This is a genomic window from Xanthomonas sp. JAI131, from assembly GCF_013410075.1.
GTDB lineage: Bacteria > Pseudomonadota > Gammaproteobacteria > Xanthomonadales > Xanthomonadaceae > Xanthomonas_A > Xanthomonas_A bonasiae.
In genome coordinates this window covers 56417-114087 of the sequence record NZ_JACCCN010000001.1, presented here as the reverse complement: position 1 = coordinate 114087, position 57671 = coordinate 56417, and the positions used below count along the sequence as shown (strand labels likewise).

48 protein-coding genes (2 of these 48 running past the window's edge) are annotated in these 57671 nt (G+C 69.5%); 28 read left to right on the top strand and 20 right to left on the bottom strand.

What is annotated here, in order from left to right; translation table 11 throughout:
• From HDC36_RS00515 to HDC36_RS00500, 4 genes are all read left to right on the top strand, one after another.
• A protein-coding gene (locus tag HDC36_RS00515; protein WP_179563732.1) for a hypothetical protein crosses the window boundary here: on the top strand, positions 1–25 show its end. It extends 173 nt beyond the left edge of the window; the window shows 25 of its 198 coding nt (coding positions 174–198); its start codon lies beyond the left edge, outside the window; the stop codon is at positions 23–25.
• Positions 26–122: 97 nt separating this feature from the next.
• On the top strand, positions 123–917 hold the full coding sequence (locus HDC36_RS00510; RefSeq protein ID WP_179563731.1) for an EAL domain-containing protein: 795 nt from the start codon (positions 123–125) through the stop codon (positions 915–917).
• A gap of 132 nt (positions 918–1049) precedes the next feature.
• Positions 1050–1628, top strand: coding sequence for a mechanosensitive ion channel family protein (locus HDC36_RS00505; RefSeq protein WP_179563730.1), 579 nt, complete (start codon positions 1050–1052; stop codon positions 1626–1628).
• Between the two features lie 104 nt (positions 1629–1732).
• The gene (locus HDC36_RS00500) at positions 1733–2005 is read left to right on the top strand and encodes a DUF2789 domain-containing protein (protein WP_179563729.1); all 273 of its coding nucleotides are present in this window, start codon (positions 1733–1735) and stop codon (positions 2003–2005) included.
• A gap of 6 nt (positions 2006–2011) precedes the next feature.
• Here HDC36_RS00500 and HDC36_RS00495 read toward each other — a convergent pair whose 3' ends face one another.
• Together HDC36_RS00495 and HDC36_RS00490 are read right to left on the bottom strand one after the other, a co-directional pair.
• Entirely contained in the window at positions 2012–2278 is a 267-nt protein-coding gene (locus tag HDC36_RS00495) for a DksA/TraR family C4-type zinc finger protein (RefSeq protein WP_179563728.1), read from the bottom strand.
• A gap of 174 nt (positions 2279–2452) precedes the next feature.
• Entirely contained in the window at positions 2453–3385 is a 933-nt protein-coding gene (locus HDC36_RS00490) for a LysR family transcriptional regulator (RefSeq protein WP_179563727.1), read from the bottom strand.
• Positions 3386–3656: 271 nt separating this feature from the next.
• Here HDC36_RS00490 and HDC36_RS00485 point away from each other — a divergent pair, with 271 nt between their 5' ends.
• Positions 3657–4436, top strand: a complete 780-nt coding sequence (locus tag HDC36_RS00485; RefSeq protein WP_179563726.1) for an SDR family oxidoreductase — start codon at positions 3657–3659, stop codon at positions 4434–4436.
• Positions 4437–4608: 172 nt separating this feature from the next.
• On the opposite strand, the gene HDC36_RS00480 is transcribed toward HDC36_RS00485, so the two are convergent.
• Positions 4609–5145: a DUF2058 domain-containing protein gene (locus HDC36_RS00480; RefSeq protein WP_179563725.1), complete on the bottom strand. Its 537-nt coding sequence runs from the start codon at positions 5143–5145 to the stop codon at positions 4609–4611.
• 124 nt (positions 5146–5269) lie between these two features.
• Here HDC36_RS00480 and HDC36_RS00475 point away from each other — a divergent pair, with 124 nt between their 5' ends.
• The 3 genes from HDC36_RS00475 (at position 5270) to HDC36_RS00465 (ending at position 7820) form a co-directional block, all read left to right on the top strand.
• Positions 5270–5776, top strand: coding sequence for a YgjP-like metallopeptidase domain-containing protein (locus HDC36_RS00475; RefSeq protein WP_179563724.1), 507 nt, complete (start codon positions 5270–5272; stop codon positions 5774–5776).
• Between the two features lie 70 nt (positions 5777–5846).
• The gene (locus tag HDC36_RS00470; protein ID WP_179563723.1) at positions 5847–6557 is read left to right on the top strand and encodes an rRNA pseudouridine synthase; all 711 of its coding nucleotides are present in this window, start codon (positions 5847–5849) and stop codon (positions 6555–6557) included.
• A gap of 159 nt (positions 6558–6716) precedes the next feature.
• The gene (locus tag HDC36_RS00465; protein ID WP_179563722.1) at positions 6717–7820 is read left to right on the top strand and encodes a S41 family peptidase; all 1104 of its coding nucleotides are present in this window, start codon (positions 6717–6719) and stop codon (positions 7818–7820) included.
• A 109-nt stretch (positions 7821–7929) separates the two neighbouring features.
• Here the strand turns inward: HDC36_RS00465 and HDC36_RS00460 are convergent, their stop codons facing one another.
• Both HDC36_RS00460 and HDC36_RS00455 read right to left on the bottom strand, forming a co-directional pair.
• Positions 7930–8724 carry an SGNH/GDSL hydrolase family protein gene (locus HDC36_RS00460; RefSeq protein ID WP_179565506.1) on the bottom strand — a complete coding sequence of 265 codons (795 nt, stop codon included), beginning with the start codon at positions 8722–8724 and terminating at the stop codon, positions 7930–7932.
• Between the two features lie 285 nt (positions 8725–9009).
• On the bottom strand, positions 9010–10146 hold the full coding sequence (locus tag HDC36_RS00455; RefSeq protein WP_179563721.1) for a HAMP domain-containing sensor histidine kinase: 1137 nt from the start codon (positions 10144–10146) through the stop codon (positions 9010–9012).
• An 804-nt stretch (positions 10147–10950) separates the two neighbouring features.
• On the opposite strand from HDC36_RS00455, the gene HDC36_RS00450 reads away from it, so the two are divergent.
• Complete coding sequence (locus HDC36_RS00450) at positions 10951–12684, top strand: PQQ-binding-like beta-propeller repeat protein (RefSeq protein ID WP_179563720.1); 1734 nt, start codon at positions 10951–10953, stop codon at positions 12682–12684.
• Between the two features lie 170 nt (positions 12685–12854).
• Here HDC36_RS00450 and HDC36_RS00445 read toward each other — a convergent pair whose 3' ends face one another.
• From HDC36_RS00445 to HDC36_RS00425, 5 genes are all read right to left on the bottom strand, one after another.
• The gene (locus tag HDC36_RS00445) at positions 12855–13604 is read right to left on the bottom strand and encodes a FadR/GntR family transcriptional regulator (RefSeq protein ID WP_179563719.1); all 750 of its coding nucleotides are present in this window, start codon (positions 13602–13604) and stop codon (positions 12855–12857) included.
• A 243-nt stretch (positions 13605–13847) separates the two neighbouring features.
• Entirely contained in the window at positions 13848–17066 is a 3219-nt protein-coding gene (locus HDC36_RS00440) for a glycoside hydrolase family 2 TIM barrel-domain containing protein (RefSeq protein WP_343204304.1), read from the bottom strand.
• A 139-nt stretch (positions 17067–17205) separates the two neighbouring features.
• Positions 17206–18741, bottom strand: coding sequence for a glycoside hydrolase (locus tag HDC36_RS00435; RefSeq protein WP_179563718.1), 1536 nt, complete (start codon positions 18739–18741; stop codon positions 17206–17208).
• 22 nt (positions 18742–18763) lie between these two features.
• The gene (locus HDC36_RS00430; RefSeq protein ID WP_179563717.1) at positions 18764–18925 is read right to left on the bottom strand and encodes a hypothetical protein; all 162 of its coding nucleotides are present in this window, start codon (positions 18923–18925) and stop codon (positions 18764–18766) included.
• Positions 18926–19063: 138 nt separating this feature from the next.
• The gene (locus tag HDC36_RS00425) at positions 19064–21880 is read right to left on the bottom strand and encodes a TonB-dependent receptor (RefSeq protein ID WP_179563716.1); all 2817 of its coding nucleotides are present in this window, start codon (positions 21878–21880) and stop codon (positions 19064–19066) included.
• A gap of 467 nt (positions 21881–22347) precedes the next feature.
• Between HDC36_RS00425 and HDC36_RS00420 the strand changes: the two genes are divergently transcribed.
• Together HDC36_RS00420 and HDC36_RS00415 are read left to right on the top strand one after the other, a co-directional pair.
• Entirely contained in the window at positions 22348–23748 is a 1401-nt protein-coding gene (locus tag HDC36_RS00420; protein WP_179563715.1) for a serine protease, read from the top strand.
• Positions 23749–23884: 136 nt separating this feature from the next.
• Positions 23885–24037, top strand: a complete 153-nt coding sequence (locus HDC36_RS00415; protein ID WP_179563714.1) for a hypothetical protein — start codon at positions 23885–23887, stop codon at positions 24035–24037.
• Positions 24038–24150: 113 nt separating this feature from the next.
• On the opposite strand, the gene HDC36_RS00410 is transcribed toward HDC36_RS00415, so the two are convergent.
• Positions 24151–24732 (bottom strand): N-acetylmuramidase, encoded by a 582-nt coding sequence (locus tag HDC36_RS00410; RefSeq protein WP_179563713.1) that lies wholly within the window; start codon positions 24730–24732, stop codon positions 24151–24153.
• 213 nt (positions 24733–24945) lie between these two features.
• On the opposite strand from HDC36_RS00410, the gene HDC36_RS00405 reads away from it, so the two are divergent.
• Positions 24946–25434 (top strand): pyridoxamine 5'-phosphate oxidase family protein, encoded by a 489-nt coding sequence (locus HDC36_RS00405; protein ID WP_179563712.1) that lies wholly within the window; start codon positions 24946–24948, stop codon positions 25432–25434.
• Positions 25435–25690: 256 nt separating this feature from the next.
• Positions 25691–26662: a hypothetical protein gene (locus HDC36_RS00400; RefSeq protein WP_179563711.1), complete on the top strand. Its 972-nt coding sequence runs from the start codon at positions 25691–25693 to the stop codon at positions 26660–26662.
• A 33-nt stretch (positions 26663–26695) separates the two neighbouring features.
• On the opposite strand, the gene HDC36_RS00395 is transcribed toward HDC36_RS00400, so the two are convergent.
• The 3 genes from HDC36_RS00395 to HDC36_RS00385 all read right to left on the bottom strand — a co-directional run bounded on the left by HDC36_RS00395 (position 26696) and on the right by HDC36_RS00385 (position 32227).
• A complete protein-coding gene (locus HDC36_RS00395) occupies positions 26696–27586 on the bottom strand; it encodes an HDOD domain-containing protein (protein ID WP_255432550.1) in 891 nt (296 codons plus the stop codon).
• Between the two features lie 325 nt (positions 27587–27911).
• Positions 27912–28391: a nuclear transport factor 2 family protein gene (locus tag HDC36_RS00390; protein WP_179563710.1), complete on the bottom strand. Its 480-nt coding sequence runs from the start codon at positions 28389–28391 to the stop codon at positions 27912–27914.
• 167 nt (positions 28392–28558) lie between these two features.
• Positions 28559–32227, bottom strand: a complete 3669-nt coding sequence (locus HDC36_RS00385) for a methylmalonyl-CoA mutase family protein (RefSeq protein WP_179563709.1) — start codon at positions 32225–32227, stop codon at positions 28559–28561.
• A gap of 229 nt (positions 32228–32456) precedes the next feature.
• Here HDC36_RS00385 and HDC36_RS00380 point away from each other — a divergent pair, with 229 nt between their 5' ends.
• The 3 genes from HDC36_RS00380 to HDC36_RS00370 all read left to right on the top strand — a co-directional run bounded on the left by HDC36_RS00380 (position 32457) and on the right by HDC36_RS00370 (position 34976).
• The gene (locus HDC36_RS00380) at positions 32457–32774 is read left to right on the top strand and encodes a YXWGXW repeat-containing protein (RefSeq protein WP_179563708.1); all 318 of its coding nucleotides are present in this window, start codon (positions 32457–32459) and stop codon (positions 32772–32774) included.
• A 271-nt stretch (positions 32775–33045) separates the two neighbouring features.
• Positions 33046–33600 carry a hypothetical protein gene (locus tag HDC36_RS00375; RefSeq protein ID WP_179563707.1) on the top strand — a complete coding sequence of 185 codons (555 nt, stop codon included), beginning with the start codon at positions 33046–33048 and terminating at the stop codon, positions 33598–33600.
• 275 nt (positions 33601–33875) lie between these two features.
• Positions 33876–34976 carry a Glu/Leu/Phe/Val dehydrogenase gene (locus HDC36_RS00370; protein ID WP_179563706.1) on the top strand — a complete coding sequence of 367 codons (1101 nt, stop codon included), beginning with the start codon at positions 33876–33878 and terminating at the stop codon, positions 34974–34976.
• Between the two features lie 494 nt (positions 34977–35470).
• Here the strand turns inward: HDC36_RS00370 and HDC36_RS00365 are convergent, their stop codons facing one another.
• The gene (locus HDC36_RS00365) at positions 35471–38311 is read right to left on the bottom strand and encodes an autotransporter serine protease (RefSeq protein WP_179563705.1); all 2841 of its coding nucleotides are present in this window, start codon (positions 38309–38311) and stop codon (positions 35471–35473) included.
• Between the two features lie 195 nt (positions 38312–38506).
• Between HDC36_RS00365 and HDC36_RS00360 the strand changes: the two genes are divergently transcribed.
• The 8 genes from HDC36_RS00360 (at position 38507) to HDC36_RS00325 (ending at position 46989) form a co-directional block, all read left to right on the top strand.
• A complete protein-coding gene (locus HDC36_RS00360) occupies positions 38507–39682 on the top strand; it encodes a thiolase family protein (protein WP_179563704.1) in 1176 nt (391 codons plus the stop codon).
• Positions 39683–39805: 123 nt separating this feature from the next.
• Complete coding sequence (locus HDC36_RS00355; RefSeq protein ID WP_179563703.1) at positions 39806–40147, top strand: hypothetical protein; 342 nt, start codon at positions 39806–39808, stop codon at positions 40145–40147.
• A 210-nt stretch (positions 40148–40357) separates the two neighbouring features.
• A complete protein-coding gene (locus tag HDC36_RS00350; protein ID WP_179563702.1) occupies positions 40358–42046 on the top strand; it encodes a molecular chaperone HscC in 1689 nt (562 codons plus the stop codon).
• A complete protein-coding gene (locus tag HDC36_RS00345; RefSeq protein ID WP_179563701.1) occupies positions 42043–43629 on the top strand; it encodes a J domain-containing protein in 1587 nt (528 codons plus the stop codon). The genes HDC36_RS00350 and HDC36_RS00345 overlap by 4 nt, the downstream gene beginning before the upstream one ends.
• A gap of 90 nt (positions 43630–43719) precedes the next feature.
• Positions 43720–44079 carry a hypothetical protein gene (locus HDC36_RS00340; protein ID WP_179563700.1) on the top strand — a complete coding sequence of 120 codons (360 nt, stop codon included), beginning with the start codon at positions 43720–43722 and terminating at the stop codon, positions 44077–44079.
• Positions 44080–44266: 187 nt separating this feature from the next.
• Positions 44267–45976, top strand: a complete 1710-nt coding sequence (locus tag HDC36_RS00335; RefSeq protein WP_179563699.1) for a diguanylate cyclase — start codon at positions 44267–44269, stop codon at positions 45974–45976.
• Between the two features lie 105 nt (positions 45977–46081).
• Positions 46082–46624, top strand: coding sequence for a polymer-forming cytoskeletal protein (locus tag HDC36_RS00330; RefSeq protein ID WP_179563698.1), 543 nt, complete (start codon positions 46082–46084; stop codon positions 46622–46624).
• Positions 46621–46989, top strand: coding sequence for a hypothetical protein (locus tag HDC36_RS00325; protein ID WP_003479271.1), 369 nt, complete (start codon positions 46621–46623; stop codon positions 46987–46989). The genes HDC36_RS00330 and HDC36_RS00325 overlap by 4 nt, the downstream gene beginning before the upstream one ends.
• Before the next feature lie 278 nt (positions 46990–47267).
• Here the strand turns inward: HDC36_RS00325 and HDC36_RS00320 are convergent, their stop codons facing one another.
• Entirely contained in the window at positions 47268–48908 is a 1641-nt protein-coding gene (locus HDC36_RS00320) for an acyl-CoA dehydrogenase family protein (protein ID WP_179563697.1), read from the bottom strand.
• A 112-nt stretch (positions 48909–49020) separates the two neighbouring features.
• On the opposite strand from HDC36_RS00320, the gene HDC36_RS00315 reads away from it, so the two are divergent.
• The 4 genes from HDC36_RS00315 to pdeM are packed head-to-tail and all read left to right on the top strand — an operon-like array spanning position 49021 to position 54791.
• Positions 49021–50025 carry a ligase-associated DNA damage response exonuclease gene (locus HDC36_RS00315; RefSeq protein WP_179563696.1) on the top strand — a complete coding sequence of 335 codons (1005 nt, stop codon included), beginning with the start codon at positions 49021–49023 and terminating at the stop codon, positions 50023–50025.
• Entirely contained in the window at positions 50022–51614 is a 1593-nt protein-coding gene (locus tag HDC36_RS00310) for an ATP-dependent DNA ligase (protein WP_179563695.1), read from the top strand. The genes HDC36_RS00315 and HDC36_RS00310 overlap by 4 nt, the downstream gene beginning before the upstream one ends.
• Positions 51611–54151, top strand: a complete 2541-nt coding sequence (locus HDC36_RS00305) for a ligase-associated DNA damage response DEXH box helicase (protein WP_179563694.1) — start codon at positions 51611–51613, stop codon at positions 54149–54151. The genes HDC36_RS00310 and HDC36_RS00305 overlap by 4 nt, the downstream gene beginning before the upstream one ends.
• Positions 54141–54791, top strand: coding sequence for a ligase-associated DNA damage response endonuclease PdeM (pdeM, locus tag HDC36_RS00300; RefSeq protein WP_179563693.1), 651 nt, complete (start codon positions 54141–54143; stop codon positions 54789–54791). Before HDC36_RS00305 ends, pdeM begins: the two co-directional genes overlap by 11 nt.
• A gap of 177 nt (positions 54792–54968) precedes the next feature.
• On the opposite strand, the gene HDC36_RS00295 is transcribed toward pdeM, so the two are convergent.
• From HDC36_RS00295 to HDC36_RS00280, 4 genes are all read right to left on the bottom strand, one after another.
• The gene (locus tag HDC36_RS00295) at positions 54969–56246 is read right to left on the bottom strand and encodes an NAD(P)/FAD-dependent oxidoreductase (protein WP_179563692.1); all 1278 of its coding nucleotides are present in this window, start codon (positions 56244–56246) and stop codon (positions 54969–54971) included.
• A 97-nt stretch (positions 56247–56343) separates the two neighbouring features.
• Positions 56344–56550 (bottom strand): cold-shock protein, encoded by a 207-nt coding sequence (locus HDC36_RS00290; RefSeq protein WP_003488188.1) that lies wholly within the window; start codon positions 56548–56550, stop codon positions 56344–56346.
• An 89-nt stretch (positions 56551–56639) separates the two neighbouring features.
• Complete coding sequence (locus tag HDC36_RS00285) at positions 56640–57392, bottom strand: S-methyl-5'-thioinosine phosphorylase (protein WP_179565500.1); 753 nt, start codon at positions 57390–57392, stop codon at positions 56640–56642.
• Positions 57393–57460: 68 nt separating this feature from the next.
• Positions 57461–57671 carry the 3' portion of a hypoxanthine-guanine phosphoribosyltransferase gene (locus HDC36_RS00280; RefSeq protein WP_179563691.1) on the bottom strand. 344 nt of this gene lie beyond the right edge of the window, so 211 of the gene's 555 nt are visible here — the last part of the coding sequence; the start codon falls outside the window, past its right edge; its stop codon occupies positions 57461–57463.

Here is a 57671-nt window from a genome sequence, read left to right as displayed (position 1 = left end):
AGTCGACGAAGCCGAAGCCGGCTGAGCCCGCGCGCTGCGGCACCGCCGCAGCCGATGTCGGCGCCGTCTTCACGGCGCCGGCCGATAATCCAGGCCTCTTCGCTGCGGTAGACGCACGTAGCATGCTCCTGCGATCCCTCTCCGCTGAACTGGGCCAGCCGGCCTGCGGCAATTGCCGCGATGGCGAACCGCTCGACTTCGGCATCCGCATGGCGTTCCAGCCGATCGTCGATGCGCGCGCGCGCACGATCTACGCCTACGAGGCGCTGGTCCGCGGCGAGGACGGCAGCGGCGCGGCCGCGGTGTTGGCGCGGGTCGGCCCGCAGCAGCTGTACCGCTTCGACCAGACCTGCCGGGTGCAGGCGATCGCCACCGCGGCGCGGCTGGGCCTGCGCACCCGGCTGTCGATCAATTTCATTCCCAATGCGGTCTACGAACCGGCGACCTGCATCCGCCTGACCCTGGCCGCGGCCGAGCGCTACGGCGTGCCGACCGGCGATCTGATCTTCGAGATGAGCGAGTCCGAGCACATCCGCGATCTCAGCAAGGTGGTGCGGATCCTGCGCGACTACGCGCAGCGCGGATTCCTGACCGCGATCGACGATTTCGGTGCCGGTCACTCCGGGCTCAACCTGCTCGCCAATTTCCAGCCGCATCTGCTCAAGCTGGACATGGCCCTGATCCGCGACATCGATACCAGCGCGCCGCGCCGGCATATCGTCGCCGGCATCGTCGGCATGGCGGCCGCACTGGGTTGCCAGGTGCTTGCCGAGGGCGTGGAAACGCCCGCCGAGTACCGCACGCTGCGCGCGTTGGGCATCGACCTGTACCAGGGTTTCCTGTTCGCGATGCCTGCGCTGGAGGCGCTGCCGGAGATCCCTGCGGAACGCTGGGCCAGCCTGGAACAGACCGCCTGAGCGACGCCCGGCAGCGCGCCTGCGCTGCAGCGTCGGCGTGGCGGCGATGGCGCCGACCGGGCGCCATCCGCACTTGCCCGATGCGGCGACGATTGCGACCATCGCGCCTCCCCCGCCATGCCGAACCCGCCGATGTCCTCGCTGCACACCATGCTGCCACCCTGGGCCCACCGCTGGCTGGACCTGATCGTGCCGAGCGCGCAGATCGCGCTGATCGTGCTCGGCGCATGGCTGTTGCGCACGTTGCTGCGGCGGTTGGTGCGGCGACTGAGCGAGCACCACGCGCTGCCGCCCGAACTGACGATGCTGGCGCGCCGCGGCAGCGGCTTCGTGATCTACAGCACGGCGCTGCTGCTGATCCTGGACCGGCTCGGCGTGTCCGGCACGGTGCTGTGGACCGCGTTCACCGGCTTCGCCGCAGTGGCGGCGGTGGCGTTCTTCGCGGCCTGGAGCGTGCTGTCGAACATCTTCTGCACGCTGCTGATCTTCGCCACGCGGCCGTTCCGCCTGCACGACCACATCGAACTGCTCGAGAACGGCGAAAAGCCCGGACTCAAGGGCCAGGTGGTGGACATCAACCTGATCTACACCACGCTGCGCGAGAACCGCGGCGACGATGGCGACAGCGTGCTGCAGATTCCCAACAGCCTGTTCTTCCAGCGCAGCACGCGGCGCTGGCGCGGCCACCCGGTGCCGCCGGGACTAGGCTAGCGCGCAAGCGCACGTCCTAACAAGACACTGATCGCACGAGCGGTATCGTGCCTGGCTCGTGCGCCGCCGCATCGCGGCACGCGCCCCCAACGACAAGGTGCCCCATGGAACAACCCGTCCACCCGTTCGCCGAGCTGTTCGCCCAGTTGGGCCTGCCCAATAGCGAAACCGAGATCCGCCAGTTCATCGGCCGCCATTCGCCGCTGCCGGACACGATGCGACTGGAAGAAGCGCCGTTCTGGACGCCGGCCCAGGCGCAGTTGCTGCGCGAGGAACGCATCGACGACGCCGACTGGGCGATGGTGGTCGATCAACTCAACATCGCGCTGCATTCGCGGCCGGTACCGCCGGTCAGCACCGCCGCCAACGACGACTGAGTCGCCTCAGCGCAGCTGGCTGTCCTTGCTGCCGCGGCGGTTGTAGCCGCTGTGCTCGTGCCGTTCGTGGTCGTGCGCTTCCTGGCAGGCCACGCACAGGCGCACGCCGGGCACCGCCTTGCGCCGCGCCTCGGGAATCGGCGCATCGCAGGCTTCGCAGTGCTCCAGGCTCGGGCCCTGCGGCAGCTGGCTGCGCGCACGCTTGATCGCATCTTCGACGGTGGCGTCGATCTGGTCCTGCACCGCGCCGTCGTTTGCCCACCCTGTGGCCATCGCCGTCTCCTGCTGTGTCGCCTGTTTCCGATGATGCGGCCGGCGCCCGCCAATGCAATGGCAGGCGCCTTCACATTGCTTGGGGATTCAGTCGCGACCCCGACGCGGCAAAGCCGGCCACTGCACCGATGCCGGTAACCCGCGCGTATCGCGCACTAGATCCGTAGCGCAAGATCAGGCGTCCCGGCTCCCCAGTTCCGGCTCGCGCCCAGCCAGAAACCGCTGCAACCGCGGCACCACGAAATCCAGGAACACGCGCACGCGCTGCGGCAAGCGCGGGCCGCCGCGATAGAGCGCATGGATCTCCTCGGTATCGCCTTCCACCGCTTCCTGCAGCACTTCCACCAGGCGGCCCGCAGCCAGATCGTCGCGCACGTGATAATCGCCCAGCCGCGCCAGGCCGATGCCGGCGACGGCCATGCGCCGCACCGTTTCGCCGTTGTTGGCGAGCAGCGCGCCCTGCACCGTGCGATCGACGATGCGGCCGCTGTGCGCGAGCGGCCACACCGGTGCGGCGCGACGGAAATTGAAGCCCAGGCAGCTGTGCCGCGACAGCGCGTCGATGCTGCGCGGCGTGCCGTGGCGCGCCAGATAGGCCGGCGCGGCGACGATCTTGCGCCGCGCCACGCCGACATGCCGCGCCATCATGCTCGAATCCTGCAAGGCGCCGACGCGGAACGCGACGTCGGTGCGATCCAGGTACAGATCGACCATCTCGTCGGACAGCGAAAGATCGACCACGATCTGCGGATGCGCCTGCCAGAACGCCGGCAGCAGCGGCTCCAGGCCGAGAATGCCGAACGCCACCGACGCATTCACCCGCACGCTGCCGCCGGCACTGGCCGCGCCGCGGCCGAGGTCGCGCTCCACGTCGTCGAGTTCGGCGAGCAGCGACAGGCTGCGCTCGTAGTAGACCTGGCCTTCGGCGGTCAGCGACAGGCGCCGGGTCGAACGCTCCAGCAGGCGCACGCCAAGACGGGTCTCGACGCGGCCGATCAGCTTGCTGACCGTGGACGGCGTCATGCGCAGCAGGCGTGCCGCCGCAGAGAAACTGCCGGCATCCACGACCCGCAGAAACACCTGCATTTCGCCGGCCCGATTGTCCATTGCGTCCAACCTGTGAATTCGCTTCACAGATCATAGGCGTGCGCGGCGGATTATCAAATCCGCCGCCGCGGCCTATCGTGGCGCTTCCGACCGAACCGCAAGCCCGCGCTCTCCATCAGCGCAGCATCGAAACCCGGACGAACAGCGCGGCCACACCTGGCGGCAGCGCGGATGCCGGACCCGCGCGCGCAGCGCCCGCCGCACCCCACCTTTTCCGCCGGATGCGGCCAGCGCCGCACCGCTTCCCTCTCTCTCACCGAAGGATGACCTCATGGATCTGCAACTCGACGGCAAGACCGTTCTCGTCACCGGCGCCACCGCCGGCATCGGCCTGGCCATCGCCCGCACGCTCGCCGCCGAAGGCGCCGAGCTGATCATCTGCGGCCGCAACCAGGCCAATCTGGACACTGCCGCCGCCAGCATCGGCGGCAACGTGCGCAGCGTGCTGGCCGACCCGGCGACCGCGCAAGGCGCCGCGGCGCTCACCGCCGCGCTGCCGCAGGTCGACGTGCTGGTCAACAACCTGGGCATCTACGAATCCAAGGAATTCGGCGAGATCAGCGACGCGGACTGGCTGCGCTTCTTCGAAGTCAACGTCCTGAGCGGCGCGCGCCTGGCCCGGCATTACCTGCCCGGCATGCTGGCGCGCGACTGGGGCCGGATCATCTTCATCTCCAGCGAAAGCGCGGTCCTGGTCCCACCCAACATGATCCATTACGGCATGACCAAGACCGCGCAGCTGGCCATTTCGCGCGGCCTGGCGGCGACCACCAAGGGCACCCGCGTCACCGTCAATGCGGTGCTGCCCGGCACCACGCGCTCGGCCGGCATCGAGGAGTTCATGCGCAGCGTCGCCAGCGATCCGGACATGCCGCCCGAGGCGATGGAGCGCGAGTATTTCGCCAAGGAACGCGCCAGCTCGCTGATCCAGCGCATGATCGAGCCCGAAGAGGTCGCCAGCCTGGTCGCCTACGTGGCGAGTCCGCTGTCGGCGGCAACCAATGGCGCGGCGCTGCGCGTGGATGGCGGCATCACCCCGACCATCGTGTGAGCCGCGGCGCGACGTGCGCGCAGCGGCAATGGATCGATCCGCAGCAGTGCCACGTTCACAGGCGAGGTCCGCTGCGCTCTGTGCAATTCGCCGCGCGGCGCATCGTGTCCGCGCACGCCGCACGCCGTTTTTCGCGCATGCCGAGGGGTGTCGAGCGTGGCGGTGCCGGCGGCTACCAGATCAGGTCGTCCGGCACCTGGAAGCGGCTGTAGTACGCATCGTCCTCGTCGCTGGCCGCCGGCGCGGCCTGGGTGGTGTCGAGCACGATCGCGGCGGGATCGCGGCTGGCCACTTTTTCCACCACCGCGCGCGGAATCGGCGCATAGCCGGCATCCAGCCGCGCGATCACCGCCGCGCCGCTGATCAGCTGCGCGCGCAAGGCCGCATCCACCCGCAAGCGCTGGATCTTGCCGGCGTCGGTGAAGTGGTAGTCGATCTCGCCATCGGCCTTGAGCTTGTGGCTGTCGACGAGTTGCCGCGCCTGCGCGCGCTGTTCCTGCGCGCGCACCTGCGCATTGCGCTCGGCGGCCAGCGCACGGTCGCGCTCCACCCGTTCCAGCCGCAGCCGCTCGCTCTCCAGCTGCTCGGCGCTGGGCGGTGGCGGCGCCTTGCCATGGCGCGCCTTGGCCTGCTCGCGCGCGACCTGCGCCACCTGGTTCTTCTTCACCAGGCCGGCCTTGAGCAGTTGTTCCTGCAGGGGATTGCGCATCGGGAAAATCCAGTCGATCCAAGACGTTGGCCGCTATCTTACCCGCTGCGGCAGACCCCTGGCCGCGACTGCGCGGCGGCGGCCACCGCTCGTGCCGGCGGCCATGGCGCGCTATCGTGGCGCCATGCAAGCGCTGAAATACCTCGTCGGCTATCCGCCGCATGTGCAGGACCAGGTCCGCGAACTGATCGCGCGCGATCGCCTCGGCGAATGGCTGCGCAAGCGCTACGACACGCCCAATCCGGTCCGCAACGACCGCCAGCTGTACGACTACACGCTGGCCCTGAAGGACCGCCACATGCGCAGCTCCGAGCCGCTGCACAAGGTCATCTACGACAACCGGCTGCAGGCGGTGAAGCACGCGCTGGGCACCCACACCAGCGTCTCGCGGGTGCAGGGCAGCCGGCTCAAGGCCAGCCGCGAGATCCGCATCGCCGGCGTGTTCCGCGACGCGCCGGCGGCGTTTCTGCAGATGATCGTGGCGCACGAACTGGCGCACCTGAAGGAAAGCGCGCACAACAAGCCGTTCTACCAGCTGTGCACGCACATGGCGCCGGACTACCACCAGCTGGAATTCGACCTGCGCCTGTACCTGACCCAGCTCGACCTCGCCGGTACCGCGGACCGCTGAGCGGCACCACGCATGGCAGCGCGGCGACGGCTGCACGTACACTGCCCTGCCCTGATCGCCGAGCCATTCGATGTCCGCCCCTACCCGCCTCGACAAATACGTGGCCGCCATGCTGCCGTGCTCGCGCAGCGAAGCGCAGCAGTACATCGAGGGCGGCTGGGTCAGCGTGGACGGCGTGGTGGTCGAGGAACCGCAGGCGGCGGTGACCACGCAGCAGGTGACCCTGGCCGCCGACGCGCAACTGGGCGCGGTCGAGCCGGCCACCCTGCTGCTGCACAAGCCGGCCGGGCTGGGCCTGGACGCCGCCCTGGCCCTGGTCACGCCGGCTACGCGCAGCGGCCTGGACATGGCCGACGTGCGCGTGCTGAAACGCCACTTCCTGCGCCTGAACGCGCCGCTGCCGCTGGAAGACGCCGCCAGCGGTCTGCTGGTGCTGAGCCAGGATGGCCGCGTGCTGCGCCGCCTGACCGAGGACGCGACCTCGATCGAACAGGAGTTCGTGGTCGAGGTGCGCGGCGAACTGCGGCCCTACGGCATGTTGCGGCTGGCGCACGGCCTGGTCTACCGGCAGCGCAGCCTGCCGCCGTGCAAGGTCAGCTGGCAGAACGAGGACCGCCTGCGCTTCGCGATCAAGCACGTGCAGCCCGGGCAGCTGCAGCACATGTGCGCCGAGGTCGGGCTGGAAGCGATCAGCCTGCGGCGCCTGCGCGTGGGCCGCATTCCGTTGGGCAAGCTGGCACCGGGCCAATGGCGTTATCTGCCCGGCGGCGAGCGCTTCTGAGCGGCGGCGGCCGGAACCGGTGACGCGCCGACGCACGGCGCACGCAGCCGTGCCGTCGCGCACAATCGAGCCTGGCGGCGCGAAGTCCCCCTGCCTTGCGGCCTATTGCGCGCGTCGCGACTGGCGGCCGACACTCGCCGCGGGTAGAAGGGGACACGCATGATCGCAACGATTCTGGCCGCGGCACTGGCCGTGGCGCCGACCGATGCCGCGGTGGCGCAAGCCGACCTGCAGTTCGCCGCCGCGCGCATCGCCGCCGATCATCCGGGCCTGGCCCCCGGCGCGGATCCGGCGCTGGCCGCGCAGGCGCGGCAGGCGGCGAGCGCGGCGCAGGCCCAGGCGCGGCGCATCGTCGATCGTGCCGGCTATGCCCGGGTCATGCAGGCCTATGTCGCCTCGTTCGGCGATCCGCATGTCGCGATCGAACTGGCCTCGCCCGACACCACCGCCGCGAGCGCGACCGCACCCGCACCCGCACCCGACACCGCCGCGCAGGGCGCATTCGAACGCCTCACGCCGACGGCCTGGAAACTGACCCTGCCGACCTTCTATGCCGGCGATCCCGGCTTCGAAACGACGCAGGCCGCGATCGCCGCGGCGGCGGACGCGCTGCGCCAGCACACGCCCGCACTGCTGGTCCTGGACCTGCGCGGCAACGGCGGCGGCGCCGCGGCGCCCGGCGACGCGGTGCTGGCCGCGATCTGGGGCGAGCAGGCGCTGCCCGCGCTGGACCGCCGCCGCGCCAGCGCCTCGCTGTGGCGGGTCTCCGACGGTGTGATCGACAACCTGCAGACGCGCCGCGCGCGGATCGCCGCGCGCTATCCGCAGGAACTGCCAGGCTTCGACCGCTTGCTGGACGGCCTGCGCGCGGCGCAGCGCCAGGGAGAGGCGCTGTTTCGCGACCCGCTGCCGAGCGCGGCCGGCGGTACCCCGCCGCGCGGCGGCCCGGCACGCATCGTCGCGATCACCGATGGCGCCTGCATCAGCGCCTGCCTGGATTTCATGGACCGGCTGCTGGAAGGTCCCGGCGTGGAGCAGGTCGGCCAGCCGACCGGCGCCGACACGCTCTACACCGAAGTGGAAAGCGTGCCGTTGCCGAGCGGACGCGCGACGTTGCTGCTGCCGATGCAACGCCTGGAGGGGCGCCAGCGCGGCGCGATGCAGGCCTATGCGCCGCATGTGTACCTCGCCGACGAAGCGGCGGTGAGCGCCTGGCTGCGCCGCGAAGTGGCCGCGGTGTCGCCCGCGAACGGCGCGCCCTAGCGCCTTGGCGCGATCGCGATCGGCTGATCCGGCTGCGCCGAATGCTTGGCCGCGGCAGCGCTCAAGGCGCGTCATCACTCCACAAGCAGGTGCTGTGGAGTGACACGCCCTACGGCTGCGCCAACGCGCGCTCCACCGCCTGCTGCGCCAATGGCGCCATCAGCGCATAACCGGCCGCGGTGGGATGCACGCCGTCGTTGGCCAGGGCCTTGTCCAGGCCGCCCTGGCGATTGCTCATCTTGCCGTGGTAGTCCAGGTACACCGCGCCATGGCTTTGCGCGTACTGCTTGATCCACGCGTTTAGCGCGCGGATCTTTTCCGCCGGCTGCAGGCCCGGCCGCCACGGGTAGTCGCTGACCGGCAGCACCGACGCCAGCACCAGCTTGATGTGGTTGGCCTGCGCCAGCTCGGCCATCGAGCGCAGGTTGTCTTCGATCATGCGCTGCGTGGACAGGCCGGTGTTGCCGGCCAGGTCGTTGGTGCCGGCCAGGATCACCACGGCCGCCGGCTTCAGGTCGATGACGTCCTGGCGAAAGCGCACCAGCATCTGCGCGGTGGTCTGCCCGGAAATGCCGCGATTGACGTACGGCTTGCCGGGGAAGAACTTGGCGCCCTCGCTACGTCCCCACATGTCGGTGATCGAATCGCCGTAGAACACCACGCGCCGCTCGCCCGCGGCCGGCGGCGCCAGCGCGGCGTTGTCGGCGCGATAGCGATTGAGCTGCGCCCAGTCCAGCAGGCGCTGCTGCAGCTCGGCCACGTCCTTGGCCTGCAGCGTGTCCGGCGCCTGTGTGTACAGCGCGTCCACCTTGCCCTGCAACGCGTCGGCGGCAGGCGCGGCGGTCTGCGCGAACGCAGGATGGGCGACACTCAGGCACAGCGACAACAGTGCGGCATGCGACAAGGGCTTCACGATCCACCTCCAGCTCGGGGAAACGCGTCACCCTAATCCAAATCGTGCGCCTGCGCGCGGGGCGGTGGCTTGGGCGGTGTGCGCGGAGCGCACAAGCAGTGTGCGCGGCATTGCCGATGCAGCGTTACCCGCGGTTTCTGCGCACGGAGCTCGCTCGTATTCTCGCCTCGGCGATGCTGCGCCCGTACCCTCACCCCAACCCCTCTCCCGTGGGGAGAGGGGCTTCTGCTCCGCTGGGAACGCGCTGCCGCCGGCAGTGCGGCAGACCGGCTTCGCTCAGTCGCTGGCGGCGGCCTGCCGCGGCAGCGTCGCCAGGAAACGGGTGCCATCCTGCTGCGACGAGCTGACTTCGATGCGTCCGCCATGCGCCGCGACGATCCGGTCGACGATGTACAGGCCCAGACCCAGATTCGCGCCGGCGACCTGTGGCGTGCCGTCGGCGTGCGCGGTCGTGGTCAGCGGCTCGAACACCGAGGCCAGCATCGCCTCGGGAATCGGCGGCCCCAGGTTGTGCACGCTCAGGCCCACCTCGTCCGCCGCCAGGCCGTTCAATGCGATCGTGATCGGCTGATCGCGGCTGCCGTACTTCAACGCGTTGTTCAGCAGGTTCGCGATCACGCGGCGCAGCCGCATCGCGTCCCAGCTGCCGCGCAAATCGCCGACCGTGAGCACCTGCATCGCCCGTTTCGGATAGATCGTGGCCATCTCGTCGACGACGTCCTGGGCCAGCGCGTCCAGGCTGGCCGCTTGCGGACGCACCGGCGTGGACACGCCCAGGTTGTCGCCGGTGAAGTCCATCAGGTCGTCCAGGATCGCCTTCATCTGCATGGCGCTGCGCAGCAACACGCGCGCCTGCGGCGCTTGCGCCTCGCCCTGCCCCAGCATCAGGTCCGCGCAACTCATCACCGCCGACAGCGGCCCGCGCAGGTCGTGGCCGAGGATGCCCATGAACAGGTGCTGGGTCTGCTCCACGCTCTCCATGAAGGCGCGCACCGAATCGGCCAGGATCTGGTCCAGCGCCTCGTTGAAACGGCTCATGTCCGGCAGATCCTGCACGCCCGGCGTGTGTTCGGATCGGCTCCACAGGCGCATCACGCTGGCGCGCAGCGCACGGAATTCCGATACCAGCTGCATCATGCCGAAGCCGTGCTTGACCCGTTGCCGGGCATGCAGGCTCGCGGCGCCGTCGGTCTCGAATTGCTCCGAGCCGGCATCCAGCGACCTGAGCCGCAGTTCCGTCGCGCTCATCGGCGCGCGCATGTCGGCGACGATTTCGGCCAGCAGCTGCGCGGCGTGATCGCGCAACTGGAATGCGCTCATCGCCTCGCCTTCCGCACCGCGGGTGCGCGCGAACGCGATCCAGTCGTCGCACAACGGCTCGATGTTCGCCTCGATGAAATCGGCCAACTTCATGCCGCCCCCCTCGCACTCGGGCGGCCGCGCCGTAGCCGCCGAGCACGACCGTTCGCCGCGAGCACGCCCCCGGCGCCGCTTGCCGCCGCCCCGCGGCCTTCCAAGCAAAACGTCTTCATTGCGTCAGCCCCCAGCGTCGATGCGCCAGCTTAAACATTCCCGGTTGAATGCGTACACCTGGGCCCTGCCGGAACGGACGAGGCGATGCCATGCGCCGCCGCCCGGTGTTCGCGGTGGCGCGCGGTACCACACGCGGCCGCTGAACGGATCGATTCTCGTGTGCGGCACCGAAGCGACAAGGCGCACGGCCGTACCGATGCGACATCGGGAATGTGCGCAATGGCGATCCGCCAGGGATCCGCACGCGAACGCGGCACACGCCAGCGATGCGACGCGCAACCTGTCACCAAAACGCCACGCGGCAGCCTCCGCTCGGGCCGATCGCAGGCGTGCCGCCGCGCCACACGCCCGGCATTCAGTCGCCACTCATGCGCCGGCGCCTGCCCCGCATCGGCACGCCTACCGCGCAAGGACGAACGCCCGCATGCCGGATGCCGAAGGCACAAGCCGTTGCCCGACAAGGGAAGCGGCGAATGCCGAAGCGCAGACGCTGCGGCATGCCTGCCATCGGCAATGCACACGTTTGCTACGCGATGCCGCGCGCGCGATTGTTTTTCGCTATCCATGCAACCTTTTCGCCGGCCCTAACTTTTTTGTACGTACATGACACGCGCCGTTTTCCGTTCCTACCATTGCGCCGGTAGTGAAGGGGGGGTCCCCACTCCAAGCCCCGAAGGACACCGCATGAACAGGCATTACGCGCACCGGAAACTCTCTCTGCTGTGGCTGGCGTTGGCTCCCGGATTGATGCTCGCCACGGCGGCGTCGGCACAATCCGCAAGCCCTGCCCCGGCGCAAGCTCCGAACGACAGCGCAGCGTCCGCCAGCCCGCAGGGCGGCAGCTACGGCGACAACGCAAGCTCCGGTTCCACCGCTGGCTATGGCACGGCATTCGGCGGCGGCGCGCCCTATGCCACGCGCAGCAGCTGGGAAAACGCCGGTGGCGGCTATCTCAACACGCGCTTCGCCCCGGCCGAATGGCAGATCACTCCGTTCAACGCGGCGCGGCTGAAGACCGCATGGACCTTCACCACCGCAGGCGACGTGTCCGCCACGCCGACCGTGCAGGGCAGCGCGCTGTACGTGCCCGACTGGGGCGGCCAGCTGTATCGCATCGACACCACGCTGGGCAAGGCGGTGTGGCAGGTGAAACTGTCCGACTACACCGGCAATGCCGCCTCGCTGTCGCGCAACAGCCCGGCGATCGCGCGCAACAGCGTGCTGGTCGGCGACCAGGCCAGCGGCACGGTGGTGGCGATCGACAAGAACACCGGCAAGCTGCTGTGGAAGACCCTGGTCGAAGCCAATGCGCAAGCGCGCATCACCGCCTCGCCGGTGGTGTACGGCGATCGCGTCTACGTCGGCGTGTCTTCCGGCGACTGGGGCGGACTGAGCCCTGGCTACAAATTTTCCTTCCGCGGCAGCGTGGCCGCGCTCGACCTGAAGACCGGCAAGCTGCTGTGGAGCTTCCGCACCGCACCGGAAGGCTATACCGGCGCCTCGGTGTGGGGCACGCTGGCGATCGACCCGCAACGGCAGCGCGTCTACGCCACCACCGGCAACAACTATTCGGTACCGCTCGACGTGGCCAGCTGCGTCAAGAACGCCAACGGCGACAAGACCGCACAGCTGGCCTGCCTGGCGCCGGACAACTACGTGGATTCGGTGCTGGCGCTGGACATGCGCAGCGGCAAGCCGGTGTGGACGCGCCGCCTGCAGGGCGCCGACGCCTGGTCGCTGTCGTGCCTGGTCGCGCCGACCGCCGGTGTGTGCCAGGAACCGCAGGGGCCGGACTACGACTTCAGCGGCGGCGGCGCCAACCTGTTCACCGCGATCCGCAACGGCAAGCCGCAGGCCCTGGTCGGCGCCGGGCAGAAGAGCGGCGTGTACTGGGCCTTCGACGCCGACAGCGGACGCACCGTGTGGTCCACCCAGGTCGGTCCGGGCGGCACCGCCGGCGGCATCGAATGGGGCTCGTCGGTGGATCCGCTCAAATCGCGGGTCTACGTCGCCATCAACAACAACAACCACACCAGCTACACCCTGGCCCCCGGCAACACCGAGACCTGGAACGCCGGCTCGTGGGCGGCGCTGGACGCGGCCAGCGGCAAGATCCTGTGGCAGGTGAAGGTGCCGGGCATCGATCCGATCCAGACCACGTTCGGCGCCGGCGGCCGTGGCCCGCTCGCGTCCTCGCCCGGGCTGGTCTACGCAGGTTCGATGTCCGGCGCGATGACCGTGCTCGACGCCGAGACCGGCAAGACCCTGTGGAGCTTCGATGCCGGCGGTTCGGTGTCCAGCGCGCCGGCCGTGGTCGACGGCGCGGTGTACTGGGGCGCGGGCTACAGCCGCTTCAACTTCGGCACCGGCGTGCACAAGCTGTACAAGTTCGTCCCGGCCACCTCGCACGCTCACTGATCGCGCGGCGGCGCAGCCGAGACAGGCTAGAACCGACAGCCCTCCTGCGCATGCAGGAGGGATGTTTTCGTAGACGATGCATTTGCCGCGAGGCGGCAGTTCAGCCTCTGGCGGCGCGACAGCGCGCTTCCACCCACCCAGACGACAAGCGCTCAGCCCAGCGCCAATCCTTACGACCGCTTCTTCTTTTTCGCTTCCCGGCTTTCTTCGCCCGCAATCAACGACAGCACGTCGTGGATGATGGTGAACATCGCCGCCTGCGCCTTGTCCCCGTCGCCGCTCTTGATCGCGTTCAGGACCCGACGGTGCGCCGGGATGCTCGCCGTATGCCCGCCGATGCGGTTGGTGAACTGGATCGAAAAACTCAGCGCGGTGTTCACCAGCTCGTGGAATTGCATGTAGAACGGATTGCCGGTCGCGTCGAGGATCGCGATATGGAAGGCCACGTCCGAGGACAGGTGATCGTCTTCGCCGCGGCCGGCCGCGATCATGCGTTGCAGCGCGTGCTGGATCTTGCCGATCGCCTCGGCATTGCCCTGCTGCGCGGCCAGCTTGGCCGCCATCGGCTCGATGCCCTGGCGCATTTCGGTGAACGAACGCAGCAGGCTGTGCGAGAACTTGCGTTCCAGCATCCAGCGCAGCACGTCCGGATCCAGCAGGCTCCAGGTCTGCTCGGGCCGGACCACGATGCCGCTGCGCGGGCGCGCGGACAGCAGGCCCTTAGCGGTCAGCATCTTGATCGCTTCGCGGGTCACGCTGCGGCTGGTGGAATACGCCGAGGAAATCTCCGCCTCGGTGGGGAAACTCTGCAAACCGTAGATGCCGGCCACGACATCGCGCCCCAGCGCATCGAGCAATTGCGAGCTGAGCGTCGTGCTTCCGAACTGTCGCGCCCCCCTGCCCAGATGGTGCGATTTCATTGCAGGCAGCCGTTTTTACAAGGAAAGATCGAGAGTAGCACGGCGATTTCGGCGCGGAAGTCTTGATTTTTTCACGGCAAATCCGGTGGCCCGGGACACCCGCGGACACGTCCTGGACACCGGCCGCGCACGCGTGCCGCCGGCCGCCAAGCGCCTCACGACAGCCGTGCGGAAGCGGTCGCGACACGACCGGCGATGGGCCCGCACCACGCGCCTCGCCGTGCTGCGCTGCCCTGCCACCGCTCATTCGTCGCGCCCTGGCGCGGCCTGCTCCGCAACGCCGCCCGGCGTCGCGCTCGGCTGCAGGCGGAACCGGTAGCTCGCCGGCTGCAGCGCGATGCGATACGCCGCGTGCGCCTGGCCCCATTTGCTCCACTGGTCGTCGCCGCCCAGGCCGATCTGGCGATCGTCGATCAGCAGCGACACCCGGCCATGGGCACGGATGTCGGAACTGTGCGCACTGCCGACCGGCCTGCGCTCCAGGTCGGAATACGGGAACGCGAGCGCGTTGACCGACAGCGGTGCGCGCCCGCTCACGGTCAGCGCCGCCCCCTGCTCCGGCGCCAGCAGCAACCAGCGCACGCCGACCTTGTTGCCGGTCTCCTGCGGGCGGATGTAGTCGTGGTGCTGCTCGGCGATCTTGCCCGCATACAGCGCGATCTCGCCGCTGCTGTAGCGATCGGCATAGGTCTCGTGCGGACCGCGGCCATACCAGGCCAGGTCGACGAAGCGGTCGGGCATGGTGAACGCCATCCCGAAGCGCAACGGATCCGGCAAGCCGGGATAGCGCGGGTCGAAGCGCGCGGTCACCTCCACCGAGCCGTCGCGTGCCATTACGTAGGCGACGTCGTAGCGCACGTCGGCCGTCGCGCCGTCGCCGCCGAGATCGAAACCGATGTCGATCCTGGCGCTGCCGTCTTCGGCCTTGCTGGCGGCGATGGAGCGGACCCGGCGCGTTTCCGACAAGGTCTTCCACACCAGGTGCGTCGCGTACAGGCCGGTGCCGATGTCGTTGTCGGTCGGCGCGCGCCAGAAATTGGGCGCACCGCCCTGCAGCAATTCCTGGCCGCGGTAGGCATAGCGCGCGACCAGTCCAGTGCCGCGGTCGATGCGCAGTTCCGCACCCGCCGCGCGCAGGCTCAGCTCGTCCGGCGCGTCGCGCAGCGCGACCGCCGCGCCGTCCGCCCGCGCCACGGCCGCCGCCGGCGGCGAGGCCAGCGCAAACTGCTCCCAGGACACCACGTGCCCGGCCGGCACTAGCGGAATCGTGCCCTCGCGCGCGTGGGCGCGCACGCTGATCAGGTACTCGGCGCCGGCCTGCTTGTGCAATGCCGGCAGGTCCAGCTGCAGCTCGCCGGCGGCGCCGGCGGCGAGCGCCAGGTCCGGCGCGCGGCCCTCCTGCACCACCCGCCCGTCCTGGCGGATCTGCCAGTCGAAAGAGAACCCCGACAGGTCGATGAAGGCATGCCTGTTGCGCACCAGGAAGCGCCCGCGATCGGCGTCGATGGCCTCGAACTGGATCGGGCCGTAGACCTTGGCCAGCTCGTGCAGATGCGGGTTCGGGGTGCGGTCCGACTGCAGCAGGCCGTCGCCGAACTCGATCGCGCTCTGGCCCGAGGGGTTCGGCCCGTAGTCGGCGCCATAGCCCCAGTACGGACGGCCGTCGGCGGTCTTCAGCAGCATGCTCTGGTCCACCCAGTCCCAGATGAAGCCGCCCTGCAGGCGATCGTGCGCATAGATGGCGTCCCAATAGGCTTTCAGGTCGCCCAGGCTGTTGCCCATTGCATGCGCGTACTCGCACATGATCAGCGGCTTGTGCGCATACTCGGTGCTTGTCGCGTAATCGACGATGCGCGCCACCGAGTCGTACATCGGCGCGTAGATGTCGGCATAGGCATTGGGCGCGTGCTGCGCGTACAGCGTGCCCCAGCCCAGGTAGCTCACCAGCCGGGTCTTGTCGCGCGCGTGCAGCCAGTTGGCGGCCTTCTCGAAACTCGGGCCGATGCCGGCCTCGTTGCCCAGCGACCAGAAGATGACCGACGGATGGTTCTTGTCGCGTTCGAACATCCGCTGCACCCGCTGCAGGTGCGCCAGCTCCCAGGTCGGGTCGTAGCCGAGCTGCACCTTCTCGCGCGGGCGCATGCCCTCGTTGCCGGCCTGCATGTAGGCATGCGATTCGATGTTCGCCTCGTCCATCACGTACAGGCCGTATTCGTCGGCCAGCGCGTACCACAGCTCCGCGTTCGGATAGTGCGAGGTGCGCACGGCGTTGATGTTGTTCTGCTTCATCAACGCGATGTCGCGCCGCATCGAGGCTTCGGAGATCACGTGGAACGTCTGCGGATCGTGCTCGTGCCGGTTCACGCCTCGGATCTTGACCGGCTTGCCGTTGACCTTGACCAGCCCGTCCTTGACCTCGACGGTGCGAAAGCCGATGCGGCTGGCGCTGGCCTGGATCAGCCGCGCATCGGCGTCGTGGACCTCCAGCAGCAAGGTATACAGATTGGGCGTTTCCGCGCTCCACGGGCGCACCTTGCCGATCGCCCCGGACAGCGTGAGCGCCGCCTCCTGCGTGGCCGCCGCCACCGTCGCCTGCCGCACCAGCACCGGCGTATCGCCGTCGAGCAGCGTGGCGGTGACCCGCGTGCCCTTGGCCGCATGCACCAGGCCGACATCGACATCCAGCGCGCCGCCGACATAGCGCGCATCCAGCGTGGCGCGCGCGAAGAAATCGCGCAGCCAGGTCTGCGGCGTGGCCAGCAGGTAGACATCGCGCTCGATGCCGCTGACCCGCCAGAAATCCTGGTCCTCCAGATAGCTGCCATCGGACCAGCGATAGACCTCGATGGCGACAGAGTTGCGCCCCGGACGCAGCTGCGCGGTCACGTCGAATTCGGCCGGCAGCTTGGAGTCCTCGCTGTAGCCGACCCGTTGTCCGTTGACCCAGACGTAGTAGGCCGCGCCGGCCGCGCCGATGTGCAGCAGCACCCGGCGTCCGTGCCAGCCCTGCGGCACCTCGAAATCCCGCCGGTAGGAGCCGACGCTGTTGATGGCGTGGGCGATGAACGGCTGGTTGGCCGGGAACGGGTAGTCGATGTTGTTGTACAGCGGTTGCCCGTAGCCCTGCGCCTGCCAGTCGGACGGCACCGGAATGGTCTTCCAGGCCGACACGTCGTAGTCGTCGCGGTAGAACTGCGCCGGGCGCCGCTCCGGCGTGGGCGAGAACATGAAGCGCCAGTCGCCGTTGAGCGAGAGGTGGTAACGGGAATCGCCGATGCGGCCGGCCTTGGCCAGTTCCACCGATTCGTACGGGAAGGACGTGGCCCGCGCCGGCAGCCGGTCGATCTCGTTGACCTCCGGGCGCTCCCACTCGCGCAGCGTGGCGGCGGCGGCCGAAGTCGTGGCCATGTGCAGGCCGATCAGCAGCAAGACGCTCGCGCTGGCCAGGAGTCGTTGTCGCACTGTCGGTTTCATGGAAAGCCCCTCGGGTACAAAACAGCCGGTCGGGTTGCACTGCGGCGGCGATTCCCGACGTCGGGATGCAGCGCCGGTACTGCGACGCGTGAACATGCGCGGCCGCGCGGCTGGGCGCGGGCCGGCTTCATCGTTTGCGCAAGACCACGCTGACCACCGACTGCGGCGGCGCCAGCGCCGCTTGCGCACCGGGCGCGGCCGCGCGGCGGCAACCGGTTTCGGCACGCTGCGAGGCCGAGGTGACGATCACCTGCTGCGACCACGCGCCAGCCCCCAGCGCCTGCGCCGCGATCGCCAGGCGCCGCGCCGACAGTCCGGCGTTGACGTGCACGAACACCAGTTCGCGCCCATCCGCCGACAGCGCCGCCACCGTATCCGGATCGTCCACCGGCAGCAGGCGCATGCCCGGCCGCAGATAGCGGCTGAAGTTGGCCATGGCCCAGTACTTGCGGGTGACCTGAAACGGATGCTCGGCCGCCGCCGCGGCGCTCAGATCCATCCGGATCAGGCCCCAATGGCGGCCGGAACCGGGCTTGCCGGCGGCCGACGTCTCGATCGCCTGCCAGAACACCCACGCCGACGGCTGCAGGCGCTTGAGGTCCAGCACCATGTGCTCGGCCAGCGCCAACGCCGGGCGCATGTCGTCCACGCCCTCCGCCACGTTGGGCGGCGACAGGTCGTTTTCCGACATCCACAGGCGAATGCCGCTGGCGGCGGCGATATCGCGCACGCCGGTCTGCCCGGTGCTGTCGTAGCTGTGCACGTTGAGCTGGCCCAGCACCGCCTTGGTGGCTTCCGAATAGCCGGACCAGTTGCGGATGAAGCCCAGCGCGCTGGTTTCGTCCATCGCCGCGACGCGCGTCTGCAGGCCGCGCGCGCGCAGCGCGCGGTCGCTGGCCTGGAGGATGCGCTCCTGCGCCGGCACGCTCCAGTGCGCGCCTTCCTGGGTATTGCCGGCGAACCAGTAGGGCGTGTCCGGCTCGTTGACCGGCGACAAGGTGCGGAAGGCGATGCCGTGGCGGCGCTGCAGTTCCTCGACCACCCGCGCCAGGTAGGTCGCGAATGCCGCGTCCTGGCCGGGCCGCAGATTGTCGTCCAGCCCGCGCTCGGCGCCGGAGACGCGGCCGCTCACGGTCATGAACCACGGCGGCGAGTTGGAGAACGCCTCGAAGATGCGCAGATCCGCGGGCACCCGGGCGCGGATCGCGTCCAGCCACCAGCGCTGGCCCTGGTCGGCCGACCAGTCCCACATCGTCGGATCGTCCGCACGCCACCAGTCCTTGCCCGATGCGCCCGCCGGCTGCCGCCAGAACCCCGGTATCGCCGCGCCGGGGCGCAGATACGGCGGCGTGTCGGCCGCATTGCCGCCGCCGATGTTGTAGCGGGCGATCACCCAGCCCAGGCCGTCGCGGCCATAGAGCAGGTCGGCCAGGCGGTTGCGCACCGGATCCGAATAGGCGCCGGTCACGTTGGCGAACCAGGCCAGCGCCGTGCCGAAGCCCTCGAAACGGGTCCGCGGCGACTGCAGGTCCGGGCGCAAGGCGACGGTGACCGGCGCGTCGTCATCGCACAGCGGCGCGCCGAGACACGGCAGCGCCAGCGCCGCGACCGCGATGCCGCCGAGCCAGCGGCGCCGCAGCAGCGCAGGCCACGTGCGCGGCATGCGCGGACGATGCAGTGCGGCGCTACGCATGCGCCACCTGCATCGGCGTCACCATCAGGCTGCCGCCGCATGCCGGCAAATCCAATCCGCATTGGGTCTCGTCGGCCGCCGCGGCCATCCCGCCCGCGGTGCCGCCGCCGACGATCGCGATGCGGCGCAACGGCTCGCCGGCATTCACGTCCATTGCCACCGGTACCGCTGCGTTGCCGAGCGTGATTGCATCTTCATCAGTCCTTGCAAGACATCGATCGCAGGTGCCCGGCCCATGCAGGCATGGGCCGGACGCAGCCCGCTTCAACCACCGAAGCGGGCAGCCACCGCATCAGTAGGTGATCCGTGCCGAGAAGCCGTAGCGCCGGTCGTTGAGTTCGTAGCGCAATGGCGCGCTCGCCGTGCCGATGTAGATCTCGTTCATGCGGTTGTTCAAGTTCACCGCGTCGAACGACAGCGCGATGTGTTCGTTCACGTTGTAGCTGACCGAGGCATCCAGCGAGGCGTAGGGCTTCTGGTATTGCGGAATGCCGTTGGCGCCGCTGCCCTGGGTGGTGTCCAGGTATTCGCCACGCCAGCTCCAGGCCAGGCGCGCGGTGAAGGGACCCTTCTCGTACAGGGCCACCGCGTTGTAGCTGTGCTTGGACAACTTCTCCAGCGGCACCGTGGCCGGGATGTCGGAGCCGGCGGTGGCGAAGGGATTGGACACGCTGCTGTCCACGTAGGTGTAGTTGAACTGGAACCCCAGGCCGCTGAGCCAACCGGGCAGGAAATCGTAGAACTGCTGGTAGGCGAATTCGGCGCCGCGGATGGTGCCGTTGCCGGTGTTGAGCGAGGTGCTGATGTCGTAATCCAGGCCGTTGTAGTTGCGCACCACGGTGCCGCTGGCCAGGAAGCCGTCCACCTTCTTGTAGAACAGGCCGGCGGTGAGCGAGCCGGCAGGAGCGAAGTACCATTCCAGCGTCGCATCGTAGTTGTCCGACTGGACCGGACGCAGGAACGGATTGCCGGAGGACCCGCCAGGCCGCCCGGTGATCGGATTCAGCTGGCTCGACGCGCCCAGCGAGACGTTGGTCGACATCTGGTCGAAGTTGGGCCGCGCGATCAGCTGCGAATAGGCGAAGCGCGCCTGCAGGGTGTCGCTCAGGTGCGCGCGCAGGTTGAACGACGGCAGTACGTCGTTGTAGGTGCGCTCGACCGACAGCGGGGTGATGCCGCCGCCGTCCATGAACACCGCGCCGTCCGAACCGGTGGTGGTCCTGACCAGGCGCACGCCGATGTTGCCGTCCAGGCGCAAGCCGGCCAGATCGGTGTCGTAGTCGGCGGTGAAATAGCCGGCCCAGGTCTTTTCGGTCTGGTGGTTGAGGTCGCTCGGCTTGAACGCGGTCTGCGGCGCGAAGCCGAACAGCGCCTCGGTGCGCGCGGTGCGGTCGAACAGGCCGCCGCCGCTGGCGAACTCCGGATACAGCACGCCGCCGGTCAGCGTCTTGCCATCGAAGAAGTCCGGCGACGGCCCATTGCGCACCAGTTCCGGATGCGCCGAGACCGACGGGTAGACCAGGGTCGTGGCGCAGGTCGGATCCGCCCCGGTCACGCCCAGGCAGGCGGCGTTCCAGGTGCCGCGCAGGTCGATGCTGCTGTCGGCGTAGCGCACGCCGGCGCTGAACTTGGTGAACAAACCGCCCTCGGTGAAGTATTCCAGGTCCGATTGCAGCGCCAGCTGGTCGGCGTCGTTGCGGGTCAGCGCATCGGCGATATAGCTGAAGCCGTAGTTGTTGGGATCGCTCAGCAACGCCGGATCGCGCAGGTTGAAGCGCGGGTTGCCGCCACGCAGGTCGAAGTCGACGATCGAGCGGTTGGCCGCGTTGCTGCTGTCCTCCGAGGCGCGGTCGTAGAGCGAGACGACGAAGCCGTTGCGGTCGGCATCGTAGGACGAGGTGAGGTATTGCGCGTCGAACGTCACCGCCAGCTTCTCGCTGGGATTCCAGCGCAGGTTGAGGCTGTAGTTGGTGTTGGTCGAGGTGAGATCCTGGTCGTAGCGCGCCGACTCGAACATCTGGTTGTCCAGCGCGCCCGAGGTGGCGTAGCCGTTCTTGTCGAAGGTGAAGTCCGCGCCCGCCAACGGCGACGCCGCATCGCGTCGGTTGGCCTGGTAGAAGTACTTGCCCTGCCGGTAGAAGTCGTAGGTGGTGCGCAGGAACTGCCCGGTGACCAGCACCGTATCGGACGGCTTCCACTGCAGCGCGGCCGCCGTGCCCAGGCGCTTGCGGTCGCCGCCGTCGTCGTAGATCTGGAAGCCGGAGGGAATCTGCGCGCCGCTCGGCGCGCCGGCGATGACGCCGTCCGGCACCGCGACGAACGGGCCGGTCAGGATGCCGTCCTGGCGATAGCTGGAGCGGCCATAGCCGACATTGAACAGCACGCCGATCTCGCCGGCGTCGGTGTCGAAGCGGTCGCTGTACAGGCCCGACGCCGACCCGCCGGTCTTGTCGGCGCGGTCGTAGTAGTTGCCTTTGGCGGTGGCGCTGATGACCCGGCCGGGCGCGTCGAACGGCAGCCGGGTGCGCAGGTTCACCACGCCGCCGACGCCGCCCTCGATGAGGTTCGCCGGCGGATTCTTGTAGACGTCGATACCGGACAGCAGCTCCGGCGGAATGCCTTCCAGGTCCAGGGTGCGCCCGCCGGAAGCGGAAAACGTATCGCGCCCGTCAAGGAAATTGCGCACCTGGGTCAGGCCGCGCACGGTGACGGCCGGCTGCGTGCGGTGATCGAAATCGGTGGCGCCTTCGCCGTAACGGCGCTGGATCTGCACGCCGGTGATGCGCTGCAGCGCTTCCACCGTGTTCGCATCCGGCAGCTTGCCGATGTCCTGGGCCTGCACCGAATCCACGATCTGCGTCGCGTCCTGCTTGATCGCCTGCGCCGAGCGCAGGCTTTCGCGCACGCCGGTGACCACGATGCTGTCCATTGTCTTGACGTCGGTGCCGGCCGGCTGCGCAGCGGCATCCTGCGCGCCTTGCTCGGCAGGAGTGGTGGGCTTGGCCTGCGCCCACGCCAGCAACGGCGTCAGCATCGCCAGGCCCAAGGCGCTGGCGAGGGGATTCCTGTGCTTGGGGTATTTACGCTTGAAGGGCGCACGACTTGTCATTCGAACTCTCTCCGGTACTGACGAAATTGACCTTCGTATCGAAACCGACATCGGCCTTGATGCTGCGCACGATGGACAGCGAAGTTCTTGCCGGTGGTGGCGACAACTGCAGCGACGGCAGGCAGGGATTTCAAGCTGTATTTCAAGCTATGTTCATATTTATATGACAATTAGAGAGGGCGCACGTTGCGTCGCAACACGGCTTCTGCACAGGCGTTCGCAACGCCACGCACCTTGCGGCGCCGACGTTTGACGCACTGTGCGCCGACACTGACACCGGTTGTAGATGCAGGCAGCGGCGTATCGCGACGCCACACCTGTCTACGAAATCGGCCCTGTACGCGTGACGCCGCGCACGCAATCGCCGTGCCTGCGCCCGTAGCCTCGGCATGCACCGTGGAAGTGGGTGCAACGGCATCCGGTCCCCTGCCGGATGGTCTAGTCGTCTTCTAGCAGAAGGAAGATCCATGAATCGCAAGAACGCGCTGTATCTGGCCCTGCTGGCCGGCATCTCCGGTATTTCCCCCGTCGCCATGGCCGCCAATCCCCCAGCGGCCGAGATGGACTCCGCTCCCGTCGAAGCCCGCCCCAATGCCGCCGCGCTCGGCGGCGCCGAACTGCGCAGCCTCGCCACCGGTAGCGCGCATGCGCCGCGCGTCATCGAACTCGGCGCTCCCGACAGCGCCCAGGCCGCGACGATGAAGCAGTTGCGCGGCCAGCAGGTCAAGCATGGCCAGCCGCTGCAGATCGGCTTCTCGCGCGACATCGCCAAGCCGGCGATCAACCTGCGCCGGCTCAGTTGGCAGAGCCTGCCCAACGGCGCGCAGGTCACCAGCTTCGAAATCGTCTCCACCGATGCGGCGGCGCTGCGCGCGGCATTGCAGCTCAGCGGCAGCGGCGCCCAGCCGGGCGACCCGAGCAAGGCCACGCTGCGCTTCGCCGGCGACGACGGCCGCGTGTTCGAACAGAGCGGCGCCGATTTCGCCGACAGCGAGCCGGGCTGGTCCGCGGCCGTGTCCGGCTCGCGCCTGGTGGTGGAGATCGAACTGCCGGCCGGCCAGTATCCGCAGGGCTTCGCGCTGAAGATCCCGCAGATCTCGCACATGGACATCAATCCCGTCGCCAGCGAGGAAATGATGCGGCCGATGATCGGCGAGAGCGATTCGTGCGAGCGCGACATCGTCTGCCGCGCCAGCCCCAGCAGCGGCTTCACCTCGGCCGCCAAGTCGGTGGCGCGCATGGTGTTCAGCACCAGCAGCGGCTCCTACCTGTGCACCGGCACCCTGCTCAACAACAGCAACTCGCCGAAGAAGTACCTGTTCTGGACCGCGGCGCACTGCATCAGCACCCAGACCGTGGCCAACACCCTGCAGACGTACTGGTTCTACGACGCGACCACCTGCAACGGCTCCACGGTCAGCTCGTCCTACACCACGCTCAGCGGCGGCGCCTATCTGCGCCACGCCAACACCACCCGCGACACCTCGCTGCTGGAACTGAAGACCGCTCCGCCCAGCGGCGCCTTCTATGCCGGCTGGAGCAGTTCGGCGATCGGCTCCTCCGGCACCGCGATCGAGGGCATCCACCACCCCGCCGGCGACGTGAAGAAGTACTCGCTGGGCAGCGTCACCGCGCTGTCGTCCTCGATCGACGGCAAGTCGCCGCTGTACAAGGTGGTCTGGAACACCGGCGTCACCGAAGGCGGCTCCTCCGGCTCGGGCCTGTTCACCGTCAACAGCAGCGGCGCCTACCAGCTGCGCGGCGGCCTGTACGGCGGCACCTCGTACTGCAGCGCGCCCAGCGACCCGGACTACTACTCGCGCTTTTCCGACGTGTATTCCACCATCCAGCCCTACCTGAGTCCGTAAGCCCAGGCCCGGGAGGGCCGTACTCCCGGACCCGGACAGGCCACGCCGCGCGCGTGGCCTGTCCGTACGGCCCGCCACCACCCCGGCATGCAGGGGTTACACTGGGGGCCCCATCTCACACACGGCAGGCATCCACTTGGCAAAGCCCAACTATTCCTTCGAAAAACGTCAGCGCGAAATCGCCAAGAAGAAACAGCAGGACGAGAAGGACGCGCGCAAGCGCGAAGCCCGCGAGGCGGCCAAGGCCGCAGCGGACGCCGAAGCGAAGACGCCCGACAGCGGCACCTGAGCAGCGCCGGCGGAACCGGTCCCGCACCGGCTCCCGCCAATGCGTGCCGCCCGCGGCGTTGCCGGCCATGCGCAATGGCGGGCGCCGTTGCCTCGTCTTGCGCCTGGATCGACTCAGGCGATGCCGGTGGCCGGCGGAGCGGCGCAGGCGGACGCGGACGGCAACGTCGCCGGGAACCACTCCGCGCGTGCCAGCCAACCCTTCAGGAATTTGTCGTCGGCCGGACGCTCCTGCGCCAGCCGGTCGTAGTAGTCGATCCGGCCCTGGCGATACAGCGCATAGACCTGTGCCTGGTCGGCCGCCTGCAGTGCCGCCAGCGTGGCAGGCCCCATTTCTCCATCGGTGGCCAGACCCGTGGCGCCCGATTGCTGCAGGATCCGCTGCAGCAGCAGGACCGCCTCGGTCCCGGCATTGACGTAGAAATCGAACAGGATCTCGGCCAGCGGCTGCGAGGCGACCTGATCGCCGTCCAGCTTGTCCCAGTATGCATTCCGATAGATGACGCCGGCCTGCTCCGGGGTCAGCGCGCGCAGTGCGTCCAGCGTCGGCTGCTCGCCGAGCAACGGCTGCGCATAGCGCTCGAACGTCGCCAGGGTGATGCCGAGGTTGGTAGCGCCGCCGGGATCGGCCGGATCGTCGACGTAGCCCCCTTCGAACCGCAACAACTGCGGCAGATACAGATCCAGCGATGCCATGGCGACGCACTCCTTGACGAACGACAGGACGTCAGTGTGGCACCGAACCGGCAAACCAAGCTGTGCCCCAGGGAACACCTTGCGTGGCCGGAACGCTGTACGGACGTGGGCGACGGACGGCGCCTACACGCCCCGTCGACGCCTCCGTCACGACTCGCCTGCGCGCGGCAATGCACAGTCCGGGCAGGCATTCACGCCCTATCGGAGACCCGCATGGCCAGCCCGCAGGAACTGGAAGAGAAATTCTGGAAAGCGCTCAAATCCGACCGCACGGTCATGCTCGGCCTGGACGGTGTCGAGGACGGCCATGCGCGACCGATGACGGCGCAATTCGAAGGCGACCGCGGCGGTCCGATCTGGTTCTTCACCTCCAAGGACAACGCCCTGGTGCAGAAGCTGACCCAGAGCCAGCGTGTCATCGCCGCGTTCAGCGCCAAGGACCACGACCTGTTCGCCAGCATCAGCGGCACGCTCAGCGTGGACAACGACCAGGCGGTGATCGAGCGCCTGTGGAACGGCTTCATCGACGCCTGGTACGAGCAAGGCAAGGACGATCCCAAGCTGGCACTGCTGCGCCTGGATCCGGACCACGCGCAGATCTGGCTCAACGGTTCCAGCCTGGTGGCGGGCATCAAGGTGCTGTTCGGCATCGACCCGAAGCGCGATTACCAGGACAAGGTCGCGGACGTGCCGCTGCGCTGAGCGGCACGTCCGCGTCCTGACAGGCCGCATCGCGCGCCTGTCGAGCCTATCGCTCGTGTCCCTTCTCGCCGCGCTCGCTGCCGCGGCGAGAAGGGCCTTTCGCAAGCGCTCGGATACCAGCAGCGCTTCCCCGCGTTGCTACGCCATCCTCCCTCGCCTGCGCTCTCCGCGACCTCAAGCGGAATCGCCCTGGGCAGGGTTGCATCGCGCATCCATAATTGGTGCCAATGCCCGCAGCGCTGAAACAGGTCGTCCGATGCCGCAACCTTTATCCGAAGAAGACCTGCAAACGGTGCACGAACGCGCCTACGAGAGTTTCAACGCAGGACAGCTGGAACAGGCTGCGCAACACTTCGCCACCCTGCTCACGCATGCGCCGGACGCGCGCCACTATCACTACATGCAAGGGCTGGTGCACAAATATCGGCTGGACTGGAGCGTGTCCCTGCGCCACAACCTGCGTGCGTTGGCGCTCGCCGGAGAACCAGACGAAGCCGCGCACTGGAATGCCGGCATCGCGGCGACGGCCGTCGGCGACTGGGCGCAGGCGCGCGCGCAATGGGCGGCCTGCGGCATCGGCGTTCCCGAGGGCAATGGACCGATCGAGACAGATTTCGGCGTGGTCAGCATACGTCTGAACCCATGGTCCGACGGCGAGACCCTGTTCGCGCGGCGCATCGACCCGGTCCGCGCGCGCCTGCTCAACGTGCCGCTACCGGAAAGCGGCCACCGCTATGGCGATGTCGTTCTGCACGACGGCGCCGCGACCGGGCGGCGTGCGTTTCACGACCACACGGTACCGGTGTTCAACGCCTTGGCACGCCTGCAGCCTTCGCCATTGCGGACCTTCACGGTGTTCGCGCATTGCCCAACCCCGGAAGACCGCGACGCGCTTCGCGACGTGCCCGCCGGCGACGAGATCGCTCTGGTCGAAGACTGGACCGAAACCCTCGTCAACTATTGCCTGCGCTGCAGTTACGGGGCAGCCGCGCATCCGCACCACGACGCGTCGACCGATCCCTGGAAAAGCGATCGCGATTTCGGCGTCGCTGCCACCCAGCGCAGCTCCCTGGACGTATGGTTGCGGAACTGGCAGGCCGGTGCTGCAGGACGTCGCATCGATGCGGTGGAGCTTCGCGAGACCAGCCCGCCACTGCGCCAGGATGGCATGGCCTGGTGGATATCGCCGGACGACGCGGCCGACGACGGCATGGCCAAGCATTCCTAGCGCGTCGGCAAGCGCACCGACGCCGCCCGAACCTCAACCTGGAGCGGCGTCCAGCAGCGCAAGCGCCGCCTGGCGGCGCCCGATCCGCAGCGAACGCCCCAAGGAACTCAATGCATGCGGCTCGACATGCCTGTGTTGTTCGTCGATCCCTTGTCGCATGCGCTCCGACAGCGCCCAGTCATGCGAGATCGCCTCCGCCACCCGCGCCGTCCAGTCTCGCAGCAACTCGGCCAGCAGCCCTGCATCGGGTAGGAGTCCGGGCTGTTTCGCATACGCATCGCGTACCACCTGCACCACCGCGACCGCTCCCAACCCATGCAGCAGCGCCAGCAACTGCGCCGCCGCGGGATCCTCGCGCTCGGCATCCTCGGCATGGCGCGCGGTGGCCTTGGCCGACAGCAAGGTGTGCTCCCACAGCAGCGCCGCGCAGCGGCCGAACGCGCTGCCGTCGTCGGCAATGACCGGCTGCAGCAGCGCGGCCAGCACGAGCTGGCGCAGGCCCTCGGTGCCGAGCAGGGCCACCGCGCGCTCCAGGTTCTCGATCGGCTCGGCGTGGCGGCGGTACGCGGCACTGTTGGCGATGCGCAGCAGATTGCCGGCCAGCGCCGGATCCTGGCCGAGAATCGCCGCGATGGCCTGGGCGCCAGCAGCGGGATCGTTGAGCGCGCGGGTCAGCTGCGGCAACAGCTGCGGGCGGCGCGGCGTATAGCGCGGATGCGCGTCGATGCGCGCCAGGACCGCGACGGCCGCCGCGGCGACCTCGGCCTGCGCGGCAGCCGAGGCCGCGCTGGGTTCGGGCGCAAGCACGCCGGCGAACGCCAGCGCGTACAGGCGCAGCAACAGCGCGGATTCCTGCTCTGCGGAAAGTTCGGCCGCAGCGGCAACCACGCCCTGCCCCGGCTCCGCCGCGATCACCGCATCCATGCCGGCGTCTTCGCCGGTCGCACGGTGCGCAGACGCGACGGCGGTTTGCGCAACGGCGATCGGTGCCACAGCTCCGTGCCGGCGTCCACGGCGCCACATCCAGCCGCCGATACCCAGCAGCAGCGCGACGGCAACGCCTGCAATCCAAATCGACGGCACCATCATCGGCATCCGCAAGGTCGCCAGATCCCCCACCCGGCTGGAAGCGCAACCACGGCCAGGCGCGCCACGCCATTCAAGCATGGCGCGCAGGCTCCTGCTTGAACGGCCGCGGCGGCCTGCACGCGAGGCTGCAGCGACTGCGCGGCGCCTCCGCCATGCACGCTCAGGGCGCCGGCGCAGCCGCCGCGCGATGGCCGTAGCTGAGCACCCGCGTCAGCTTCCAGCCGTCCTGGTCCTGGCGCCACACCATCACGAATTTGGCGATGCCCTCACAGCGCCCGCTGGCCAGCTCGCAGAAGCGGTGTTCGCCCTCCTCGATCGCACCGAAGTCCTTGACCGGGTAGACCCGCAGCGTGCCGTCCACCAATTCGCGGCGCACCTTGCCGCAGATCCACTTGCGCGTGTTGTCGACCACGGTCTTGCGGTCCCAGCTGGCGCCGCCGGTGTCGTGATAGAACTCCACGTCGGGCACGAACAGTTGCTCAAATGCCGCCATGTCGCAGCGGTTGTAGGCGCCGAACAGGCGCTGGTCCAGTGCGGCGACCGTATCGAACAGCGGCCCCGCAGTGCCGTCCTCGGTCGGCGCCGCGGCTCGCGCGGTCGCCGCGCAAGCCAACAGCAGGAGCGATCCCCATATCTTCATCCGCCACCTCCCCCGTCGTCGATGCGCAACTATGCGTCTCCCCAGGCCGCGCCTGCAATGCCTCCAGGCACGTGCCGCAGGCAGCGGGCTGGGCGGCGGCAAACGCAGAGATGGCTGGCTGCAGGCCCTCGAAGCGCACGCGCGGCGGCCGCCGTTGGCCGGCGGGGCTACATGTTGCGTCGGTACTCCCCGCCCACTTCGTACAGCGCGTGGCTGATCTGCCCCAGGCTGTGGGTCTTCACCGCCTGCATCAGCGCGGCGAAGACGTTGCGGCGCTCGCGCGCGGCACGCTGCAGATAGCCGAGGCCTGCCGCATCGCCGGGAGCCGGCGCGGCGGCCGCTTCGGCCGGTTCCGCTTGCAGCGGCTGTGCCGGCGCAATGCCGTTGCGGCGCTGCTGCCAGTCGCGCACGTTGGCGATCTGCTGGCCCTTTTCTTCCTCGGTGGAGCGGATCAGTTCGATCTGGGTCGCGGTCTCGCCGGCGTGCTGCTTGGGCAGGAAGGTATTGACACCGACCAGCGGCAGGCTACCGTCGTGCTTCTTGTGCTCGTAGTACAGGCTCTCTTCCTGGATCTTGCCGCGCTGGTACATGGTGTCCATCGCGCCGAGCACGCCGCCGCGCTCGCTGATCGCCTCGAACTCCTTGTACACCGCCTCCTCCACCAGATCGGTGAGCTGCTCGACGATGAAGCTGCCCTGCCACGGGTTCTCGCAGAAATTCAGCCCCAGCTCCTTGTTGATGATCATCTGGATCGCCACCGCGCGGCGCACGCTTTCCTCGGTCGGCGTGGTGATCGCCTCGTCGTAGGCGTTGGTGTGCAGGCTGTTGCAGTTGTCGAACAGCGCGTACAGCGCCTGCAGCGTGGTGCGGATATCATTGAACTGGATCTCCTGCGCATGCAGCGAGCGGCCGGAGGTCTGGATGTGGTACTTCATCATCTGGCTGCGTTCGTTGCCGCCGTAGCGCTCGCGCATCGCCCGCGCCCAGATGCGCCGCGCCACGCGGCCGATCGCGGTGTACTCCGGATCCATGCCGTTGCTGAAGAAGAAGCTCAGGTTGGGCGCGAAATCGTCGATGCGCATGCCGCGCGCCAGGTAATACTCGACGATGGTGAAGCCGTTGCTCAGGGTGAAGGCGAGCTGGCTGATCGGGTTCGCGCCGGCCTCGGCGATGTGATACCCGGAGATCGACACCGAATAGAAGTTGCGCACCTTCTGCTCGACGAAATACTGCTGGATGTCGCCCATCATGCGCAGCGCGAACTCGGTGCTGAAGATGCAGGTGTTCTGCGCCTGGTCCTCCTTGAGGATGTCGGCCTGCACCGTGCCGCGCACGCTGGACAGGGTCTGCGCCTTGATCTGCGCATAGGTCTGCGCGTCGACCAACTGATCGCCGCTGACGCCGAGCAAGGCCAGGCCCAGGCCGTCGTTGGTGGGAGGCAAGTCGCCGTGATAGCGCGGCCGCTGCCGGCCTTCGAACAACTGCGCCAGGGTCTGCTCGGCCTGCGCCCAGCGCTGCGCATCGGCCTTGAGGTATTTCTCCACCTGCTGGTCGATGGCGGTATTCATGAACATCGCCAGGATCATCGGCGCCGGGCCGTTGATGGTCATCGACACGCTGGTCGTCGGCGCGCACAGGTCGAAGCCGGAGTACAGCTTCTTCATGTCGTCCAGGGTGGGAATGTTGACCCCGGAATTGCCGATCTTGCCGTAGATGTCCGGGCGCGGCGCCGGGTCCTCGCCGTACAGGGTGACGCTGTCGAAGGCGGTGGACAGGCGCGCGGCCGGCTGGCCCACGCTCAGATAGTGGAAGCGGCGGTTGGTGCGCTCCGGCGTGCCCTCGCCGGCGAACATGCGGATCGGGTCCTCGCCGGCGCGGCGGTACGGATAGACGCCGCCGGTGTAGGGATAGCTGCCGGGCAGGTTCTCCTTGCCGAGGAAGCGCAGCAGTTCGCCCCAGCTCCTGTAGCGCGGCGCGGCGATCTTCGGGATCGGCTGATGGCTCAGCGACTGGCGGTAGTTCTCCACGCGGATCGCCTTGCCGCGCACTTCGTATTCGGTGACCTCGTCGGTGATCGACTTCAGCCGCTGCGGCCACTCGCGCAGCAACTTCAGCGACTCGCTGGACAGCGCCTGCAGCGCGTCGTTGTAGCGCTGGCGCAGCAGCAGCAAGGTCGCATCGACGGCGGCGCCGGCCATGGCGGGCGCATCGGCGCTGCGCGCGGGTGGCTGCAGTTCCTCGACTGCGTAAAGGTCCAACTGCTTAGGCAACTGCGGGTCCTGCAGTTCGTGCAGCGATTGCCAGAACGATTGCGCGCGATCCGCGGCCTCGGCCTGGCGTTCGATGCCGGCGTTGAGCGCGCGACCCTGTTCGGCGATCTCGGCCAGGTAGCGCACGCGCGCACCGGGGATCAGCACGGTGGCGCGCGGCTCCTTCAGCGTGGTGTCCAGCTGCGGCCGGAAATCGCAGTGCGGCGACGCCGCGGCGTGGCGGGCGGCGCTGCTCGTTTCGGCTCCGGGGTCGGACGCCTCGAGGCCCAGCTTCGCGCGCAACAGCCGGCACAGGTTGACGAACATCCAGCTGATGCCGGGATCGTTGAACTGGCTGGCGATGGTCGGATACACCGGCACCGCCTCGTCCTCCAGCTGGAACGCGACGCGGTTGCGCCGCCACTGCTTGCGCACGTCGCGCAGCGCGTCCTCGGCGCCGCGCCGGTCGTACTTGTTCAGCACCACCAGCTCGGCGAAGTCGAGCATGTCGATCTTTTCCAGCTGGCTCGGCGCGCCGTAATCGCTGGTCATCACGTACACCGGGAAATCGACCAGATCGACGATCTCCGAATCGCTCTGGCCGATGCCGGCGGTCTCCACGATCACCAGGTCGTAGCCGATGCCTTTCAGGAACGCGATGCAGTCCTTGAGCACGCGGTTGGTGGCCGCATGCTGGCGCCGCGTGGCCATCGAGCGCATGTACACGCGCGGGCTGCGCAAGGCGTTCATGCGGATGCGGTCGCCGAGCAGCGCGCCGCCGGTGCGGCGCCGGCTCGGATCCACCGACACCACCGCGATGCGCATCTGCGGAAAGCCGGCCAGGAAGCGGTTGAGCAATTCGTCGGTGACCGACGACTTGCCGGCGCCGCCGGTGCCGGTCAGGCCCAGCACCGGCGCTGCGTGCCGCGTGCGGGACTCGGGACCCGGGACTCGGGACTCGGAGGTGCCTGGCAGGCCGGACTGCCACTGCTTGCGCAGCAGGGCCAGTTCGGACTCGGAGAACGCGCCATCCTCGAGCGCCGACAACACCTTGCCGATACCGATCTCGTCGTCGATGTGCGGCAATAGCGCGCCGGCCTGTTCCGGGTCCCGAGTCCCGGGTCCCGAGTCCCGCGCGCGCGAAGCGCGCGCCACCACGTCCTCGATCATCTCCACCAGACCCATCTTCATGCCGTCGTTGGGGTGGTAGATGCGCTCCACGCCGTAGGCCTGCAGCTCGGCGATCTCCTCCGGGGTGATGGTGCCGCCACCGCCGCCGAACACCCGCACATGGCCGGCGCCGCGTTCGCGCAGCATGTCCACCATGTACTTGAAATACTCGACGTGGCCGCCCTGGTAGGAGGACAGCGCGATCGCGTCGGCGTCCTCCTGCAACGCCGCGCGCACCACGTCCTCGACGCTGCGGTTGTGGCCGAGATGGATCACCTCCGCGCCCTGCGCCTGGATCAGCCGGCGCATGATGTTGATCGCCGCATCGTGGCCGTCGAACAGGCTGGCAGCGGTGACGAAGCGCAGCGGGCTGGTATCGGCTTGCGGCAGCGGCACGCGGGACGCGGGAATGCTCATCGAGAAGACATCGGCAAGAGAATGCGGCAATTCTAGGCGCGCAGCGCAGCGTGGGCAGGTTGCGCTGCAACATGCGACGACCGCCGCGCTGGCGGCGAGCGTGCCGCCGGACGCCACGGCGAACGTAGCTATCCGGGACATGAATGCGGCAGTTCGGCGCGTCAACAGCGGCGGCGCCTGCCGCGTTTGCGTTGACGTCGGCACACCGCCGATGTCCCTGGAGAATCGCATGTCCCTTCGTCCTTTGTTGCTGACCTCCCTGCTCGGCAGCGCGCTCGCCGGCGGCATGCTGGCCGCGCCCGCGCAGGCGCGCCCGGTGGTGGAACTGTCGGTGCAGACCGCGCCGCCGCCGCCGCGGTTCGAACGTGTGGTGGTGCGACCGGGCTATGTCTGGGCGCCGGGCTACTGGCATTGGAACGGCCGCCGCCATGTCTGGGTCGCCGGCCGCTACGTGGTCGCACGCCCGGGCTATGTCTATGTCGGCCCACGCTGGGAGCATCGCGGCCCGGCCTACCGCTTCCACGACGGCTATTGGGTACATCGCTAGGCCACGGCGTGGCGGCGCGGCCATGTTCCCGCCGCCACGATGCTGCGCGGCGTCGTGACCGTCTTCATCGCGCTTTGCGATAGTGCGCGAACCACGGCACCCGCCGGTTCCCGAGAGAACGCATGTTCAGGCCTTCGCTGTCGCGTGCGTTCCTGCCGTTGTCTCCGGCCCCTGCCGTGCGTGGCGCCTGCGGGGTGCGCGGTCCGTCGCGCACCGCAGGCCATCGCCTGCCCGGCCTGATTCGGCGCTCGCTGCGCAGGGGATCCTAGCGATGCCGTCGCGCGTCCCGCCAGGCACCTACGCGATCGCCATCACCGTGCTGGCGGTGGCGATCGCCAGCGTCGCCGCATGGCGCGAACGCCCCACCGACGCGGCCTCGCACCGTGGACTCGGCGATGCCATCGACGCCACGGCGAAGACGGTCGCGGCGCGCAAACGCACGGCCATGCCCGTCGCCAGTGCGCCGGCCGCGCCGAGCGCCACCCCGACCAGCGACGCACCCCGCTTCGACCAGCAAGGCCGGTTGCTGCCGGATCCGGCATTGCGACACTACCTGGATCGCTATCTGACGGCCATGGATGCACAGGCCGTGGCGACGCAGCGCCAGGACCTGGAGCGCGACCTGGCCGCGATGCCCGCCGCGCAAGCGGGTCAGATCCTCGCCTGGTTCGATCGCTACGCCGCCTATCTGCAGGCCGAAGCGACAGGCGCGCCGCACGGCACCGACCCAGAGCAGCAGGCGCGGCAGGCGCGTGCACTGCGCGAACGCCTGCTCGGACCGCAAGCGGCCAGCGCCCTCTTTGCCGACGAGACCGCCACGCGCTGAACGGAACAGCGATCGGCGCCGTGAGCCGAAGGCACCCTCCGCACCGCGCCTGGACACCGTCCGAGCGTCGCAAACGGTACCGAGATGCCCATGCCGCACGGGTCTGCACGGAGCTGCCGGAGACTGCACGGCCCGCAGGGAATTGCTTTAAAATGCGCTCATCGCGACGATCAGGACCCGTTCCGGAACCCGTCGCGTTTTTCGTTTTGCGCACCCTCACTAGGCAAGTTCCTGGAACCAAGGTGTCCTACACCTGCAACGCCAGCGGAGCCCCCATGCTTTTCGAAACGCTAGCCACCACCGGCCACGAACAAGTCGTCTTCTGCCACAACCGCGACGTGGGCCTGCAGGCGATCATCGCCATCCACAACACCGTGCTCGGCCCCGCGCTGGGCGGCGTGCGCATGCGCCCCTATCCCAACACCGAGGCCGCGCTGCACGATGCGCTGCGGCTCAGCCGCACGATGACCTACAAGAACGCGCTGGCCGGGCTGAACATCGGCGGCGGCAAGGCGGTGATCATCGGCGATCCCAAGGCCGACAAGTCCGAGGCGCTGTTCCGCGCGTTCGGCCGCTACGTGGATTCGCTGGGCGGGCGCTACATCACCGCCGAGGACGTCGGCACCGACGTCAACGACATGGAACAGATCTACCTGGAGACCGAGTACGTCACCGGCGTGCACCAGGTGCACGGCGGCTCCGGCGACCCGGCCCCGTTCACCGCCTATGGCGCGCTGCAGGCGCTGATGGCGTCGCTGCAGCGCAAGCTCGGCCACGAGGAGATCGGCAAGGCCAGCATCGCCGTGCAGGGCCTGGGCCACATCGGCATGGAGCTGGTGAAGCTGCTGAAGGAGCGCGGCGCCAAGCTGTACGTCACCGACCTGGACCAGGCGCTGGTCGAGCGCGCGGTCGCCGAATACGGTGCAGAAGCGGTCAAGCCGGACGAGATCTACGACGTGGCCGCCGACGTGCTGGCGCCGTGCGCGCTGGAAAGCGCGATCGACGAGGCCACCCTGCCGCGGCTGAAGGCGAAGATCATCTGCGGCACCGCCAACAACCAGCTGGCCAACGCCGCAGTGGGCGAAGAACTGCACCGCCGCGGCATCCTCTATGCCCCGGACTATGCGGTCAACGCCGGCGGGGTGATGAACGTGTCGCTGGAGATCGACGGCTACAACCGCGAGCGCGCGATGCGCCTGATCCGCAGCCTGTACCACAACCTCGGCAAGATCTTCGACCTGTCCGAGCGCGACAACATCCCGCCGCAGCAGGCCGCCGACCGCATCGCCGAAGCGCGCATGCACGCCATCGGCAAGCTCAAGCTGCCGCTGGGCCGCACCGCCCCGCGCTCGATGGGACATCTGCGCGGCGAGTAGGCGAGCCGGCAGCAGGACCTCCCGACGCGCAGCGCGTCGGGACTGAAGTCCCTCCCACGAGAGCCGGCACGCCATCGGCAGGCCACATGACTTCCGTAGGAGCGGCTTCAGCCGCGACGAACGACGCCCCGAACCTGCCGCAACTCTTACGCATCGGGGCCGACCCCCTCCGACCATAAGCCGGCACGGCATCGCCGGACCGGGCGCCCCTGTAGGAGCGACTTCAGTCGCGACAAAGCGAAGACTGGAAACCTGACGCCGCCCCGGCGCGTCGGGACCGAAGCATCCTCCGCGAATCAAGCGCGACTGCCTCGACCGCGCTGCCTCGGCACCCCAGCCGACGATAAGCCGGCACCGCACCGCCGGACCGGGCGCCCCTGTAGGAGCGACTTCAGTCGCGACAAGCGAAGAGGAAAACCCGACGCCGCCTCGGCGCGTCGATGCCGAAGCTTCCTCTGCGAATCAAGCGCGGGCCACACCAGGCCCGCACCGCATCAGAACCCCAACCGATACCGCAGCGACATCGCATGATCGTCGCCGCGCGGGCCGAAGCGCCGGTCGTAGCCGATGCCCAGCGCGCTGCTGCCCCAGCGCCGGTCCAGGCTCGCGCCGAACAGCCCGCCCGAACGCGCCGGCTGCAGATCCACCAGCGGCGCCCAGGCGTCCACGCCGACGAAACTGGCCTGGCGCTGCAAGCCTTGCGCGGCCAGGGTCTGCTGCCATTCGGCATAGCCCTGCAGCGACCAGCCGCGCCCGCCGTAACCGGCGCGCAGGCCGGCCAATGCCTGGCTGCGCGAAGAGGACGCGGCCGCGGCCATCAGCCCGAAGCCGTCGCCGCCCTGCTCGCGGAAGCCGTCGCTGTCGATGCGGCTGTAGTCGGCGCCGGCATACGGGGTCAGCGACGTCTTGCCGCGCCCGAAGCGGTAGCCGACTTCGACGCTGCTGGACAGGAAGCGTCCGGCGTAGCGGCTGGACGCATCGGCGACGCTGTCGCCGAGCAGCAGGCTGCGGTCGAGCTGGCGCCGGTACTGCCCGGTACCCAGCTGCGCCAGCGCGTAGGCATTGCCGGCGACCGCGCCGAGATAGGCCTGGCCCTGCACCTGGCGGTCGCGGCTGTGGTCCAGGCCGCCGTCGCCGCCGCCGTCGGCGCGGCTCTCGCCGAAAGCGAAACCGGCCACGCCGTGCTCGCCCAGGCGCAGGTCCTGGCCCATCATCCAGCCGTCGAGCTGGAACTGGCTGCCGGCGAAGCTGCCCTGCCCGGTCTCGCCCAGGCGCTGGCTCCACGCGCCGATCGCGCGCGGTTGCGTGACCAGGCTGTCGAAGCGGCCGGACAGCGCGCGCCGCTGCAAGTCGATGCTGTCGAAGGTCATCGCGGTGGCCGCCGCATGCGCTTCGCCGGACAGGCTGCGCAGCGTCGCCGCCGCGGCGGCCGCGCTCGGCGATTGCTGCACCGCGCCGGCCGCCTTCAGCAGCGACGCATCGACCGTCGCCGGATCGCGGCCCAGTTGCGCATCCAGTTGCGCGAACGCCGCGTCCACGCGCGTGGCGGAGGCGAGCGTGGCGGCGGTGATGCTGCCGAAACTCGCCGCGGCGGCGGTGACGCTCAGCGCCTGCACGGTGATCGAAGCGCTGGTGCTGTCGTAGGCGAGCGACGAGGTCAGGAACACGTTCGACGGCGTGGTCACCGAGGCGAACGTGCCGCTCAGTCCGCCACTGGTCTCGAGCACCTTGTAGGCGGTGTTGTTGACCACGTAGTCGCGCTTGCCGAGCACGTACAGCGCGCCGCCCTGCAGCGTCGCGGTACCGGTCACCGAGAGCTTGTCGCCGACCAGCAAGGCCAGCCGGCCATTGCTGTCCTGCACGTAGTTGCCGCTCAGGCTCAGCGCCGCGGCACCGACCTGGAAGGTGCCGGAATTGCTGACGTTGCCGCGCAGCGGCCCGGTGCCGATGAAGGTGGCGCCATTGCTGATCGCCACGTTGGAGCCGCCCAGGCTGGCCGCGCTGAGCGTGCCGGCCTGCACCTGGGTCGTGCCGCTGTAGCTGTTCTGGGTGCCGCTCAGGGTCAAGGTGCCGCTGCCCTGCTTGATCAGGCCGCCGCTGCCGGCGATGTCGTTGGCCCAGGTCGAGCTGCCGCTGAAGGACACGCTGACGTCGCCCCAGTCGAACCTGGCCGGCCCCAGCACCGCCTTGCCGACGTTGAGCAGGCCGTAGCCGAAGGTGGCGTCCACGCCGGGCGTGCCCAGGTCGGTGGCGGTGCCGAGCAGGGTCTGCCGCAGCAGATCGTTGCTGAAGTAGGGAAACGCCTGCCACACCAGCGCCGCGGCGCCGGAGACCAACGGCGCAGCGAACGACGTGCCGCTGCCGTAGTAGTAGTCCGGGTTGGCGGTGGCGTTGGTCGCCTTGGGGTCGACGAACACTTCCGTGCCCGGCGCCACCAGGCAGTAGTGCATGGCCACGCCGCAGGCGTTGGAATACGACTCCAGCTTGCTGCCGGTGCTCGCATCCACCGCGGCCACCACCAGCCAGCCGCGTTCCAGGTCCGCCGCCGGACGGCTGCCGCCGGGGCCGGGCTGGCTGGGCAGCGCGGCGACGTCCGACGGATCGGCCTTGGCTTCGTTGCCCGCGGCGAACACCACCAGCCCGCCATTGCTCAGCACGAACGGGCGGTATTCGTCGGCGATGGCGTTGGTCGCGGTCGGGTCGGTCCAGTAGATGCCGCCCCAGGAATTGTTCATCACCTTGACCCCGGCGTTGATCAGGTCCTGGTGGACCGAGGCCAGGCCCAGCGCGCCGCTGGTCTGGTTGCCCTCGCCGCTGCCGTCGTCGTCGGGCGAGGTGTCGCTGATGATGCGCGCCGACACGATCTGCGCGCCGGGCGCGATGCCGCCGGGCCACGCGCCCACCGCCTTGCCCGCGGCCAGCTGCGCGACCGTGGTGCCGTGGCCGTCGACATCGTCGACGTTGACGTTGTTCTTGGCCGGATCGACGTAGATCAGGTTGGACACCACGCGTCCGGCCAGCGCCGGGTGGTTGCGGTTCACGCCGGTGTCGACCACGCCGATGCGGTAGCCGCTGCCGTCGTAGCCGGCGTTGTGCGCTGCCAGCGTATTGGTCAGCGCCAGATGCGCGTCGAACGCCGGCTGCGGCGGTGGCGGCGAGGTCGGCGGCGAGGTGGGGGGAGAGGTCGGCGGCGGCGGGGGCGGCGGTGAGGTGGGCGGCGGCGAGGTCGGCGGCGGATCGCTGCGGGTCAGCCCGCCCCCGCCGCCACCGCCGCAGGAGGTCAACGCCACCGCCAGTGCGGTCGCCAGCAGCGACCGGGCCATCAACTTCCGCATGCTCTCTCTCCGAAGATAAGCGCGCCGGCCAAGTCGACCGGCAACGTTGCGTTGGCGGCCGCAAACGGGCGGCCTGAATCGACACGAATCTACACCGGAATTCCGCCCCCGCCACCATCCCCGCCCGCGCACCGCGATTGGCAGGAGCGGCGCCGAGGCAGATAATCGGCGACTAATCTTTCGTAAGGGTTTGCCATGACCGAGATCGTCATCGCCGCGGCCAAGCGCACCGCCATCGGCGCCTTCCTGGGCCAGTTCAACGGCGTGCCCACGCCGGAACTCGGCGCCGCGGCCATCCGCGCCGCGCTGGAGCAGTCCGGCATCCCCGCCGCCGACGTGTCGGAGGTGATCATGGGCTGCGTGCTGCCGGCCAACCTCGGCCAGGCGCCGGCGCGCCAAGCCGCGCGCGCCGCCGGCGTGCCCGACGCCACCGGCGCCACCACGATCAACAAGGTCTGCGGTTCGGGCATGAAGGCGATCATGCTCGGCCACGACCTGATCAAGGCCGGCTCGGCCAGCATCGTCGTCGCCGGCGGCATGGAATCGATGAGCAACGCGCCGCACCTGCTGCCGAATTCGCGCACCGGCAACCGCTACGGCAACTTCCAGGCGGTCGATCACATGGCCTGGGACGGCCTGACCAACCCCGACGACGGCCAGGCCATGGGCGTGTTCGGCGAGGCCACCGCGGAGAAGTTCGGCTTCAGCCGCCAGGACCAGGACGCGTACGCGATCGAGTCGGTGACGCGCGCGCAGGCCGCGCAGCGCGATGGCGCCTTCGACGCGGAGATCGTGCCGGTGCGCGTGGCCACCCGCAAGGGCGAGGCGGTGTTCGCCAGCGACGAGCAGCCGGGCAAGTCCGACATCGCCAAGATCCCCACGCTGAAACCGGCGTTCAAGAAGGACGGCACGGTCACCGCCGCCAGTTCCTCCAGCATCTCCGATGGCGCCGCCGCCACGGTGCTGCTCAGCGCCGACGACGCGGCCCGCCGCGGCGTCGTGCCGCTGGCGCGGATCGTCGGCCACGCGACGTTCTCGCAGGCGCCGGAATGGTTCACCACCGCCCCGGTCGGCGCGATCAGGAAGCTGCTCGAGCAGGTCGGCTGGAGCCTGGACCAGGTCGACCTGTTCGAAATCAACGAAGCGTTTGCGGTGGTGCCGATGGTGCCGATCAAGGAACTGGGGCTGGACCCGGCCAAGGTCAACGTCAACGGCGGCGCCTGCGCGCTCGGCCATCCGATCGGCGCATCCGGCGCGCGGCTGGTGGTGACATTGCTAAACGCGTTGCGCACCCGCGGCGGACGCCGCGGAATCGCCACCCTGTGCATCGGTGGCGGCGAGGCGACAGCGGTCGCCATCGAATTGATTTGATTGGGATTAACCCTTAAAACACAAAAATGAATGCGCGTGCGCTTGACAGCCGACTTTGGCTTGTCATCATGTTGAGGGCGCGCAATAGCGCGTTGCCTAACTAAACGACGAGGATAGACACACATGAGCATCAACAAGCTGCTGATCGCAATGGCCCTGGGCCTGGCCCTGGCCGCATGCTCGAAGCAGGAGCAGGCGCAGGACGCCGCTGCTTCGGCCAACGAAGCCGCCACCGACGCGCAGGCTGCTGCCGACCAGGCTTCGGCCGCCGGTGCCGCCACCGCCGATTCCGCCCAGGCTGCTGCCGACACGGCCGCTACCGCTGCCAACACCGCTGCCGACGCTTCGGCCGCTGCCGCCGCTGCCCCGACCGATGCCGCTGCCGACAAGGCTGCCGACACCGCCAAGGCTGCTGACGACACCGCCGACAAGGCCAAGGACGCTGCCGAAGAAGCCAAGAAGTAATCACTTCTCGCTTCAGGCACGTCTGAAGAAGCCGCTGGTTCGCCAGCGGCTTTTTCTTTGCCTGCGATTTGCCCAAGCGCATGCGCGACACCGGCGCTGCACGCTGCGCCGGGCTTTCGGCCAACGCTATCATTGGCGAGCGCGAGCGCCTGGCCGGCGCCATCGGCGCCGCCACTTCCCGGCCGCATTTCTTTCGCAACGGACCTGCCAATGATCGTCGGTATCGACCTCGGCACCACCCATTCCCTGATCGGCGCCTACTTCGAGCAAGGCAGCCGTTTGTTTCCCAATGCGCTCGGCGAGGTGCTGACCCCGTCGGTGGTCAGCGTCGACGACAGCGGCATCCTGGTCGGCCAGGCCGCGCGCGAACGCCTGGTCAGCCACCCGCAGCGCAGCGTGGCGGCGTTCAAGCGCTGGATGGGCAGCGACCGCGAGACCGTGCTGGGCGAACATCGCTTCCGCCCGGAAGAACTGTCGGCGATGGTGCTGCGCTCGTTGCTGGCCGATGCCGAAGCCGCGCTCGGCGAAAAGGTGCGCGAAGCGGTCATCAGCGTGCCCGCGTATTTCTCCGATGCCCAGCGCAAGGCCACCCGCGCGGCCGGCGAACTGGCCGGCATCCGCATCGAGCGGCTGATCAACGAACCCACCGCGGCCGCCCTCGCCTACGGCCTGCAGGAACGCCAGGGCCATGGCCGCTTCCTGGTGCTGGACCTGGGCGGCGGCACCTTCGACGTGTCGATCCTGGAAATGTTCGAAGGCGTCATCGAGGTCCACGCCAGCGCCGGCGACAATTTCCTCGGCGGCGAGGATTTCCTGGAACTGCTGCTGCAGGCCTTCCTGGCCGACCACGCGCTCGCGCCGCAGGCGCTGAGCGTGCAGGAAAGCGGCCAGCTGCGGCGGCGGCTGGAAACGGCCAAACGCGCGCTGTCCAGCGGTCAGGAAGCGACCGTGCAGATCGGCGTGGCCGGCCAGGCCTTGCACTGGACGCTGCACGAGGAACGCTTCAACCGCCTGGCCGAGCCCCTGCTGCAGCGCATGCGCGCGCCGCTGGAACGGGCGATGCGCGATGCGCGGCTGCAGCCGGCGCAACTGGACGAGATCGTGCTGGTCGGCGGCGCGACGCGGATGCCGCTGGTCGCCAAGCTGGTCACGCGCATGTTCGGACGGTTGCCGATGCGCCACATCAATCCCGACCAGGCGGTGGCGCTGGGCGCGGCGGTGGCGGCCGGGATGAAGGCGCGCAATGCCGCGCTGGAGGAAGTGATCCTCACCGACGTGTGCCCGTATACGCTCGGCACCGAAGTCGCCTCGCGCGACGCGCACGGCCAGCTGCGCACCGGCCTGTTCCATCCGATCATCCAGCGCAACAGCACCGTGCCGATCAGCCGCGAGGACAGCTTCTACCCGGTCCACGACGAGCAGGAACACCTGGTGATCGACGTCTACCAGGGCGAGAGCCCGCTGGTGGCCAAGAACATCAAGCTCGGCGAACTGCGGGTGCCGCTGCCCAAACACCTGCCCAAGGCCGAGAAGGGCGTCACCACCCGCTTCACCTACGACAACAACGGCCTGCTGCAGGTGGAAGTGACCGAGCATCACAGCGGCCTCAAGCACGAACTGATCCTGGAGCAGAATCCCGGTCTGCTCGGCGCCGAGCAGATCCGCGAACGGCTGGCCGCGCTGCAGGCGCTGAAGATCCATCCACGCGAACAGCAGGACAACCTGAGCCTGCTCGCACGCGCCGAACGCATGTACGAGGAATACCTGGACCTGCGCGAACAGATCCAGGCCTGGATCGTCGCCTTCCGCGGCGCGCTCGACACCCAGGACCTGCGCCTGATCGACGACCATCGGCAACGCCTCGGCGAGGCGCTGGACGCACTGGAGCGTCGCGCTTGAACTGGGCGTTGCGGTGGCTGCAACTGCCGCCCGATGCCGACGAAACCGCGATCAAGCGCAGCTACGCCAAGCGGCTGCGCCAGCATCGCCCGGATACCGACCCGGAAGGCTTCCAGCAACTGCACGCGGCCTACCAGGCCGCACTGGCCTGGGCGCGGGCGCGCAGCGACGAGGACGAGGACGAGGACGAGGACGAGGACGAGGACGTAGAGGACCACGACGCTCGCGCCGCTCCGGAGGCCGCGACCATGGCTGCCGGCCTTGGCGCCAGCAGTGGCGATGGCGCCGATCGTCGCGACGCGCAGCCGAAGCCGGCCGTTGCATCCGCCACGGACAACGATTTCCTCGATACCGAGCGGCTGCCCCCAGATACCGACGGCGACAACGCGCGCCTGCTGCAGCAACGCCCGACGCCGCCGACACCGCCGCCTGCGCAGATCGACGTAGCGCAACCTCCCCCGCTGCCCGCGCCCGATCCGGATGCGCTGTGCGACGAACTGCTCGCCCTGGCCACGCGCGCCGAGCCGCAGACGCTGCAGCACTGGTTGGAACGGCAGCCCACGCTATGGTCGCTGCGCGACAAGGCTCAAGTCGGCTGGCTGCTGTGCCATCGACTGCAGCAGCGAATGCCGCCGATCCAGCGCGACAATTTCGCGCTCCTGCTCGGCTTCTTCGGCCTGGACGACATCGCTGCCGGTAGCGCCGCGCAGACGCTGCCGATGCTGCAGGAGCGCTTGCACCTGGCCTGGGAAATGCAGCCGGGGAACGCCCACGCCCTTGCCCGGCGCGTGTATCCGGCCGGCGACAAACGCTATCGGGTCCCCGCGCTGATGCGCCAGTTGACGCGTCCGTTCGCGCTGCCGCAAGCGCTATGGACAGGCCTGATGCCGGGACGGCCGCGGGCATTGCGGCAATTGCTGCTGCGCCTGGACCAGGGCCGTCTCGACACCCTGCCGGCACCGCTGGATCGGCAGCAGATCGGCTTCTGGATGCGCGCCACCGACGCCGGCTACCTGACCCGCGCGCGGCTGCTGGTCGGCTTGGCGCGATGTGCCGCAGCCGCGCTGCTGCTGGCCATCGTCGTGGTCCTGGCCACTGCCGCCAGCGCCCTGTCGCCGGATCCGGTGCCGATGTCGTTCGCTTTGTCGCGCAGCGGCATGGCCGCCGTGACGATCGCCGCGCTGTGGGCAGCGTGGCTGGTGGTCGGCATGCTGCTGCGTTGGCAGAGCGAACCGGAGTCGGCGAATCGCTCGCCGGCGCCGCTGTGGCTACGACTGTTGTTCATTCCGTTGCTGGTCGGCATCGCCCTGGGCTTGATCTACGGCGCCGGACAGCGCATCCCCGGCAGCAGCGTCGCCATGCTTGCGCTGCTGCTGTCGATCGTACGGGTGTGGCGGCGACGCGGCCTGGAATATCGCCTGAGCGTGCGCAGCACCTGGTGGACGATCTTCGTGATCCCCAGCCTGTTCAAAGGTTTGCTGGCATTGCTCCATTCCGGCGAGATCAGTGCGGCGCTGGCGCTCGCCTTATGGTCGTGGGACCTGCTGCACCAGCGCCGGCTGCTGCGCTGGCGGCGTAGCTGAACGCGAGCCGGCGCCGTGCGCCGGCATTGACACCGGCTGCATGCGCGCCCGCCTAGGCTGCGCCGCATCACCCCGCAATGGAGAACGCGCATGAACAAGACCCCGATCGCGGCAATGGCCCTGCTGGGCGCCCTGGCGCTGGCCGCCTGCCAAGGCCCGGAAGCGCAGCAGGCGCAGCGCGACGCCAAGGTGGCGGCGGAGCAGACTGGCGAAGCGGCCAAGGAAGCCGCCGACCAGGCCGCGCAGACCGGCCACGAAATCGCCGCCGACGCCCGCGACGCGGCACACCGCGCCGCCAACTCCGAGGCGGTGCAGGATGCCTCGGCCGCTGCCAAGGAAGCCGCGGCCGACGCCAGCGAGGCCACTGCCAGCGCGGCGCAGAAGCTCGCCGACAAGGCGCGCGAGAACGCCAACGAAGATCCGCACAACGGCGACAAAGAGAAGCATTGACCGCCCCCGCCGCACTCGCGCCCTGCGCACGAGTGCGGCGGTCGCGTTGCGGCTCCGCGAACCGCGCAGCCCAGGCAAAACCGGCGTTGCTGCGCCGATGTCGCAATCCGGCCGCGTCGCGGCGTGACCTACGGCACCTTTTGCACGCGAAGGTTCGGCCGATCCGGTCCCTGGTTACAATTCCCCCATGTCGACGTTCCAACGCGTGCGGATCAGAACCCGCCTAGCGCTTCTGTTCTCCGCCCTGGTCTTCGTCTCGATCGGGTTCGGGGTGTTTTCCGGCGCGCAGCGTTCGATCTCCGATGCGGCGCGCGTGGCCCATACCCACCAGGTGCTGCGCAGCATCGACGAAGTGCAATCGACCCTGCTGCAGGCCGAAACCGCGGCGCGCGGCTACGAGCTCACCGGCAACCAAGCCTACCTGAGCAACTATCGCGACAGCGCCGAACGCGTGCCGCGGCACCTGGCGCAACTGCGCGCACTGGTCGTCGACAACCCGGTACAGATCGCGAACCTGGACATCCTGCAGCGCCTCGTGCATGCGCGGCTGACGCAGATGCGGCAGATGCTCGACCTCTACCAGCGCGATGGATTGGAGGCGCTGCAGCGCGCGATGGCGCCGAGCGTGTTCCAGGACTCCGGTGCGATCCGCGACCACGTGCAGCAGATGATCGAGCTGGAGCAACAGCTGCTGCAGAGCCGCGACCGTTCCAACCAGCGCAGTTCGGATCTGCTGCTGGCGCTGGCCCTGGCCGGCATTCCGTTCGGCCTGGGCAGCGTGGGCGTGGTCTATGCGCTGCTGTTCCGCGAATTGCGCAACCGCAGCAACGCCGAGCATGCCGCTTCGGTCGCCAACGACAAGCTGGCCGCCAGCATCCACGACCTGGAGCGCACCAGCGCCGACCTCAATGCGCTCAGCCGCTACACCGGCCTGCTGCAGAGCTGCGTGGACCCCAAGGAAGCGCTGGAGGTGACCGCGCGCATGCTCGCCGCGCTGATGCCCGACGCCGGCGGCAGCGTGTACCTGCTGCGTGCATCGCGGGATCGCGCCGAATCCATCGTCGCCTGGGGCGAGGCGCCGGTGCGCAGCGAACCAGCCGTGGCGCCCGAGGAATGCTGGGCGCTGCGCCGCGACAAGGCGCATTTCGTGCACGCGCTGCGCCACGACTCGGCATGCGCGCATCTGCTCGACGACCCGCAGGCGGTCGGCGCCAGCAGCGCCTGCATTCCGTTGTCCGCGCAGGGCACGCAGCTGGGCTTCGTATTCCTGGCCGGTCCCGGCCCCGGGCCGCTGCCGCGCATCGCCATCGCCGAGGCCGCCGCCGAGCAGTTGTCGTTGGCGCTGAGCAACCTGCGCCTGCGCGAATCGCTGCGCCTGCAGTCGATCCGCGACCCGCTCACCGGCCTGTTCAACCGCCGCTACCTGGAGGAGTCGCTGAACCACGAACTGGCGCGCTGCGCACGCCGCTCGGTGCCGCTGTCGCTGCTGATGCTGGACGTGGACCACTTCAAGCACTTCAACGACCTGCACGGCCATGGCGGCGGCGACAGCCTGCTCGCCGCGGTCGGGCAGATGCTCGCCTCGCGGCTGCGCGGCGAGGACATCGCCTGCCGCTACGGCGGCGAGGAATTCACCGTGATCCTGCCGGAAACCGGCGCGGAGGCGGCGCTGGCGATCGCCGAGCAGATCCGCAGCGCCGCGCAGCAGATGACCACCACCCTGGACGGCAAGGCGTTGCCCGGGGTCACGGTCTCGATCGGGCTGGCCAGCTATTCGCGCGATGGCGTGGTCGCCACCACCCTGCTGCGCAAGGCCGATGCGGCGCTGTACCGGGCCAAGCGCAGCGGCCGCAACCAGGTGCAGCAGTTCGATCCGGCGCTGGACGGGATGGGGTGATCGCCGCGATCGCCGCACGAGGAACGCACTTTAGCGATAGTTGTCACAAAACCTGCGCGATAGAGCGGCGATAGTCGGGTTTCCCCCGACTGGAGACGTCTGCGCATGTCCATCTGGAAAGATCAGGGTACCCCGCGCAAGGATGGCCTGCCGCTGCCCGGCACCCCCGCCGGCACCGCAGTGCCCGAGCCGCGGCCGGCCACCGAATCGGCGGTCGGCGAGTCCGCGGTCAGCGTCGCCGCGGCCGCTCCCCTCCCCGTACGCGCCGCAGCGCCGGCGGCAAAGGAGTCGCTGATCGCTGCCGACATCACCATCGAAGGCAAGATCGAAGGCACCGGCCACATCCGCATCGCCGGCAAGTTCAAGGGCGACGTCAACGTGCAGGGCGACCTGACCATCGAGACCGGAGCCAAGCTCAGCGGCGGCGTGCGCGCCAACAAGGTGATCATCGCCGGCGAGCTGGAAGGCAACATCGAATCGGCCTCGCAGGTGGAGCTGCTGGCCTCCGGCGCGCTGATCGGCGACGTCAAGGCCGGCTCGCTGACCGTGGCCTCCGGCGCGCGGATGCGCGGCCAGGCCGATTTCGGCTGGGAAGACGACAAGGGTCGCAAAGGCAGCAAGCCGACGGAGCCCGACGCCGGCGCATGAGCACGCCGCGTCCCGGCACCCCGGGGGCGACCCGGACCTGCCCCCACTGCAAGGCGACGATCCTGGAGAGCGCCAGCGTCTGCCCGGCCTGCAAGCACCACCTGCGCTTCGACTCGGCGGTGCTGCAGCAATCGGCGCCAACCGCGACGGTGCCGCTGCGCGTGCAGGGCACCATCCAGCATCCCGCCGACGGCACCGCGTGGGAGTACACGGTGGTGGTGACGATCCGCAACGGCCGCGGCGAGGAGATCAAGCGCCAGCTGGTCGGCGTCGGCGCGATGCTGGACGGCGAGGAGCGCAGCTTCACCCTGTCGGTGGAGGCGACCCAGGCCAAGGGCGGCGGCAAGCGCGGGACGCGGCATTAGGCGTACTGGCTGGCCGGACCCTCATCCGCCCCTGCGGGGCACCTTCTTCCGAGGGGAGAAGGAACAGCCGCTAGCCCCTCTCCCATCGGGAGAGGGGTTGGGGTGAGGGTCCGGCGCGAAGCGACTCGCGGAGTTCGGGCGCACGGGGCTGCGCCCGCACCCTCATCCGCCCCTTCGGGGCACCTTCTCCCGATGGGAGAAGGAACAGCCGACTAGCCCCTCTCCCACCGGGAGAGGGGATGGGGTGAGGGTCCGGCGCCCGCTGCCTTGTCCACCCGTCAGGGCAACACCCGCGCCAACAGCTCGTCCACCGGCACATCCGCGTCCAGCGTCCCGAACGCCAGCCCGTGCGCGCCAGCCAGGCGACTGCGCACGAACGCATCGGCAGCGGGGCTGGCGCTGCGCAACAGCAGCGCAGCCTGCAACGCCAGCGCGATGCGTTCGCTGATGCGGCGCGCGGCGTATTCGTCCACCTCGCCATTGCCGGCCAGCGGCGCGCGCAACGCGTCCAGCGCCTTGTCGTACTCCGGGCTCGCACCCGCCGCGGTCTCCAACTCTGCAAGCAGCGCCGCCGCGCTGGCCGGCTCGCGCGCCAGCGCACGCAGCACGTCCAGGCACTGGATGTTGCCGCTGCCTTCCCAGATCGAATTCAGCGGCGCCTGCCGGTACAGCCGCGGCAAAATCGATTCCTCGACATAGCCCGCACCGCCAAGACATTCCTGCGCTTCGTTGACGAAGGCCGGCGCGCGCTTGCACAACCAGTACTTGCCCAGCGCGGTGGCGATGCGCGCGAACGCGGCTGCGGCCGGATCGCGTTCGGCCGCATCCACCGCGCGCGCCACGCGCATGGCGAACGCGGTGGCCGCCTCCGATTCGAGCGCCAGGTCGGCGAGCACGTTGCGCATCAGCGGCTGCTCGATCAGGCGCTTGCCGAACGCGACGCGATGCCGCGCGTGATGCAGCGCCTGTGCCAGCGCCATGCGCATCTGCGCGGCGGCGGCGAGCATGCAGTCCAGCCGGGTCAGCATCACCATGCCGATGATGCGCGCCACGCCGCGTCCTTCCGCGCCGATGCGCTGCGCCCAGGCGCCGGCGAATTCGACTTCGCTGGACGCGTTCGACCAGTCGCCGAGCTTGTCCTTCAACCGCATCAGCCGCAGCGCGTTGAGCCGGCCGTCGGGCAGGCGCCGCGGCAGCAGGAAGCAACTCAACCCACCCGGCGCCTGCGCCAGCACCAGAAAGCCGTCGGACATCGGCGCGGAGAAGAACCACTTGTGCCCGACCAGCGCGTACGCGCCGTCGGCGCCCAGCGGCGTGGCGACGGTGGCGTTGCTGCGCACATCCGAGCCGCCCTGCTTCTCGGTCATGCCCATGCCCAGGGTGATGCCGGCCTTGTCGGCGATCGGCACGTCGCGCGGGTCGTAGTGCGGCGCGGCGGCCTTGTGCGCCCAATCGCGCAGCGCCGGTTCCTGGCGCAGCACCGCGACCGCGGCATGGGTCATCGTCAACGGACAGCTGGTGCCGGCCTCGGCCTGGTGATGCAGGTAACTCAGCGCCGCCCGCGCCACGTGCGCGCCCGGCCGCGGCACGTGCCAGGACAGACCGGCCACGCCATGGGTCTTGGCCGCATCCAGCAGCTGGTGGTAGGCCGGATGGAAGTCGACCGTGTCGATGCGGTGGCCGTAGCGGTCGTGCGTGCGCAGCCGCGGGCGATCGCGATTGGCGTCGAAGCCGAGTCGGTACAGGGTGTCGCCGGCCAGCGCGCCGTACTGCGCCAGCTGCGCGGCGAACGCCTCGCCGCCCTCGCGCGCGACCGCGCCGCGCAGCACCGCATCGTCGGCCCACAGATCGCGCGGCTCGAACGGCGGCGGTTGGTTGTCGACCACGTGCGTGGCGAAGGCGGGCCGGTCCGGTTGCATCCATCTTCCTCCCAGAAGCGCGTCCCGCATTGTGGCCGATTCGTGCGCGCACGGTGAATCGCTCAGCCTGGATTCTCATCTCCTGCACACCGCGTTGGACACAGTGGCAGGCATGCCAAATCCCGCCTCCCAGGACCTGGTGGTGCTGCGCCCGGAAGGGCTGTACTGCCCCGCCGGCGACTTCCACATTGATCCCTGGCGGCCGGTGCCGCGCGCAGTCATCACCCATGGCCACGGCGACCACGCGCGCGCCGGCATGGGCGAATACCACTGCGCCGCCGCCGGCCTGCCGATCCTGCGCTGGCGCCTCGGCGACCAGGCCTACCGGGCCTACGACTACGGCGAACGCTTCGCGCTGGGCGCAGCAACGGTGTCGCTGCATCCGGCCGGGCACGTGCTCGGCTCGGCGCAGGTGCGCATCGACGTGGACGGCGAAGTGTGGGTGGCCTCGGGCGACTACAAACGCCAGCCCGACCCGACCTGCACGGCGTTCGAGGTGGTGCGCTGCGACACCTTCATCACCGAGGCCACCTTCGGCCTGCCGGTATACCGCTGGCCGGACACCGCCGCGGTGGCGCGCGAGATCGTCGCCTGGCGCCACGAATGCGCCGCGCGCGGCGAGGCCGCGGTGCTGTTCTGTTATGCGCTGGGCAAGGCGCAACGGGTGCTGGCCGAACTGCAGCCGTGGGACGACCAGCCGGCGCTGCTGCATGGCGCGGTCGCCGCCGGTGTGGCGGTGTACCGCGACGCCGGCATCGCGATGCTGGACACGCACCCGGTGGCCGACATGGACAAGCGCGCCGACTACGCCGGGCAGCTGGTGCTGGCGCCGCCGTCGGCCGCAGGCAGCCCGTGGCTGCGCCGCTTTCGCCATGCGCAGCTCGGCTTCGCCTCGGGCTGGATGCGGCTGCGCGGCAACCGCCGCCGGCGCAACTACGACCGCGGCTTCGTGGTCTCCGACCATGCCGATTGGCCGGACCTGCTGCGCACCATCGAGGAAACCGGCGCGCGACGGGTCATCGCCACCCACGGCAACACCGACGCGATCATCCGCGCCTTGAACGAACGCGGCGTCGCCGCCGAGGCGTTCCGCACCGACTACGGTGCCGAGGAATGAAGCGCTTCGCCGCGCTGTACCGGCAGCTGGACCAAAGCACCGCGACGCTGGACAAGCGCGCCGCGCTGGTCGCGTATTTCGAACAGGCTCCGCCGGCCGACGCGGCATGGGCGATCTGGCTGCTGAGCGGCGGCAAACTGCGGCGCATCGCCAATACCCGCGAACTGCGCGAGTGGATCGCGCAGGAAAGCGGCCTGCCCGGCTGGCTGGTCGACGACAGCTACGACCACGTCGGCGACCTCGCCGAAACCCTCACCTTGCTGCTCGACGATCCGGCCGCAGCCTCCGATCCGGCGCCGCTGCGCGACTGGATCGAGGAACGCCTGTTGCCGGTCGCCGCGCAGGACGAAGCCGCGCGCCACGCCGCGGTGCGCGCCGGCTGGCGCAGCCTGGCGTTCGACGAACGCCTGCTGTTCAACAAGCTGCTCACCGGCGCGCTGCGCGTGGGCGTGTCGCAGCGGCTGGTGCAGCAGGCGCTGGCGGCGATGTCGGGGATCGACATCGCGCGCATCGCCCAGCGCATGCTCGGCGCGTGGTCGCCGACCCCGGCCGCGCTGGAAGACCTGTTGTCGCACGAGGTGCTGGCCAGCGACCGCCAGCAGCCCTACCCGTTCTTCCTGGCCTCGCCGCTGGAAAACGCCGTGGCCACGCTGGGCGCGATCGACGACTGGCAACTGGAATGGAAGTGGGACGGCATCCGCCTGCAGTTGATCCGCCGCGCCGGCGAGACGGCGCTGTGGTCGCGCGGCGAGGAGCGCCTGGACGGCCGCTTCCCCGAGATCGAGACCGCCGCGGCCACGCTGCCACGCGATGCGGTGATCGACGGCGAACTGCTGGGCTGGCGCGATGGCGACACCGCACCGTTGCCGTTCACCGCGCTGCAGACCCGCATCCAGCGCCGCAAGCCCGGCGCCAAGACGCTGGCCGACACGCCGGCGCGGGTGCTCGCCTACGACCTGCTGGAGCTGGACGGCATCGACCTGCGCGAGCAGCCGCTGGCGCAGCGCCGCGCGCAGCTGCAGGCCTTGCTCGCTGCGCATGCCGATCCGCGCATCGTGCTGTCGCCGCAGGTACAGGCCGCCTCGTGGGAAGACGCCGCAACGCTGCGCGAGGATTCGCGCGAGCGCGGCGTGGAAGGGCTGATGCTCAAGCGCGCCGCGTCGCCCTACCAATCCGGGCGCCGCCGCGGCGACTGGTGGAAGTGGAAGATCGAACCGCTGACCATCGACGCGGTGCTGCTGTACGCGCAGGCCGGTCACGGCCGCCGCAGCACGCTGTACACCGACTACACCTTCGGACTGTGGGACGGCGCGCAACTGGTGCCGGTGGCCAAGGCGTATTCGGGCCTGGACGACAGCGAGATCCTGGCGCTGGACCGCTGGATCCGCGCGCACACCACCGAACGCTTCGGCCCGGTGCGCGCGGTGACGCCGTACCACGTGTTCGAACTCGGTTTCGAGGCGGTGAACAAGAGCAGCCGGCACAAGTCCGGCATCGCGGTGCGGTTCCCGCGCATCCTGCGCTGGCGCCACGACAAGCCGTTCGCCGAGGCCGACCGGCTGACCACGCTGCAGGCGCTGGCGCGATGACCGCGGCGCAGGCGCGCAAGCGCCCGGCCGATGCGCCGCTGTACGCATGGTTCGCCGCGCAAGGCTGGCAACCGCTGCCATTCCAGCGCGCACTGTGGCGGCACTACCTGGAAGGCGGCTCGGGCCTGCTGCACACGCCCACCGGCAGCGGCAAGACGCTGGCCGCGTTCGGCGGCCCGCTGCTGGAAGGCCTGCGCGAACAGGCCGCGCTGCAGGCGGCGGCAGACAAGCGGCCACGCCGCGCGAAGGCAGCCGCTGCCGACAAGACCGCGTCGGCATCGAGGTCGCGCAGGCAGGCGCAGCGCGACCTGAAAGTGCTGTGGATCACCCCGCTGCGCGCGCTCGCCGCCGACACCTTGCGCGCGTTGCGCGAACCGGCGGAAGCGCTGGGCCTGGACTGGCAGATCGGCCTGCGCACCGGCGATGCCAGCGCGCGCGACAAGCGCCTGGCGCGCAGCGGCAAGCTCGACGTGCTGGTGACCACGCCCGAATCGCTGGCGCTGCTGCTGTCCTATCCGGACACCGCGCCGCAGCTGGCGACGCTGCGCTGCGTGATCGTCGACGAATGGCACGAGCTGCTCGGCAACAAGCGCGGCGTGCTGCTGCAGCTGTGCCTGGCGCGGCTGCGCGCGTGGGCGCCGGCGCTGCGCACCTGGGGGCTGTCGGCCACGCTCGGCAATCTGGACGAGGCGCGCGACGTGCTGCTGCCGCACGTGGCGGATGCGCCGATCGTGGCCGGGGTCAAGCCGCGCACACTGACCCTGGAAACGCTGACCCCGGCCAGCGGCGAGCGCTTCCCCTGGGCCGGCCACCTGGGCCTGGCGCAGTTGCCGCGGGTGCTGGAAAAACTGTTCGCGGTGCGCACCAGCCTGCTGTTCACCAACACCCGCGCGCAGGCCGAACTGTGGCACCAGGCGCTGGAATCGGTGTGGCCCGAGGACGCGCAGAGCCTGGCCCTGCACCACGGCTCGCTGGACCCGGCGCTGCGCCGCGCCGCCGAGCAAGGCCTGCGCGACGGCAGCCTGCGCTGCGTGGTCGCGACCTCGAGCCTGGACCTGGGCGTGGATTTTCCCGCGGTCGACCAGGTGCTGCAGATCGGCAGTCCGAAGGGCGTGGCGCGGCTGCTGCAGCGCGCCGGCCGCGCCAAGCACCGCCCCGGCGAGGCCGGCCACGTGCTGTGCGTGCCCTCGCATGCGCTGGAGCTGGTCGAGTACGCCGCCGCGCGCCGCGCCATCGCCCACGGCCGCATCGAATCGCGCCCGTCCCCGCGGCTGTCGCTGGATGTGCTGGCACAGCATTGCGTGACCTGCGCGCTGGGCGGCGGCTTCCGCGCCGACGCGCTGTTCGCCGAAGTGCGCGGCAGCGCCGCGTTCGCCGCGCTCGATGCGCCGACCTGGGCCGCGGTGCTGGAGTTCGTCGTGCAGGGCGGCCGCGCGCTGGCGCAGTACCCGGACTACCGCAAGGTGGTGCGCGACGAGGACGGCGTGTACCGCGTGCACGACCGCCGCATCGCGCTGCGCCATCGCCTGTCGATCGGCACCATCACCAGCGACGGCAGCGTCGCGGTGCGCTTCCTGCGCGGCGGCCGGCTCGGCGTGGTGGAAGAACAGTTCGTCGGCCGCCTGCGCCGCGGCGACCGCTTCCAGTTCGCCGGGCGCCTGCTGGAGCTGGTGCGGCTGGAGGACATGACCGCCTACGTGCGCCTGGCCAAGGGCGGCGACGGCAGCGTGCCGAAATGGATGGGCGGGCGCATGCCGCTGTCCTCGGCGCTGGCGCATGAAGTGGAAGCCGTCTTCGCCGAGCCGCGCGGCGAGGAAGAACTGCGCGCATTGGCGCCGCTGCTCGGCCTGCAGCGCGCGCTGTCGGCGCTGCCGTCGCCGCAGCGGCTGCTGGTGGAGAGCGTGCGCGCCCGCGATGGCCGCCACGTGTTCGTCTATCCGTTCGCCGGGCGTCAGGTGCACGAAGGCCTGGCCGCGCTGCTGGCGCTGCGCTGGGGCCGGCGCCAGCGCAACACTTTCAGTTTCGCCGCCAACGACTACGGGCTGGTGCTGTCGCCGGCGCAGGAAGTGGCCACCGACGCAGCGCTGCTGCGCGAACTGCTCAGCCCCGACCGCCTGTTCGAGGACCTGCGCGAAAGCCTCAACCTGGGCGAACTGGCGCGGCGCCAGTTCCGCGAGATCGCGCGCGTGTCCGGCCTGCTGCCGCCGAGCCTGCCCGGCGGCACGCCGCGCAGCCTGCGCCAGCTGCAGGCCTCCAGCGGCCTGCTGTACGACGTGCTGAGCCGCTTCGATCCCGGGCACCTGCTGCTGGCGCAGGCCGAACGCGAAGTGCTGCAGGGCGAGATGGAACTGACCCGGCTCGCCGCCACCCTGCACGACTGCGCCGCGCGCGAACTGGCCGTGTACACGCCGCGCAGCCTGACGCCGCTGTCGTTTCCGCTGTGGGCCGAGAGCATCCGCGGCCAGCTCAGCACCGAGGACTGGAAGGCGCGAGTGATGCGCGCGGCCGCGCAGCTGGAACAACGCCATGCGCGCTGAACTGGACTGGCGCCTGGCGGGCGAGCCGATGATCCTGCTCGGCGAGCGCGCGCTGTACTGGCCGGCGCGCCGGCGGCTGCTGATCGCCGACCTGCACCTGGGCAAGGCCGACGTGTTCCGCCGCGCCGGCATCGGCTTGCCCAGTGGCGGCACCGCGCTCGACCTGCAACGCCTCGCTGCGCTGGTGCAGGTGCAGGCGGTGCAGGACCTGTGGATCCTCGGCGACGTGCTGCACGGCGCCGCGCCCGCGGCCGCCTGGCAGCGCGACTGGCACGCCTGGCGCGCCGCGCATCCGCAGTTGCGCGTGGCCGCGATCGCCGGCAACCACGACCGCGCACTGGCCGGCGCCGGATTGGACATCGCGCCGCTCGGCGAACAGGTCGAGGACGGCCCGTTCGCGCTGCGCCACGATCCGGTGCCGCACCCGCACCTGCACGTGCTGTGCGGACACCTGCATCCGCTGGCGAAGCTGCCCGGCATGCGCCAACGCTGGCCGGCGTTCTGGCTGCGCGACCGGATGACGGTGCTGCCCGCGTTCTCGCAGTTCACCGCCGGCGTGGTGCCGATCCTGGACCCGGGCGAACGCATGGTCGTCTGCGTCGAAGGCGCGACGCTGGCGTTGCCGGCGGCAATGAAATAGCGCGGCCCCCGGATACGCCGAGCCCCCCCCCTGTGGGAGGGACTTCAGTCCCGACGCGTTATCGGTAAAGCGTCGGGACTGAAGTCCCTCCCACAAAAAGCGCTGGCGCCGCGGCATCGCAACAGGCCGGCCGATCGCAGAAACGACGTCGTTCGCCACCTGCACGAACGCGCTGGCTCACTGCACCTGTTCGCCCTGCGCCTGCGCCGCCGCAATCCGTGGCACTGCCGCCGTCTCCGCCAGCGCCTGCAGAAATCCAGGCTCCAGCGGCAGCTTGCCGAACCACCCGTGCTGGGTACCGCTGAGCACGCGCAGCATGTGCCCGCGACCGCCTGGCATGCGCCCGGCCGGCAGCATGCCGAGGTCGCGCACGCGCGCCACCAGGTCGCGTTCGGACTGGAACAGCGGGGTCAGCCAGCGGCTCCAGAACTGGTACACCGCCACGTGCGCATGGCGCTGCGCCTGGTAGCGTGCCAGCGCCGCGTCCAGGTCCGGGGCTTCGCGCAAGCTCTCGCTCAACACCCACGCATCCATCAGCGCCATGTTGACGCCCTGCCCCAGCTGCGGGCTCATCGAATGCGCCGCATCGCCGGCCAGCACCAGGCGGCCGCGGTACCAGCGCTGCTGCACCGCATCGCGATAGCTGGCCCGCGCCAGCTGCGCCGGTGCGCACACCTGCGCCAGGCGCTCGCGCGCCTGTGGCCACAGCTGCGCGACCTCGTCCAGCCACGCCTCCATGCCGCGCGCCTGCCAGGCGTCGAAATCGGCGGTGGGCAGGCTCCAGAAGAAACTCATGCGCGGCTCGGGATCGTCCGGCCGGGTACCGACCGGCAGCAGCCCGATCATCTTCCGCGCGGCCACGTAACGCTGGCGCAGTTCGTCGGCGAAGGCCCAGTCGCCGCGCGGCAACAGGCACCACAGCGCGCCCCACGGATAGACCCGGTCCAGGCGCGTGCCCTGCACCTGCGCGCGCAACGCCGAGGCCGAACCGTCGCTGGCGATCACCAGGTCGAACGGACCATGCCAGTGCCCGTGCTGGTCCTGCACCCGGCGCAGGCCGTCGTCGATGGCGACGATGCGCGTGTCGCGCTGCAGCTCGGCATAGCCGTCCCATGCCTGCGCCAGCAGCGAGAACAGCGCGCCGCGCTGCATGCCCAGCCCGAACAGGCGCGTGTCCAGGTCGCGGTAGCGCATGTCCATCACCGCGCGGCCGCACGGCGTCTCGCCGTACAGGCGGCGCACCGGCGCGCCATGCGCCAGCGCCTGCTCGAGCAGGCCGATCCGCCACAGCACCTGCAGCCCGGTCGGCTGCAGCAGGAACCCGGCGCCGACCGGACCCGGCTGCGGCGCGCGCTCGAACACCTGCACCCGATGGCCGTCGTGCGCCAGCAGCAGCGCCAGGGCCTGGCCCGCCGTGCCGTAGCCGACGATGCCGATCTGCATCCGTTGCTTCATCGCATCCACTGATTGCGGGCGACACCGCAGCGGTATCGCCATCCATAAAAAACCCCGCCGAAGCGGGGCTCAAAAACAGCTCAGCCGAGCAAGCGATTTACTCGACAGGCGTAATATTGGAGGCCTGCGCGCCCTTCGGACCCTGGGTCACGTCATAGCTGACACGCTGTCCTTCCTGCAGGCTGCGGAAGCCCTTGGAATTGATCGCGGAGAAGTGCGCGAATACATCGGCGCTGCCGTCTTCCGGTGAAATAAAGCCAAATCCCTTGGCGTCGTTGAACCACTTGACGGTACCGTTCGGCATGGTGATGCGAGACCTTGTGCAATGAATGGGTGGTGGTTGTGCGGCAGCCCGCACCGGCGGAGTATGCAAAGCTTGGGCAACGAAGACAATCACCCGCGCGCCAGTTCGCCGATCAGCTCCGGCAACCCCGCCGACGCCGCCTCCACATTCGCCAGCACCTCGGCCAGGGTGATTTCCTGTGCGTCGCCGCAACCCGCGGCCCAGTTCGCCACGATCGCCAGACACACGTATTCCAGGCCCAATTCGCGCGCCAGGCCCGCTTCCGGCATGCCGGTCATGCCGACCAGGTCGCAGCCGTCGCGGCGCAGCCGGGCGATCTCTGCAATCGTTTCCAGCCGCGGTCCCTGGGTGGCGCCGTAGCAGCCGCCATCGACCACCTCGGCGCCGGTCACGCGCGCGGCGGCCAGCACCTTGCTGCGCAGCATCGGCGAATACGGATGGCCGAAATCCACGTGCAGCACCTCGCTGCCCGGCTCCTCGCTCAGCGTGGAGACGCGGCCCCAGGTGTAGTCGATCAACTGGTCCGGGCAGGCCAGCACGCGCGGGCCGAAGCGCTCGCCGATGCCGCCGACGGTGTTGAGCGCGAGCACCCGCGTGGCGCCGACTTGCTGCAGTGCCGCAAGGTTTGCGCGGTAGTTGATCTTGTGCGGCGGTAGCGAATGGCCCTCGCCGTGTCGGGCCAGGAACGCGACCCGGTGACCGAGCAGCGTGCCGATGCGCACCGGGCCGGACGGACTGCCGTAGCGGGTGTCGACCTGGCGGGTCTCCACGTCGTCCAGTTGTGCGAGTTTGTAGACGCCGGTGCCGCCGATCACGGCCAGTGCGATGTTGTCCATGCGGATCCTCGAATCAGAACGTGCGCGAACGCCGGCCGCGACGGCCGGCGCGCGATGGGAAAAGGCGTCGCGGCCTATTCCTTCATCGCGTAGATCGCCGGCAGGTTGCGCAGGCCTTCGTTGACGTCCATGCCGAAGCCGAACACGTAGCGGTCGGGCACTTCCACGCCCACGTAGTCGGCGTTGACGTCGTCCACGCGGCGATCGTGGCGCTTGACCGTCAGCGCGGCGATGCGCACGTCGGTGGCGCCCTGTTCCAGGCACCACTGGCGTACCGCCAGCAGG

Coding starts and splice junctions, on each gene's coding strand:
- HDC36_RS00430 (WP_179563717.1), bottom strand. CDS start 18,925: ATGGACGTGAATGCCGGCGAGCCGTTGCGCCGCATCGCGATCGTCGGC.
- HDC36_RS00490 (WP_179563727.1), bottom strand. CDS start 3,385: ATGGACAATCGGGCCGGCGAAATGCAGGTGTTTCTGCGGGTCGTGGAT.
- HDC36_RS00315 (WP_179563696.1), top strand. CDS start 49,021: ATGCCAAATCCCGCCTCCCAGGACCTGGTGGTGCTGCGCCCGGAAGGG.
- HDC36_RS00485 (WP_179563726.1), top strand. CDS start 3,657: ATGGATCTGCAACTCGACGGCAAGACCGTTCTCGTCACCGGCGCCACC.
- HDC36_RS00305 (WP_179563694.1), top strand. CDS start 51,611: ATGACCGCGGCGCAGGCGCGCAAGCGCCCGGCCGATGCGCCGCTGTAC.
- HDC36_RS00365 (WP_179563705.1), bottom strand. CDS start 38,311: ATGCGGAAGTTGATGGCCCGGTCGCTGCTGGCGACCGCACTGGCGGTG.
- HDC36_RS00400 (WP_179563711.1), top strand. CDS start 25,691: ATGCCGCAACCTTTATCCGAAGAAGACCTGCAAACGGTGCACGAACGC.
- HDC36_RS00290 (WP_003488188.1), bottom strand. CDS start 56,550: ATGCCGAACGGTACCGTCAAGTGGTTCAACGACGCCAAGGGATTTGGC.
- HDC36_RS00410 (WP_179563713.1), bottom strand. CDS start 24,732: ATGGCATCGCTGGATCTGTATCTGCCGCAGTTGTTGCGGTTCGAAGGG.
- HDC36_RS00405 (WP_179563712.1), top strand. CDS start 24,946: ATGGCCAGCCCGCAGGAACTGGAAGAGAAATTCTGGAAAGCGCTCAAA.
- HDC36_RS00425 (WP_179563716.1), bottom strand. CDS start 21,880: ATGACAAGTCGTGCGCCCTTCAAGCGTAAATACCCCAAGCACAGGAAT.
- HDC36_RS00435 (WP_179563718.1), bottom strand. CDS start 18,741: ATGCCGCGCACGTGGCCTGCGCTGCTGCGGCGCCGCTGGCTCGGCGGC.
- HDC36_RS00500 (WP_179563729.1), top strand. CDS start 1,733: ATGGAACAACCCGTCCACCCGTTCGCCGAGCTGTTCGCCCAGTTGGGC.
- HDC36_RS00470 (WP_179563723.1), top strand. CDS start 5,847: ATGTCCGCCCCTACCCGCCTCGACAAATACGTGGCCGCCATGCTGCCG.
- HDC36_RS00375 (WP_179563707.1), top strand. CDS start 33,046: ATGCCGTCGCGCGTCCCGCCAGGCACCTACGCGATCGCCATCACCGTG.
- HDC36_RS00355 (WP_179563703.1), top strand. CDS start 39,806: ATGAGCATCAACAAGCTGCTGATCGCAATGGCCCTGGGCCTGGCCCTG.
- HDC36_RS00295 (WP_179563692.1), bottom strand. CDS start 56,246: ATGAAGCAACGGATGCAGATCGGCATCGTCGGCTACGGCACGGCGGGC.
- HDC36_RS00495 (WP_179563728.1), bottom strand. CDS start 2,278: ATGGCCACAGGGTGGGCAAACGACGGCGCGGTGCAGGACCAGATCGAC.
- HDC36_RS00455 (WP_179563721.1), bottom strand. CDS start 10,146: ATGAAGTTGGCCGATTTCATCGAGGCGAACATCGAGCCGTTGTGCGAC.
- HDC36_RS00480 (WP_179563725.1), bottom strand. CDS start 5,145: ATGCGCAATCCCCTGCAGGAACAACTGCTCAAGGCCGGCCTGGTGAAG.
- HDC36_RS00325 (WP_003479271.1), top strand. CDS start 46,621: ATGAGCACGCCGCGTCCCGGCACCCCGGGGGCGACCCGGACCTGCCCC.
- HDC36_RS00505 (WP_179563730.1), top strand. CDS start 1,050: ATGTCCTCGCTGCACACCATGCTGCCACCCTGGGCCCACCGCTGGCTG.
- HDC36_RS00445 (WP_179563719.1), bottom strand. CDS start 13,604: ATGAAATCGCACCATCTGGGCAGGGGGGCGCGACAGTTCGGAAGCACG.
- HDC36_RS00385 (WP_179563709.1), bottom strand. CDS start 32,227: ATGAGCATTCCCGCGTCCCGCGTGCCGCTGCCGCAAGCCGATACCAGC.
- HDC36_RS00330 (WP_179563698.1), top strand. CDS start 46,082: ATGTCCATCTGGAAAGATCAGGGTACCCCGCGCAAGGATGGCCTGCCG.
- pdeM (WP_179563693.1), top strand. CDS start 54,141: ATGCGCGCTGAACTGGACTGGCGCCTGGCGGGCGAGCCGATGATCCTG.
- HDC36_RS00475 (WP_179563724.1), top strand. CDS start 5,270: ATGCAAGCGCTGAAATACCTCGTCGGCTATCCGCCGCATGTGCAGGAC.
- HDC36_RS00320 (WP_179563697.1), bottom strand. CDS start 48,908: ATGCAACCGGACCGGCCCGCCTTCGCCACGCACGTGGTCGACAACCAA.
- HDC36_RS00395 (WP_255432550.1), bottom strand. CDS start 27,586: ATGGATGCGGTGATCGCGGCGGAGCCGGGGCAGGGCGTGGTTGCCGCT.
- HDC36_RS00390 (WP_179563710.1), bottom strand. CDS start 28,391: ATGAAGATATGGGGATCGCTCCTGCTGTTGGCTTGCGCGGCGACCGCG.
- HDC36_RS00340 (WP_179563700.1), top strand. CDS start 43,720: ATGAACAAGACCCCGATCGCGGCAATGGCCCTGCTGGGCGCCCTGGCG.
- HDC36_RS00310 (WP_179563695.1), top strand. CDS start 50,022: ATGAAGCGCTTCGCCGCGCTGTACCGGCAGCTGGACCAAAGCACCGCG.
- HDC36_RS00450 (WP_179563720.1), top strand. CDS start 10,951: ATGAACAGGCATTACGCGCACCGGAAACTCTCTCTGCTGTGGCTGGCG.
- HDC36_RS00420 (WP_179563715.1), top strand. CDS start 22,348: ATGAATCGCAAGAACGCGCTGTATCTGGCCCTGCTGGCCGGCATCTCC.
- HDC36_RS00370 (WP_179563706.1), top strand. CDS start 33,876: ATGCTTTTCGAAACGCTAGCCACCACCGGCCACGAACAAGTCGTCTTC.
- HDC36_RS00510 (WP_179563731.1), top strand. CDS start 123: ATGCTCCTGCGATCCCTCTCCGCTGAACTGGGCCAGCCGGCCTGCGGC.
- HDC36_RS00350 (WP_179563702.1), top strand. CDS start 40,358: ATGATCGTCGGTATCGACCTCGGCACCACCCATTCCCTGATCGGCGCC.
- HDC36_RS00360 (WP_179563704.1), top strand. CDS start 38,507: ATGACCGAGATCGTCATCGCCGCGGCCAAGCGCACCGCCATCGGCGCC.
- HDC36_RS00335 (WP_179563699.1), top strand. CDS start 44,267: ATGTCGACGTTCCAACGCGTGCGGATCAGAACCCGCCTAGCGCTTCTG.
- HDC36_RS00380 (WP_179563708.1), top strand. CDS start 32,457: ATGTCCCTTCGTCCTTTGTTGCTGACCTCCCTGCTCGGCAGCGCGCTC.
- HDC36_RS00465 (WP_179563722.1), top strand. CDS start 6,717: ATGATCGCAACGATTCTGGCCGCGGCACTGGCCGTGGCGCCGACCGAT.